The organism is Pseudomonas sp. 14P5.3.2, from assembly GCF_057799175.1.
The window spans coordinates 113,297-170,967 of sequence record NZ_JBYOKU010000002.1 but is presented as its reverse complement, the minus strand read 5'-3'; the positions used below and the strand labels follow the sequence as shown (position 1 = coordinate 170,967).

45 protein-coding genes and 1 pseudogene (1 of these 46 cut by a window edge) are annotated in these 57,671 nt (G+C 61.6%); 16 read left to right on the top strand and 30 right to left on the bottom strand.

The window, feature by feature from the left end; genetic code table 11:
• A protein-coding gene (gene cls / locus AC27VU_RS02475) for a cardiolipin synthase (RefSeq protein ID WP_103484022.1) crosses the window boundary here: on the bottom strand, nt 1-862 show its 5' portion. Its footprint begins 578 nt before the window's first position; 862 of the gene's 1,440 nt are visible here — the first part of the coding sequence; the start codon lies at nt 860-862; its stop codon lies beyond the left edge, outside the window.
• A gap of 131 nt (nt 863-993) precedes the next feature.
• Between cls and AC27VU_RS02470 the strand changes: the two genes are divergently transcribed.
• Nucleotides 994-1,512 (top strand): DUF3617 domain-containing protein, encoded by a 519-nt coding sequence (locus tag AC27VU_RS02470; RefSeq protein ID WP_003229722.1) that lies wholly within the window; start codon nt 994-996, stop codon nt 1,510-1,512.
• A 94-nt stretch (nt 1,513-1,606) separates the two neighbouring features.
• Here the strand turns inward: AC27VU_RS02470 and AC27VU_RS02465 are convergent, their stop codons facing one another.
• From AC27VU_RS02465 to folE2, 6 genes are read right to left on the bottom strand one after another with little or no spacing between them, the layout of a single operon-like run.
• Nucleotides 1,607-2,938 (bottom strand): dihydroorotase, encoded by a 1,332-nt coding sequence (locus tag AC27VU_RS02465; RefSeq protein ID WP_488723331.1) that lies wholly within the window; start codon nt 2,936-2,938, stop codon nt 1,607-1,609.
• A 3-nt stretch (nt 2,939-2,941) separates the two neighbouring features.
• The gene (locus AC27VU_RS02460; protein ID WP_473018483.1) at nt 2,942-3,502 is read right to left on the bottom strand and encodes a gamma carbonic anhydrase family protein; all 561 of its coding nucleotides are present in this window, start codon (nt 3,500-3,502) and stop codon (nt 2,942-2,944) included.
• Nucleotides 3,499-4,374, bottom strand: a complete 876-nt coding sequence (locus AC27VU_RS02455; protein ID WP_473018482.1) for a metal ABC transporter substrate-binding protein — start codon at nt 4,372-4,374, stop codon at nt 3,499-3,501. Before AC27VU_RS02455 ends, AC27VU_RS02460 begins: the two co-directional genes overlap by 4 nt.
• 11 nt (nt 4,375-4,385) lie before the next feature.
• Nucleotides 4,386-5,252, bottom strand: coding sequence for a metal ABC transporter permease (locus tag AC27VU_RS02450; protein ID WP_488723330.1), 867 nt, complete (start codon nt 5,250-5,252; stop codon nt 4,386-4,388).
• Entirely contained in the window at nt 5,252-5,920 is a 669-nt protein-coding gene (locus tag AC27VU_RS02445; RefSeq protein WP_003229712.1) for a metal ABC transporter ATP-binding protein, read from the bottom strand. The genes AC27VU_RS02450 and AC27VU_RS02445 overlap by 1 nt, the downstream gene beginning before the upstream one ends.
• The gene (gene folE2 / locus AC27VU_RS02440) at nt 5,917-6,813 is read right to left on the bottom strand and encodes a GTP cyclohydrolase FolE2 (protein ID WP_488723329.1); all 897 of its coding nucleotides are present in this window, start codon (nt 6,811-6,813) and stop codon (nt 5,917-5,919) included. The genes AC27VU_RS02445 and folE2 overlap by 4 nt, the downstream gene beginning before the upstream one ends.
• 84 nt (nt 6,814-6,897) lie before the next feature.
• On the opposite strand from folE2, the gene AC27VU_RS02435 reads away from it, so the two are divergent.
• Nucleotides 6,898-8,100 carry an N-acetylmuramoyl-L-alanine amidase gene (locus AC27VU_RS02435; protein ID WP_488723328.1) on the top strand — a complete coding sequence of 401 codons (1,203 nt, stop codon included), beginning with the start codon at nt 6,898-6,900 and terminating at the stop codon, nt 8,098-8,100.
• Here AC27VU_RS02435 and AC27VU_RS02430 read toward each other — a convergent pair.
• Complete coding sequence (locus AC27VU_RS02430; protein WP_003229706.1) at nt 8,097-8,474, bottom strand: hypothetical protein; 378 nt, start codon at nt 8,472-8,474, stop codon at nt 8,097-8,099. The two genes, AC27VU_RS02435 and AC27VU_RS02430, sit on opposite strands and share 4 nt — an antisense overlap.
• Nucleotides 8,475-8,708: 234 nt before the next feature.
• On the opposite strand from AC27VU_RS02430, the gene zigA reads away from it, so the two are divergent.
• Both zigA and AC27VU_RS02420 read left to right on the top strand, forming a co-directional pair.
• Nucleotides 8,709-9,914 (top strand): zinc metallochaperone GTPase ZigA, encoded by a 1,206-nt coding sequence (zigA, locus tag AC27VU_RS02425; RefSeq protein ID WP_488723327.1) that lies wholly within the window; start codon nt 8,709-8,711, stop codon nt 9,912-9,914.
• Nucleotides 9,914-10,564, top strand: coding sequence for a DUF1826 domain-containing protein (locus AC27VU_RS02420; RefSeq protein WP_103522504.1), 651 nt, complete (start codon nt 9,914-9,916; stop codon nt 10,562-10,564). The genes zigA and AC27VU_RS02420 overlap by 1 nt, the downstream gene beginning before the upstream one ends.
• A gap of 4 nt (nt 10,565-10,568) precedes the next feature.
• Here the strand turns inward: AC27VU_RS02420 and AC27VU_RS02415 are convergent, their stop codons facing one another.
• On the bottom strand, nt 10,569-10,925 hold the full coding sequence (locus AC27VU_RS02415) for a hypothetical protein (protein ID WP_003229700.1): 357 nt from the start codon (nt 10,923-10,925) through the stop codon (nt 10,569-10,571).
• A gap of 28 nt (nt 10,926-10,953) precedes the next feature.
• On the opposite strand from AC27VU_RS02415, the gene AC27VU_RS02410 reads away from it, so the two are divergent.
• Nucleotides 10,954-11,925: a CobW family GTP-binding protein gene (locus AC27VU_RS02410; RefSeq protein ID WP_488723326.1), complete on the top strand. Its 972-nt coding sequence runs from the start codon at nt 10,954-10,956 to the stop codon at nt 11,923-11,925.
• Nucleotide 11,926: 1 nt separating this feature from the next.
• Here the strand turns inward: AC27VU_RS02410 and AC27VU_RS02405 are convergent, their stop codons facing one another.
• Complete coding sequence (locus AC27VU_RS02405; protein ID WP_003229696.1) at nt 11,927-12,340, bottom strand: DUF3301 domain-containing protein; 414 nt, start codon at nt 12,338-12,340, stop codon at nt 11,927-11,929.
• 117 nt (nt 12,341-12,457) lie between these two features.
• Between AC27VU_RS02405 and pdxY the strand changes: the two genes are divergently transcribed.
• A complete protein-coding gene (gene pdxY, locus AC27VU_RS02400; protein ID WP_003229694.1) occupies nt 12,458-13,330 on the top strand; it encodes a pyridoxal kinase PdxY in 873 nt (290 codons plus the stop codon).
• Between the two features lie 135 nt (nt 13,331-13,465).
• Here the strand turns inward: pdxY and AC27VU_RS02395 are convergent, their stop codons facing one another.
• The gene (locus tag AC27VU_RS02395) at nt 13,466-13,948 is read right to left on the bottom strand and encodes an acyl-CoA thioesterase (protein ID WP_003229693.1); all 483 of its coding nucleotides are present in this window, start codon (nt 13,946-13,948) and stop codon (nt 13,466-13,468) included.
• Between the two features lie 282 nt (nt 13,949-14,230).
• On the opposite strand from AC27VU_RS02395, the gene AC27VU_RS02390 reads away from it, so the two are divergent.
• Nucleotides 14,231-15,994, top strand: a complete 1,764-nt coding sequence (locus tag AC27VU_RS02390; protein WP_003229692.1) for a cation:proton antiporter — start codon at nt 14,231-14,233, stop codon at nt 15,992-15,994.
• A gap of 21 nt (nt 15,995-16,015) precedes the next feature.
• On the opposite strand, the gene AC27VU_RS02385 is transcribed toward AC27VU_RS02390, so the two are convergent.
• From AC27VU_RS02385 to uvrD, 4 genes are all read right to left on the bottom strand, one after another.
• Nucleotides 16,016-16,423 (bottom strand): SMI1/KNR4 family protein, encoded by a 408-nt coding sequence (locus AC27VU_RS02385; RefSeq protein ID WP_047596914.1) that lies wholly within the window; start codon nt 16,421-16,423, stop codon nt 16,016-16,018.
• A 137-nt stretch (nt 16,424-16,560) separates the two neighbouring features.
• A complete protein-coding gene (locus tag AC27VU_RS02380) occupies nt 16,561-17,436 on the bottom strand; it encodes a Tim44 domain-containing protein (protein ID WP_003229688.1) in 876 nt (291 codons plus the stop codon).
• Nucleotides 17,437-17,612: 176 nt separating this feature from the next.
• A complete protein-coding gene (locus AC27VU_RS02375; protein WP_003229686.1) occupies nt 17,613-18,053 on the bottom strand; it encodes an EamA family transporter in 441 nt (146 codons plus the stop codon).
• A gap of 141 nt (nt 18,054-18,194) precedes the next feature.
• A complete protein-coding gene (gene uvrD / locus AC27VU_RS02370) occupies nt 18,195-20,378 on the bottom strand; it encodes a DNA helicase II (RefSeq protein WP_003229685.1) in 2,184 nt (727 codons plus the stop codon).
• 258 nt (nt 20,379-20,636) lie between these two features.
• Here uvrD and AC27VU_RS02365 point away from each other — a divergent pair, with 258 nt between their 5' ends.
• The 3 genes from AC27VU_RS02365 to AC27VU_RS02355 all read left to right on the top strand — a co-directional run bounded on the left by AC27VU_RS02365 (nt 20,637) and on the right by AC27VU_RS02355 (nt 24,928).
• The gene (locus AC27VU_RS02365) at nt 20,637-23,510 is read left to right on the top strand and encodes a putative bifunctional diguanylate cyclase/phosphodiesterase (protein WP_488723325.1); all 2,874 of its coding nucleotides are present in this window, start codon (nt 20,637-20,639) and stop codon (nt 23,508-23,510) included.
• A 127-nt stretch (nt 23,511-23,637) separates the two neighbouring features.
• A complete protein-coding gene (hexR, locus tag AC27VU_RS02360) occupies nt 23,638-24,504 on the top strand; it encodes a transcriptional regulator HexR (RefSeq protein WP_007912071.1) in 867 nt (288 codons plus the stop codon).
• A gap of 211 nt (nt 24,505-24,715) precedes the next feature.
• Nucleotides 24,716-24,928 carry a PA3496 family putative envelope integrity protein gene (locus AC27VU_RS02355; RefSeq protein ID WP_003229681.1) on the top strand — a complete coding sequence of 71 codons (213 nt, stop codon included), beginning with the start codon at nt 24,716-24,718 and terminating at the stop codon, nt 24,926-24,928.
• Here the strand turns inward: AC27VU_RS02355 and AC27VU_RS02350 are convergent.
• On the bottom strand, nt 24,870-25,832 hold the full coding sequence (locus tag AC27VU_RS02350; protein ID WP_045122685.1) for a LysR family transcriptional regulator: 963 nt from the start codon (nt 25,830-25,832) through the stop codon (nt 24,870-24,872). The two genes, AC27VU_RS02355 and AC27VU_RS02350, sit on opposite strands and share 59 nt — an antisense overlap.
• A gap of 190 nt (nt 25,833-26,022) precedes the next feature.
• Between AC27VU_RS02350 and AC27VU_RS02345 the strand changes: the two genes are divergently transcribed.
• Both AC27VU_RS02345 and oadA read left to right on the top strand, forming a co-directional pair.
• Nucleotides 26,023-27,438, top strand: a complete 1,416-nt coding sequence (locus AC27VU_RS02345) for an acetyl-CoA carboxylase biotin carboxylase subunit (RefSeq protein ID WP_027610345.1) — start codon at nt 26,023-26,025, stop codon at nt 27,436-27,438.
• 11 nt (nt 27,439-27,449) lie between these two features.
• Complete coding sequence (oadA, locus tag AC27VU_RS02340; RefSeq protein WP_103484036.1) at nt 27,450-29,258, top strand: sodium-extruding oxaloacetate decarboxylase subunit alpha; 1,809 nt, start codon at nt 27,450-27,452, stop codon at nt 29,256-29,258.
• Between the two features lie 170 nt (nt 29,259-29,428).
• Here oadA and AC27VU_RS02335 read toward each other — a convergent pair whose 3' ends face one another.
• Nucleotides 29,429-31,690 (bottom strand): autotransporter outer membrane beta-barrel domain-containing protein, encoded by a 2,262-nt coding sequence (locus AC27VU_RS02335; protein ID WP_488723324.1) that lies wholly within the window; start codon nt 31,688-31,690, stop codon nt 29,429-29,431.
• A 200-nt stretch (nt 31,691-31,890) separates the two neighbouring features.
• Nucleotides 31,891-34,848 (bottom strand): autotransporter outer membrane beta-barrel domain-containing protein, encoded by a 2,958-nt coding sequence (locus AC27VU_RS02330; protein WP_488723323.1) that lies wholly within the window; start codon nt 34,846-34,848, stop codon nt 31,891-31,893.
• 238 nt (nt 34,849-35,086) lie between these two features.
• Between AC27VU_RS02330 and AC27VU_RS02325 the strand changes: the two are divergent.
• Nucleotides 35,087-35,239: pseudogene (locus AC27VU_RS02325) on the top strand (type II toxin-antitoxin system HipA family toxin); the annotation flags it as partial.
• Nucleotides 35,236-35,514, top strand: coding sequence for a helix-turn-helix domain-containing protein (locus tag AC27VU_RS02320; RefSeq protein ID WP_488723322.1), 279 nt, complete (start codon nt 35,236-35,238; stop codon nt 35,512-35,514). The pseudogene AC27VU_RS02325 and the gene AC27VU_RS02320, both read left to right, overlap by 4 nt.
• Nucleotides 35,515-35,544: 30 nt before the next feature.
• Here AC27VU_RS02320 and AC27VU_RS02315 read toward each other — a convergent pair whose 3' ends face one another.
• Nucleotides 35,545-36,381, bottom strand: coding sequence for an amino acid ABC transporter permease (locus tag AC27VU_RS02315; RefSeq protein ID WP_003229672.1), 837 nt, complete (start codon nt 36,379-36,381; stop codon nt 35,545-35,547).
• A complete protein-coding gene (locus tag AC27VU_RS02310) occupies nt 36,378-37,199 on the bottom strand; it encodes an ABC transporter substrate-binding protein (RefSeq protein ID WP_488723321.1) in 822 nt (273 codons plus the stop codon). The genes AC27VU_RS02315 and AC27VU_RS02310 overlap by 4 nt, the downstream gene beginning before the upstream one ends.
• A 111-nt stretch (nt 37,200-37,310) precedes the next feature.
• Between AC27VU_RS02310 and AC27VU_RS02305 the strand changes: the two genes are divergently transcribed.
• On the top strand, nt 37,311-38,210 hold the full coding sequence (locus AC27VU_RS02305) for a homocysteine S-methyltransferase family protein (RefSeq protein ID WP_488723320.1): 900 nt from the start codon (nt 37,311-37,313) through the stop codon (nt 38,208-38,210).
• A 113-nt stretch (nt 38,211-38,323) separates the two neighbouring features.
• Here AC27VU_RS02305 and AC27VU_RS02300 read toward each other — a convergent pair whose 3' ends face one another.
• The 3 genes from AC27VU_RS02300 to AC27VU_RS02290 are packed head-to-tail and all read right to left on the bottom strand — an operon-like array spanning nt 38,324 to nt 40,088.
• Complete coding sequence (locus tag AC27VU_RS02300; protein ID WP_488723319.1) at nt 38,324-38,995, bottom strand: GNAT family N-acetyltransferase; 672 nt, start codon at nt 38,993-38,995, stop codon at nt 38,324-38,326.
• A gap of 12 nt (nt 38,996-39,007) precedes the next feature.
• Nucleotides 39,008-39,454: a GNAT family N-acetyltransferase gene (locus AC27VU_RS02295; RefSeq protein WP_488723318.1), complete on the bottom strand. Its 447-nt coding sequence runs from the start codon at nt 39,452-39,454 to the stop codon at nt 39,008-39,010.
• Nucleotides 39,455-39,464: 10 nt separating this feature from the next.
• A complete protein-coding gene (locus AC27VU_RS02290; protein ID WP_103521545.1) occupies nt 39,465-40,088 on the bottom strand; it encodes an FMN-binding negative transcriptional regulator in 624 nt (207 codons plus the stop codon).
• Nucleotides 40,089-40,180: 92 nt separating this feature from the next.
• Between AC27VU_RS02290 and pdxR the strand changes: the two genes are divergently transcribed.
• The gene (gene pdxR / locus AC27VU_RS02285) at nt 40,181-41,734 is read left to right on the top strand and encodes a MocR-like pyridoxine biosynthesis transcription factor PdxR (RefSeq protein WP_488723317.1); all 1,554 of its coding nucleotides are present in this window, start codon (nt 40,181-40,183) and stop codon (nt 41,732-41,734) included.
• 15 nt (nt 41,735-41,749) lie between these two features.
• Here the strand turns inward: pdxR and AC27VU_RS02280 are convergent, their stop codons facing one another.
• From AC27VU_RS02280 to AC27VU_RS02250, 7 genes are all read right to left on the bottom strand, one after another.
• Nucleotides 41,750-46,339 carry a dermonecrotic toxin domain-containing protein gene (locus tag AC27VU_RS02280; protein WP_488723316.1) on the bottom strand — a complete coding sequence of 1,530 codons (4,590 nt, stop codon included), beginning with the start codon at nt 46,337-46,339 and terminating at the stop codon, nt 41,750-41,752.
• A 142-nt stretch (nt 46,340-46,481) separates the two neighbouring features.
• The gene (locus AC27VU_RS02275; protein ID WP_488723315.1) at nt 46,482-51,023 is read right to left on the bottom strand and encodes a dermonecrotic toxin domain-containing protein; all 4,542 of its coding nucleotides are present in this window, start codon (nt 51,021-51,023) and stop codon (nt 46,482-46,484) included.
• Between the two features lie 149 nt (nt 51,024-51,172).
• Nucleotides 51,173-52,273: a polyamine ABC transporter substrate-binding protein gene (locus tag AC27VU_RS02270; protein WP_003229657.1), complete on the bottom strand. Its 1,101-nt coding sequence runs from the start codon at nt 52,271-52,273 to the stop codon at nt 51,173-51,175.
• Nucleotides 52,270-53,295, bottom strand: coding sequence for a histone deacetylase family protein (locus AC27VU_RS02265; protein ID WP_488723314.1), 1,026 nt, complete (start codon nt 53,293-53,295; stop codon nt 52,270-52,272). Before AC27VU_RS02265 ends, AC27VU_RS02270 begins: the two co-directional genes overlap by 4 nt.
• Nucleotides 53,296-53,563: 268 nt before the next feature.
• Nucleotides 53,564-54,559 carry an AraC family transcriptional regulator gene (locus AC27VU_RS02260; RefSeq protein ID WP_488723313.1) on the bottom strand — a complete coding sequence of 332 codons (996 nt, stop codon included), beginning with the start codon at nt 54,557-54,559 and terminating at the stop codon, nt 53,564-53,566.
• Between the two features lie 202 nt (nt 54,560-54,761).
• Nucleotides 54,762-55,766 (bottom strand): asparaginase, encoded by a 1,005-nt coding sequence (locus AC27VU_RS02255; RefSeq protein ID WP_400496817.1) that lies wholly within the window; start codon nt 55,764-55,766, stop codon nt 54,762-54,764.
• A gap of 170 nt (nt 55,767-55,936) precedes the next feature.
• Nucleotides 55,937-57,382, bottom strand: a complete 1,446-nt coding sequence (locus AC27VU_RS02250; protein ID WP_103484633.1) for an alanine/glycine:cation symporter family protein — start codon at nt 57,380-57,382, stop codon at nt 55,937-55,939.
• Nucleotides 57,383-57,671: the final 289 nt, after the last annotated feature.

Genomic DNA, 57,671 nt, shown 5'->3' with positions numbered 1-57,671 from the left:
GCGGCGGCAACGTGCGCGCGGCCCAGAACCAATCCTCGGCAAACGACTCCTGCATGCAGGCCACCACCGGGCCGCGCACTTGCACGTGGGTGTCGCGCCATGGCGCCAGTGGCGGCTTCTCGCCCATGTATTCATCGCCGACGTTATGCCCGCCGACAAAGCCGAGTACGCCATCGACCACGACGATTTTGCGGTGGTTACGGAAATTTACCTGGAAGCGATTGAGCCAGCCGCTGCGCGTGGCGAAGGCTTTGACCTCGATACCGCCATCGCGCAGCGCCTGCACATAACTGTGGGGCAGGGCGTGGCTGCCGATCCGGTCGTAGAGCAGATGAATCGCCACGCCCTCAGCCGCTTTCTTCAGCAACAGATCGCGCAGGCGCTGCCCGAGGCGATCGTCATGGATGATGAAAAACTGGATCAGTACGGCTTCGCGCGCTTGATCGATTGCCTGGAAAATCGCCTCGAAGGTGGCGTGTCCATTCACCAGCAGCTGCACTTCGTTGTTTGCCAGGCACGGCATGCGCCCCAGCTTGGGCATGGCACGTAGGGAGGCATAGGCTTTCGACGCGCGGGCAGTGAGCGCTTCTTCCACCCACGGGCGCCAGTTCAGCTCGGATATCGCCTGGCGCATCTGTTCGTTGGCCTGACGGCGCGCCTTGATGTAACCGTCGAAAGTGCTGCGGCCGAACACCAGGTAGGGGATGAGGGTCAGATAAGGAATGAAAATAAGCGACAATGCCCAGGCGATCGAGCCTTGGGCGGTGCGTACCGTCAGCACTGCGTGGATCGCGGCGATCAAGCCGAGGCTATGTATAAGAGCGATCAGATAACCGAAAATGTGCGGTCCAAAATAATCCATGGGGCAACCTTGCTCCTGAAGATTCAATGCGTAACAGACCATGTTCCGAGGCGATTGTCGCTATTTAATTGGCGCATGAACCGAAGCAATCGGCCGGCGTCTAACGGCCACTACTGATCAGGAGTTTTTCGATGAACGTTCGTCTGCTGGGTTTGGCACTGGGCCTGGGTTTGGCAATGCCAGTGATTGCGCAGGCACAAATGCTGCAGCCGGGGCTATGGGAAATGACCTCGAGCAACGTCAAGGTCGATGACCAGCCAATGGATGTGCAGTCGATCCTCGGTCAGTTGCAAGGCCAGATGACGCCGCAACAGCGCGCGGCGCTGGAAAAGAACGGAATCAACATCGGTGGCAAGGGCATCCGCGCCTGCCTGACACCGCAGCAAGTGGCGACCAACGATATTCCGCTGGCCGATCCGCAGTCGGGTTGCAAACAGCAGATCACCGAGCGCACCGGTAATCAGTGGAAATTCCGCTTCAGTTGCCCGAAAGCGCAAGGCACCGGTGTCGCGACGTTTGTCAGTGATCGTGAGTTCACCACCGTGGCCAACGGCACGTTCAACGCCATCGGGATCAACCAGAAGGGCAGCCTGGAAACCCGCGCGGTGTGGTTGGGTCAGGATTGCGGCACGGTGAAGCCAAGAGCTTAAAAGCTTCGCGAGCAGGCTCGCTCCCACAGGGCCAGTGCGATTCCTTGTGGGAGCGAGCCTGCTCGCGAAGACGTCCTGTCAGACACCTGATCATTCAGCGCATAAACCGCAGCGGCAGGCCCTGACATCCTTCGTTAATGCGCTGCTCGCGCCAGGCAATCTGCCCCGACACCAACGTCGTATTCACCCGATAGCGGAAAGTCTTGTCAGCAAACGGCGTCCACCCGCACCGCGACAGAATCGGTTGCCGCGACACCTCCAGAGCCGCTGGCTCAACCAGCACCAGATCCGCCCAATACCCCTCCCGCAAATAACCTCGATCCGGAATCGCAAACAGATCCGCCACCCGATGGCTGGTCTTCGCCACCAGCGTGGTGATCGGCAGCACGCCATCGGCCACCAGCTCCAGTAGCGCCGGCAAAGCGTGTTGCACCAGCGGCAAACCGGACGGCGCCTCGGCATATGGGCGCTGTTTTTCCGCCCAGGTATGTGGCGCGTGATCGCTGCCGATCACGTCCAGTCGATTGCTCAGCAGCGCCGCGCGCAAGGCATCGCGGTCGGCTCGGGTCTTGATCGCCGGGTTGCATTTGATCAGGTTGCCGAGGGCTGGATAGTCGCTTTCATCGAACAGCAGGTGATGCAGGCAGACTTCAGCAGTGATGTGTTTTTGCGCGAGTGGTTTGTCTTCGAACAACGCCAGCTCGCGGGCGGTGGTCAGGTGTAAAACGTGCAGGCGGGTGCCGTGACGTCTGGCCAGTTCCACCGCCAGTGAAGAAGAGCGGTAGCAAGGCTCGGCATCGCGAATCAAGGCATGGATATTGGCCGGCAGGTGCTCTCCCAGGCGCGCACGCAGTCGGACTGCATTGGCCTCGATGCTCGGCGTGTGTTCACAGTGGGCCAGCAGAATCGTCGGCACTTCGGCGAACAGGCGCTCGAGAACCTTGGGATCATCCACCAGCAGATTGCCGGTGGAGGCGCCCATGAACACTTTGACCCCGGCGACTTCGCAGGGGTTGAGCGCGGCGACGGTGTCGAGGTTGTCCCGGCTCACACCGAAGTGAAAGCCGTAGTTGGCCACGGAGTTGATCGCCGCCCGACGCTTTTTATCCGTCAGCGCTTCGAGGGTGAGGGTGGCCGGTTGGGTGTTGGGCATGTCCATGAAACTGGTGATGCCGCCCGCCACCGCCGCTCGAGATTCGGTGTGAATGCAGCCCTTGTCCGGCGCCCCCAGTTCGCGAAAATGCACTTGGTCATCGATCATCCCCGGCAACAGCCATTGGCCGTTGGCGTCGATTTCCACCCGCGCAGTTTCACCGTCGATGCTGCGCGCAATCTTGACGATGCGGCCATGGCTGACCAACAGATCGCCGTCGAACTCGCGTCCTTCGTTGACCAGTCTGGCGTTGCGAATCAGCACGCTGCTCATGGTTCAGAACTCGTTCTGCAAGGCTTTGTAACCGCGCACCAGATCGACGTTGGTGCGTGCCACGTCTTCGGAAAACTCCGAGGCGCTGACACTCACCGGCGGAAACTGCGAGAGGTCGGTGTTGGGGCCGATGCGGGTAGTGGAGGGCACGTAGAACGCGGCCGGCAAATCGCGGCCATCGACCACCGAGTTGTGCCGCACCACGCAGCCATCACCGACCACGCAATTGAACAACACACTGTTGAAGCCGATGAACACGCGGTCGCCAACCACGCACGGACCGTGCACGATCGAGCGGTGAGCGATCGAGCTGAACTCACCGATGGTCACTGCCGCGCCGGATTTGGAGTGGATCACCACGCCGTCCTGAATATTCGAATTGGCACCGATGGTGATCGGCTCCATCGTGCCCGAAGCATCGACTTCGTCGGCGCGGATCACCGCGTAGGGGCCGACGAAAACGTTCTCGCCGATGATCACCTTGCCGCAGATGATCGCGGTTTTGTCGACGTAGGCTGACTCGGCAATTTGCGGCAGATCGCCTGAAGGATTCTTGCGGATCATGGCTGGCTCAATGCGTCGTAAAGGGTGTTGAGGTTGTATTCGAACAGCCCGGTAAAGGTGCTGGCCGGGCCGCTGGCCGCGAGGGCATCGGAGTACAACGTACCGCCGATATGTGCGCCGCTTTCATCGGCGATCTGCTTGAGCAGGCGCGCGTCCTTGATGTTTTCCATGAACACCGCTTTGACCCTGGCCTGACGGATCTGGGTAATCAACGCGGCGACTTCGGCGGCCGATGGCTCGCGTTCGGTGGACAGACCTTGCGGCGCCATGAAGTCGATGCCGTAGGCCTGACCGAGATAACCGAAGGCATCGTGGCTGGTGACGATCTTGCGGTTGCCCGGCGGCAGTGAACCGAGCTTGGCCTTGGCTTCGGCGAGCAGGGCGTAGATCTGTTTCAGATAGGCCTGGCTGTTGCGCTGGTAGTCGGCCTTGTTCGCCGGATCGGCGGCGATCAGCGCCTTGGTGATGTTGGCGATGTACAACTCGGTGTTCGCCAGATTGTGCCAGGCGTGCGGGTCGGGAACGCTCTCGCCGTCTTCATCCAGCGAGCGTGGAATCACGCCGTGACTGGCACTGATGACTGGGGCTTTGGTCTCGGTGCTGGTCACCAGGCGATCGAGCCATGGTTCGAAACCGAGGCCGTTCTTGATGATCAGCCTGGCCTTGAGCAGCGCTTTGGCGTCATCGGGCGTCGGTTCATACGTGTGGGCATCGGCGTCCGGGCCGACCATGTTGGTGATCTGAATATGCTCGCCCCCCACCTGATGAACCATGTCGGCAAGGATGCTGAAGCTGGTGACCACTGGCAATTTTTCCGCCGCCGACAACGACATCGACAGCATCAGGCTGAACAACACGAGTAGAGCACGCATCGGAAAACACCTCATTGGGATGTGAGCAAAGGCGGGCGGCGCAGCAAACCGTGCACCGGTCCGAACACCACGGACAGCAGATAACCGATGCCGGCGACCAGCACGATCGCCGGACCGCTCGGCAGCGAGTAGTAGAACGAGATCAACAATCCGCACCCCACCGAGAGGCAGCCGATCAGCGCCGAGATGACAATCAGGCTCGGCAGGCGCCGACTCCAGAATCGTGAAGCGGCGGCGGGCAGCATCATCAGACCCACCACCATCAAGGCGCCGATGGCCTGGAAACCGATCACCAGATTGAGCACCACCAAGGTCAGGAACACGCCGTGGGCGAGTGGACCGAGACGGCTGACGGTTTGCAGGAATAGCGGATCGAGGGTGTCCAGCAGCAGCGGTTTGTAGATCAGAGTCATGGCGATCAGGCTCAGCCCCGACACCCACAACATGCCGTTGAGGGTCGGACCGTCGACGGCGAGTGCCGAGCCGAACAGCAAGTGCAACAGGTCGAGACGCTTGCCGGCGATGCCTAGAATCAACACGCCGCTGGCGAGCGAGATCGGATAGATCGCGGCGAGGCTGGCGTCTTCGCGCAGACCGGTGCGACGGGTGATCCAGGCGGCGAGACCGGCCATGCCCAGGCCGGCGCCGAGGCCGCCGAGTGTCAGTGCCGGCAGACTCAGACCGGCGAACCAGAAGCCCAGCGCCGCACCGGGGAGGATGCCGTGGGCGACGGCGTCACCGATCAGGCTCATGCGCCGCAGGATCAGAAACACGCCAAGCGGAGCCGTGCTGCAGGCCAGTACCACACCGCCGAGCAGTGCGCGGCGCATGAACACGAACTCGTTGAACGGTTGCCAGAGGTGGCTGACGGTGAGCATCAGGCCACCTGCGTGTTGGGTGTTTGCTGGATCAGTTCGGCACTGGGGCCGAACACGCACTGACGATTTTTGATCAGCAATGTCTGCGGGATGTGTTGGCGTACCGCGGCGAGGTCGTGGCAGACCACCAGCAGTGTTCGCCCTTCGGCATGCCAGGCGTGGAGGTGTTGCCAGAGTAACTGCTGGCCCAGCTCATCGAGGGCAGCGTGGGGTTCGTCGAGGAGTAGTAACGGAGCGTCGGTCAGACTCAAACGGGCGAGCAGCGCGCGTTGCAATTCGCCGCCGGAAAGGGCCATCAGCGGACGCTTTTCCAATCCGCTCAAGTGCCAGTTTTCCAGTGCGCTGGCGAGTCGTTGCGCGCGCAGTTGCGTCGACAATCGGCGGCCCCAGAAACCCGCGGCCACCAGTTCTTCGAGGCTGATGGGGAACTGTCGGTCGAGGTGTTGCTGTTGCGGCAGGAACGCCAAGCCGCCCTGACGTGGAACACCCAGTGCGACTTTTCCGGATAAAGGCTTCTGCAATCCGGCGATGACTTTGAGCAGGCTGCTTTTACCGCAGCCGTTGGCGCCGATGATGGCGCTGAGACTGCCGTGTTCCAGCGAGAGCGTCAGTGGCGAAGTCAGTGGTTGGCCGGGTGCGCCCCAAGTCAGGGTTTGGCAACGGATCATGCGAGTTCTCGGTGCCAGTGGCTTTCGGCGACAGCGTCGTGGGCGTGCAGGCTTTCGGCGTGGATTACCCGCAGGTGGAAACCACTGACGCCGGGGGAGCGGCGCAGGGCCAGATTGAGTCGTCGCGCGGCGTCTTCGCAGAACATCAGGTTTTGCCCATTGGCCAGAGCGAAGGCTTGTTCGTCGGCGCGTTTCACGGCGGTTTGTACGGCGGTGCCGAGTGCCGCTTCGGCATCATTGATGATGACGCTCAGGGGTAGCTCGTCGATGAACTCGTCCAGATGCATATGCAGTTGCGCGGTGCTGCGTTGGCTGTGCGGGGTGGCGACAATGCCTTGGCTCGATCCAAGCCAGGCCAACACTTCGGCATGTTGCAGTGGCTTGTTGGCGAAATCTTCGATGAATTGCTGCTGAATCAACTGCCGCGCCAACGCTGCTGAGCAGGGGCAAGTTGAGGAGTAAGGCACTTCGATTTTCAGTTCCACGTGGAACACTTTGCTTTTCAGGCTGGCGCAAATGCTCACTGGATAGCTCTTCCAACCGGCCAGAGGGCTGACTAACGCAGGCCTTTTCAGCAGTACTTCGCAATGGATGTTCAGGTAGGCGCTGTCGGATAAACCTTCGTGACTGACCAGAAAATCATCGAGTACCTCGCGCAATAAGGCGGGAGAGAGGTTGTGCCGTTCAAGCGCCGCCAGCGCCAGATACAGCCGCGACATGTGAATACCGCGCGCCTCGCCATCCTCGAGACTGACGCCTGCATCTGCTTTTGCGCTCAGACGTTGGCCTTCCAACAGAACAGGCAGAGCGATACCGTACATGCCCACCCAATCAAGCGGTAACGCCTGGCGAGCGACTTGAGTCGCTATATCCGGAAGTGTCAGCGAATTCATGTTCGGAACCATCGTGTTGATTGAATTGGATGTTACATTATAACAATTCAAATCACGATAGCTTTTTCATGAACGGGCTTTCATATGCACAGACGTCATCTGCTCAATCTGCTGCTGGCCAGTACGGCCTTGGCTTTCCCCTTCAGTGTCTCGGCTACACAGATTCGCAATGCGCGGCTCTGGCGTTCGGATGAAAAGCTGCGATTGGTGTTCGACCTGAGCGGTCCGGTGCGCTACAAAACTTTCTCCCTGAGCGCTCCAGAACGCCTGATCATTGACCTTTCAGGGGCGAGTTTGAGCGGTGATTTCAGCCAGTTGCTGCTTGCCGATACCGCCATTCGCTCCATTCGATCAGGTCACTTTGGTCAGGGTGATACACGGATTGTTCTCGACCTGAACCATCCAGTGCTGTTGAACAGCTTCCTTTTGGCGCCCGAAGATGGCCAAGGACACCGCTTGGTGCTTGATCTGGTGAACGCCAAACAGGCATCAAGTGCGGCAATGGTTCCACGTGAAACACCCTCGAATAAGACTCACCCCAAGCGCGACATCATCGTCGTCGTTGACCCCGGGCACGGCGGAAAAGACCCGGGCGCGGTTGGTGCCAAAGGTGAACGGGAAAAAGATGTGGTGCTGTCCATCGCCCAGTTGCTCGCCAAACGGCTGAAGAGGGAGAAAGGCTTCGACGTGAAACTGGTGCGCAATGATGATTTCTTCGTACCACTTCGCAAACGGGTGGATATAGCGCGCCAGCACAAGGCCGACATGTTTATCTCAGTGCATGCCGATGCGGCGCCACGTCTGACGGCGTCGGGAGCGTCTGTGTATTGCCTGTCTGAGGGTGGCGCGACGTCTGCGACTGCGCGCTTCATGGCGCAGCGGGAGAATGGCGCGGATCTGCTCGGTGCGACCAGTCTGCTCAACCTCAAGGACAAGGATCCGATGCTCGCCGGAGTGATCCTCGATATGTCGATGAACGCCACCATCGCCGCCAGTCTGCAACTCGGCAGCACCGTTCTCGGCAGTCTGGCAGGTATTACCACGCTGCATCAGAAGCGCGTGGAACAGGCAGGATTTGCCGTGTTGAAGTCGCCGGACGTGCCGTCGATTCTGGTGGAAACCGGCTTCATTTCCAACGCCCGAGACAGTCAGCGACTGATCACGCCTCGGCATCAGCAAGCCGTGGCGAATGGCTTGTTCGAAGGGCTACAGCGTTACTTTCAGAAGAATCCACCAGTCGACAGCTATATCGCCTGGCAGCAGGAGCAGCAAAACGCGCAGGTTTAGCAGCCAGTGATCCGGCTGCAGGTGAACTTCGCGCTACTGCCGCCAGAGCTGGAAAAACGATTGATCGTCGTCCAGCCGACGCGACGGGTGTAGCCCACCCAGGCTTCCCCGTCAGAGGCGATCCCGGTAAAGAACGTCAGTTGGCCGAAACGGCTGTTGGTCTGCGCCCAGTAGCGGTTGCCGTCCTTTTCAAAGCCCCGCAGATAAATTGTGCTGCCCACCGTGTTCACGCTGTAGGCATTGCCTTGCGCGTCGATGCAGGCCAGCAGATTGGCGCTGTGTGTGCAGTTGGCGAGTGCGGGAATTTGCCCCCAGGCGTCGGCCCCCGACAGCAACGCGAGACTCAGCAGCGAGCATTTCAAAGCAGTTTTCATCTCGGTTCCCAATGGGCAGATTGCGTGCAGCTTCCTGCGCTTTATCGGTTTGGGCAAGCGCGGGGCTGGCTTATTCATATTGTTATACTATAACATCAATTTGAATTGAGTCTGAGTTCGCCGATTTCAAGCGTCTGCTTCTACCAGATCGCTGTTTTGAAGCCATAGAACGCGGTGCGCTACGCCAAACCAGGCCAACGTGCACATCGGCCACCATCTGATGAGGATTATCCAATGTCATCTCCGCTTCCCGTGACCGTTCTTTCGGGCTTTCTCGGTGCCGGAAAAAGTACACTTTTAAATTACGTACTACGTAATCGAGAAGGCTTGCGCGTTGCTGTTATCGTTAACGATATGAGCGAGATCAATATTGATGGTAGCGAAGTTCAGCGCGATGTCAGCTTGAACCGTGCTGAAGAAAAACTGGTGGAGATGAGTAACGGTTGTATCTGCTGTACGTTACGCGAGGACCTGCTCGAAGAAGTCAGCAAGCTCGCCCGCGAAGGACGATTCGATTACCTGCTCATCGAATCTACCGGTATTTCCGAGCCGCTACCGGTCGCCGAAACGTTCACCTTCCGTGACGAGCAGGGCCAGAGCCTCGCCGACGTCGCGCGCCTCGACACCATGGTGACGGTAGTCGACGGCGTGAATTTCCTCCTCGACTATCAGGCCGCCGAGAGTCTGGCTTCCCGAGGCGAGACCCTGGGCGATGAAGACGAGCGCTCGATCACCGATCTGCTGATCGAACAAATCGAGTTCGCCGACGTACTGCTGATCAGCAAAATCGACCTCATCAGCCGCCAGGAGCGCGAAGAGCTGATGGCAATCCTCAAGCGTCTCAATGCCCAGGCGGAGATCATTGCAATGGTGATGGGCGAGGTGCCGCTGGAGAAAATCCTCAACACGGGCCGATTCGACTTCGAGAAAGCCGCTCAGGCCCCGGGCTGGTTGCAGGAATTGCGCGGTGAGCACGTGCCGGAAACCACGGAATACGGCATCGCCTCGACGGCCTACCGCGCATGCCGCCCGTTCCATCCGCAGCGCTTCTTCAACTTCATCGATCGTCCATGGCCGAACGGCAAACTGCTGCGCTCCAAAGGCTTCTTCTGGCTCGCCAGCAAACCCTCCGACGCAGGCAGTTGGTCGCAGGCCGGCGGTTTGATGCGCCATGGTTTCGCAGGCCGCTGGTGGCGTTTCGTACCGAAAAACCAATGGCCGCAGGATCAGGAAAGTACCGCAGCGATCATGGAAAACTGGACGCCGAGCGTCGGAGATTGTCGTCAGGAGCTGGTATTCATCGGCCAGAACATCGACTTCGTACAGCTCAAGTCGGAGCTCGATGCCTGCCTGCTGACTGACGAGGAAATGGCCATTGGCGTAGACGGTTGGCGCCGGCTGCCGGATCCGTTCGGCCCTTGGCACGAAGAGGCCGCCTGATGCTTGCGCTCAAGTTGCAGCAAAACCGGGCGCGCCATCAGCATCAGGGAGCGACGCCGAAAACGCTGACGCGAATCCTTGAAGACGACGTCAATCTTGCGGTCTGGCAGCGTCAACTGCCGCTGCACATCGCCGATTTTGCAGAATTGCTGCTGTCGCTCAACGAGCCTCTGGCGGAATCGCTGTGCATCGAACTGCCGGATGAAGACGCCGATCCTGATCTGAAAGGATTGGCCGCCGGATTCCGTGATTTGCAAGGCTACGAAGCCTTCATCGCTGACCTGCAATGGCTGGTGAGTGCCTTCGCCTGTCTGCTGGGGGCACGGCGTATCGGTTTGCGCCTGCGGGTGTTGGATAAAGCCATGTGCCCACGTTTCCATGTCGATCATGTGCCGGTGCGCTTGATCACAACCTTTGCGGGGATTGGCAGCCAGTGGCTCAAGGAAGGCGTGATGGATCGCGAGCAACTGGGCCAGGCCAACGCCGAGCCACAGGGCATGAGCCAAATCCAGCAACTCAAACGGGGTGATGTGGCGCTATTGAAGGGCGAGAAGTGGCTCGGCAATGAAGGCTTTGGCCTGATTCATCGCTCCCCGCAACCGGCGCCGGGTGAGCGACGGCTGCTGCTGACCCTCGACTGGCTCGGCTGACAGCTCAAGGCTTGAGCCACTGGCCCTGGCTTTGGCCTTCGCAGTACGGCTGCAAATACGCCGCGTCGGAGGCGACACCGTAATAGTGGATATCCTGGCGATAGGGCATATTGGCGACTTGCGCGTTGCTGCACACGCCGAACGCGCCGCTCGGGCATTGATCGACGTACTGCACCTCGACTTTCTGCCCGGCCAGCGTCGGTTGGCAGAAGCCGTCGCTGAACAGTTTCTCGGGAATACTGCGGTTTTGCTGGCAGACTTTAACGTCAAGTCGCTCACCCTGGCTGTGCACCACGCAGGCCTGGGCCCAGGCTTCGCTCGACAGCAGCATCAACAGCAACGACCATCCCATCCAACGCATGCCCAATCCCCTCAGAAAACTCCCAGTCATGTTGCAGAACATTCCTACCCATGTCATCGCCGGCCCTTTGGGCGCCGGCAAGACCAGCCTGATTCGCCAGCTCATGGCCCAGCGGCCGGAAGGCGAGCGCTGGGCGGTGCTGATCAATGAGTTCGGCCAGATCGGCCTCGATGCCGCGTTGCTGACCCGCGCCGCCGATGGTATCGCACTGGGCGAGGTCGCCGGAGGGTGTCTGTGTTGCGTGAATGGTGCGCCGTTTCAAATCGGCCTCGGCCGTTTGCTGCGCAAGGCCCGGCCGGATCGGCTGTTCATTGAGCCGTCCGGGCTGGGCCATCCGGCGCAGTTGCTCAAGCAATTAAGCGAAGCGCCGTGGCTTGGTGTACTGGCGGTACAGCCCTGTGTGTCAGTGCTGGATGCCCAGGCGCTGGCAGCCGGGAAAGCGCTGCCGCCCGCTCAGCAGGAGGCTTTGGCCAACGCCGGTCTGCTGTTACTGAACAAGGCAGAAAGTCTGAATGAGGCTGCTCGGCAGACCATTGCCGAGCGTTTGCCGGCAGTCAAACTGATCTGGACGCAGCAGGCGCAACTGCCTTTACGCGAGTTGCCGGGTGTGGCGGCGCAAGCAATGGCAGGTGTGGATAACCTCATCGTGCCGCAGGGATTGGCGTCGATTCCGGCGATCTGGAGCGATCCGGCCGTGCCGATCTGCCTGAGTCAGGCACAGGAGGGCGGTTGGAGCATTGGTTGGCGCTGGCACCCGGGACAGACGTTCGATACGCAACGCTTGAGCCAATGGCTGCAAAGCCTGGACTGGCGGCGGGCCAAACTGGTTATCCACAGCGCACAGGGTTGGGTTTCAGCCAATGCCCTGGATAACGCTGAACTGAATTGGCAACCCAGCGAGTGGCGCCGGGATTCACGTATCGAGCTGATCTTTGCCGATGCGCAAAATGTCGATAATTTGCAGGCAGGCCTGGCGCAATGCCGGGTTCAGGCGGGTTAGCTCAAGGCTTCCACTTGTTGTGATCCTGACGCCACTGGCTCAGCTCGATCACTTCGGCCCGTGGGCGGGTGACCTCGACCACGGGTGGCGTGTCGTCGAACGGTGCCGGGTAGGGCGCCAATTCGATCGAAGCGCTGTGTGCGCCAAACTGGGTGATGGTGCCGTTGTGCCGGGTTTCGCCGGTCACGGTGAACTCGAAGTTGTAGACCCGGGCCAGGCGCCGCCGGCCGCTGGCATCCTTGATCAAACCGATTTTTTTCAACGCGACGTTACCGTCCAGCAGTTCGACGCCGACATTGATGCAATGCTGCTTGACCCGTTCCAGCGCCCGCTCGCGCAAGCCGTGGTTGTGCCAAAGCCATGCGCCGGCAGCGGCGAACAGCATCAGCACGAAGATGTTTTCGAGGGTCAGCATCAACAGGAAACTCCAAAAGATAAGCTCAGCTTAACTGCGTCGCCGGTCTGTCGTACAGGCTGTGTTTCGTCGCATACTGCGCGGCTTGAATTTCAATCGTTTTACGGAATAACCCGAATGAAACGTACGCCTCATCTGCTCGCCATTCAGTCCCATGTGGTCTTCGGCCATGCCGGCAACAGCGCCGCGGTTTTTCCGATGCAGCGGGTCGGGGTGAATGTCTGGCCGCTCAACACCGTGCAGTTTTCCAACCACACCCAGTACGGGCAGTGGGCCGGTGAAGTGCTGTCGCCGCACCAGATCCCCGAACTGGTCGAAGGCATTGCCGCCATTGGCGAGCTGGGCAACTGCGACGCCGTGCTTTCCGGTTATCTGGGCAGCGCGGCGCAGGGCCGGGCGATTCTCAGTGGTGTCGAGCGCATCAAATCGGTCAATCCGAAGGCGTTGTACCTGTGCGACCCGGTAATGGGCCATCCGGAGAAAGGCTGCAGTGTGCCGACCGAAGTCAGCGATTTCCTGCTGGAAGAAGCGGCAGCCGTGGCGGACATCATGTGCCCGAACCAGCTGGAGCTGGACAGCTTCTCCGGGCGCAAGCCGCAGTCCTTGTTCGATTGCCTGGGGATGGCCCGGGCACTGCTGGCACGCGGCCCGAAAGCGGTGCTGGTCAAACACCTGGATTATCCGGGCAAACCGGCGGACGGTTTCGAGATGTTGTTGGTGACCGCCGACGAAAGCTGGCACCTGCGCCGTCCGCTGCTGGCGTTTCCGCGTCAACCGGTGGGTGTGGGCGATCTGACGTCCGGTTTGTTCCTGGCACGGGTGCTGCTCGGTGACAGTCTGGTGGCGGCGTTTGAATTCACTGCAGCGGCGGTGCATGAAGTGCTGCTGGAAACCCAGGCGTGTGCCAGTTACGAGCTGCAACTGGTGCGGGCGCAGGACCGGATCGCGCATCCTCGGGTGAAGTTCGAGGCTACCGCGATCAGTCTGTAAGACCGCGTTACACCCATTCGCGAGCAAGCCCGCTCCCACCTTCGACCGCGTTCTCATGGGCGGACTGCGATTGAAGGTGGGAGCGGGCTTGCTCGCAACGGCTATCTATAAAGCAACATCATTCCAAAGGATCGATCAGGCGTCGCCCTTGATCTCCTGATAGCGCTTCTCCAGCTCCTGACGAATCTGCCGGCGCTGCTGGGCCTGCATGTAGCGACGCTTGTCTTCGCTGTTCTGCGGTTGCAGTGGCGGTACGGCGGCAGGTTTGCGCTGGTCATCCACCGCGACCATGGTGAAGAAGCAGCTATTGGTGTGGCGTACCGAGCGCTCGCGGATGTTCTCGGTCACCACTTTGATGCCGACCTCCATCGAGGTGTTGCCGGTGTAGTTGACCGACGCAAGGAAGGTCACCAGTTCGCCGACATGGATCGGCTCGCGGAAAATCACCTGATCCACCGACAGCGTTACCACGTAGCGGCCGGCATAGCGGCTCGCGCAGGCGTAGGCCACTTCGTCGAGGTATTTGAGCAGGGTACCGCCGTGGACATTGCCAGAGAAGTTGGCCATGTCGGGGGTCATCAATACCGTCATCGACAGTTGGGCGTTTCCGGGTTCCATAACGTTCTCACGGATCAAGGCTGGATGGCTGGACGCACCTCTGCGGGTGCCTGGTGGCTTTTTCAAAAGCACCGTTATCGGGACGCCAGACGAGTGGCTGCCGTCACGCCGCGACCGATCTGTTTCCTTATATTGCACCGCCTTCCAGCCGGAAGTCGCGGTGTTAACCTGCAAAAGGCCCTGCCCAAGGGCAATTCCCACACGAAAAGCGGATTTTTACCCAGCTCGCTCAGACCTTTCTGATGTCTGACGGCGGGTCACGTCATACAAGGAGCCCACACCATGCATGCCATCAGCTTTATTCAGGACCTGGCAGTGATCATGTTGGTCGCAGGTGTGGTCACCGTGCTGTTTCACCGCTTCAAGCAGCCGGTGGTGCTCGGCTACATCGTCGCCGGTTTCATCATCGGCCCGCACACGCCGCCGTTTGGCCTGATCCACGACGAAGAAACCATCAAGACCCTCGCCGAACTGGGGGTGATTTTCCTGATGTTCTGCCTCGGGCTGGAATTCAGCCTGCGCAAGTTGTTCAAGGTTGGCGCCACGGCGTTTATCGCGGCGTTTCTCGAAATCGTCCTGATGATCTGGATCGGCTACGAGATCGGTCGCTGGTTCGACTGGAACACCATGGATTCACTGTTCCTCGGCGCGATCCTCGCCATCTCCTCGACCACCATCATCGTCAAGGCGCTCAACGACCTGAAGATGAAGAACGAGCGCTTTGCGCAGCTGATCTTCGGTGTACTGATCGTCGAGGACATCCTCGGCATCGGCATCATCGCCTTGCTGTCGAGTATCGCGGTCAGCGGCACGGTCAGCTCCGGCGAAGTGTTCTCCACGGTCGGCAAGCTGTCGCTGTTCATGATCGTTGCGCTGGTGGTCGGCATTCTGCTGGTGCCGCGTCTGTTGGCTTATGTCGCCAAATTCGAAAGCAACGAGATGCTGCTGATCACCGTGCTTGGTCTGTGTTTCGGTTTCTGCCTGCTGGTGGTCAAGCTCGAATACAGCATGGTGCTCGGCGCCTTCCTGATCGGCGCGATCATGGCCGAGTCGCGGCAACTGCTGAAGATCGAACGGCTGATCGAGCCGGTACGCGACCTGTTCAGTGCAATCTTCTTCGTCGCCATCGGCCTGATGCTCGATCCTATGATCCTGCTGCAATACGCGTGGCCGATTGCAGTCATTACCGTGGCGGTGGTGCTCGGCAAGATGTTGTCCTGCGGCCTCGGGGCGTTTATCGCCGGCAATGACGGACGAACCTCACTGCGCGTGGGGATGGGGCTGTCACAGATTGGCGAATTTTCCTTCATCATCGCCGCGCTCGGGATGACGCTGCAGGTCACCAGCAACTTTCTGTATCCAGTGGCCGTGGCGGTGTCGGTGATCACCACGCTGCTGACGCCGTACCTGATTCGCGCGGCCGACCCGTTGTCGATCAAGCTCTCGGCGGCGGTGCCCAAGCGTTTGGGCCGGGTGTTCGGCATGTATGGCGAATGGCTGCGCAGCATTCAGCCGCAAGGCGAGGGCGCGATGCTGGCGGCGATGATCCGGCGGATCCTGTTGCAGGTCGGGGTCAATCTGGCGCTGGTGATCGCGATCTTCTTCAGCGGCGCGTTCTTTGCCGGACGGCTGTCGGTGTGGATGCAGGACTGGATCGGTGATCCGAGCTGGCAGAAGGCGTTGATCTGGGGCGGTGCGCTGCTGCTGTCACTGCCATTCCTGATCGCGGCGTATCGCAAGCTCAAGGCGCTTTCGATGCTGCTGGCGGAAATGGGCGTGAAGCCGGAGATGGCCGGGCGTCACACGCAGCGAGTGCGTCGGGTGATCTCCGAAGTGATCCCGATCCTCTCGCTGCTGGTGATCTTCCTGCTGTTGGCAGCCTTGTCGGCCAGTATCCTGCCGACCAACAAGTTGCTGGTGCTGGTCGCCGTGGTCGCGGCCGCCGTGGCGGCGCTGCTCTGGCGCTGGTTCATCCGCGTACACACGCGGATGCAGGTGGCCCTGCTGGAAACCCTCGACAACCACAAGGAGTCGTCGGGGCACTGACCGGCCCGGGCATCTGGCGAATCAGCTCTCCAGCCAGACGTCCCGCGCCCAGTGCCACACCGATTCCCAGGATTCTTCGGTGATCAGCTCTTCTTCGCCGGACCACAGCACTACGGTGCCGTCTTCTTCGACGCAGTAGTAGTTGTCGCCGTCCTGGCAGATCGGGATCAGGTCGCGCGGTACGCCGATGTCCCAGGCGTTGGCCGCCACGTCCGGCAGATAGGTGTGCGATTGCGGGTCGGTGACGGTCACCGGCTCGAGGCTGCCGTACACCACGTCACTGACGGTCAGCAGAAACTCTTTGAAGACGAACGGGATGTTGATGAAGAGTTCTTCTTCGATTTCTACCAATTGGTCTTCGTCGGGCAATTCCAGGGGAACCGGTACGGGTTCGTTGGCTTCGCGCAGTTGTTCGATGATTTCTTCCACGTCCGGGATCCTCTTGCTTGAATGGCGCGGTTTATATGGGCCGGTTTATACAGTAGCTCGCTATAGATGCAACCGTGAAATAGAAAACCCCGGCCGAGGCCGGGGTTTTTATTACCACATGCGTAACGCGATGGGGATCAGCCGTTCTGGCGGATACCGGCCACCAGCCAAGGCTGGTTTTCGCCTTGTGGGCGTTCCATGTTCCAGCTTTCGCTGAACACTTCGCCCTGGTCGAAACGCGAGGTCTTCGACACACCGCTGAAGGTCAGGGTGGCGATGGTCTTGTCGGCGCGATCATCCACGCCGTCCAGCTGAACCTGCAGGTTTTCGATGTAAGTCGACTGGAAGCCGTCGCCCAGATCCGCACGCTCACGCTTGAGGAAGTCGAGCATCTGCGGGGTCACGAACTCGGCGATCTTGTCCATTTCGTTGGCGTCCCAGTGCTGCTGCAGCGCCTGGAAATGGCTGCGCGCGGCGGCAAGGAAGTTCTGCTCGTTGAACCAGGCTGGTGCGTTGATCACCGGACGAGCGGCAACCGGTGCGGCCGAACCACCGAAGATCGAACCCATGGCAGCAGGTTTCTGCTCGAATACTTCACGCTGCATCGGCGCGCCGGCCGGAGCCAGGTGCTCCTGCTGCTTGCGTCGACGAGCGGCGATGAAGCGGAAGATCACGAACGCGATCACGGCCATGATCAGGATGTCGAAGATCTGCATGCCCTGGAAGCCGCCGCCCATGAACATGGAAGCGAGCAGGCCACCGGCGGCGATACCGGCCAGAGGGCCGAGCCATTTCGAAGCGCCGCCAGCCTTGGCAGCGGCACCGGCAGCGCCGGCAGCACCAGCGGTCGCTGCTGCGCCGCCCATGCCTGGGGAAGAAGGAGCCATCTGGCTGGTCTGGTGCGTCGGCGCAGCGCCGGCGCTTTTGCCACCACCAAAGCGCTTGGCGTTGGCGTCGAGGCTCATCGTCAGGCCGATGCACAACGCCATGGCGATGCTAAGAAAACGTTTCATAAAGGGAATTCCCGTTTGTGGAGACACGCGCGCCATGTTGCACAGCTGAAGTGTTACTGGCTAGCGAGAGAGTGTTTCGGGCTTTTGCCTGACAGGTTATGTTCAGCTCCGTCGAAGCAATAAGGCCATGTACTTTTGTCTGTAGGAAAATGGGATAGGTTCAGCGGGAAACTTGCTTATCGACGCAATGCCAGCAGCACCACACCGGCGGTGATCAGGCCGATGCCGCCCCATTGGCGCAAGTCGAGTTTCTCGCCCAGCAGGATCACGCCGAGCACCGCCACCAGTACCACGCTGAGTTTGTCCACTGGCGCAACCAGCGAGGCCGGGCCGACTTTCAGCGCGCGGAAGTAGCACAGCCACGACGCGCCGGTACCCAGGCCGGACAACAGCAGGAACAGATAGCTCTTGGCGGAAATCGATCCCAATGACTGATATTGGCCCGTCGCGTACAAAATCAAGGCCAGACTGACCAGGACCACGATGGTGCGCAGCAGGGTGGCGAAGTCGGAATTGACGTTTTCGATGCCGATCTTGGCGAAGATCGCCGTCAGCGCGGCGAAAGTCGCCGAGAGCAGGGCCCAGAATGTCCAGGAAGAAAAGAAGCCTGAGCCCATGGAAATGTCCTTGTTAGATCATCCAACGCCGACCCCTGTGGGAGCGAGCCTGCTCGCGAAAGCCACACTGCGGTTTATCAGATCAACCACGGTGATGTCATTCGCGAGCAGGCTCGCTCCCACAGAAAAGCGAAACCGGCGTCAGATGGCTTCCAGCTTCGCGTACCCGAGCATCAGCCACTTGCTGCCTTCGCTGAAGTTCACCTGCACCCGCGCCTGCGCGCCGGCGCCTTCGAAGTTGAGGATCACGCCGTCGCCGAAGATCGAGTGACGCACCGCCTGACCCAGGCTGAAGCCGGTTTCCGGAATCTCGCTGCCGCTGAACAGGTTGCTGCCGCTCATCGACTGGTTGCCGCCGAACGGTCGGCTGACGCTGTTCGACAGGCGTACTTCCTGAATCAGACCCTTCGGCACTTCACGGACGAAACGCGAGACCTTGTTGTAGGTTTCGCTGCCGTACAGGCGTCGGGTTTCAGCATAGGTCATCACCAGGTTCTGCATGGCGCGGGTGATGCCGACGTAGGCCAGGCGACGTTCTTCTTCAAGACGACCCGGTTCTTCCAGGCTCATCTTGTGCGGAAACAGGCCTTCTTCCATGCCCACCAGGAACACGTAAGGGAATTCCAGGCCCTTGGCGCTGTGCAGGGTCATCAATTGAATGCTGTCTTCGTGTTCGTCGGCCTGAGTGTCGCCGGCTTCCAGCGAAGCGTGGCCAAGGAACGCCGCCAGCGGCGTCAGCTCTTCGTCTTCTTCGGTGTTCTCGAAGTTGCGCGCGGCGCTGACCAGCTCCTCAAGGTTTTCTACCCGGGCCTGGCCTTTCTCGCCTTTTTCCGCTTCGTGATAGGCGATCAGCCCCGATTGCTCGATGACGGTCTGGGTCATCAGATGCAGCGGCATCTCCATGCACTTGGCGGCAAGGTTCTCGATCAGCTCGATAAACGCACCCAAGGCGCCGGCAGCACGACCGGTCAGGCCTTTATTGGCGACCAGTTGGCGCATCGCTTCCCACATCGACACATCGCTGTGGCGTGCATGGTCGCGGATCGCTTCGACGGTTTTCTCGCCAATACCACGGGCCGGGACGTTGATCACCCGCTCCAGTGCGGCATCGTTGCCACGGCCTTCGAGCAGGCGCAGGTAGGCCATGGCGTTCTTGATTTCCGCGCGTTCGAAAAAGCGCTGGCCGCCATAGATGCGGTACGGAATGCGCTCGCGCAGCAAGGCTTCTTCCAAAACGCGCGATTGGGCGTTGGAGCGGTAGAGAATCGCGATGTCGCTGCGGGCCAGGCCGGTTTTCAGCGCGCTTTCGATGGTTTCGACAACGTAGCGCGCTTCGTCGTGTTCGTTGAACGCGGCGTACAGGTTGATCGCTTCGCCGTCGCCGCCGTCGGTCCACAGCTCTTTGCCGAGACGCCCGGTGTTGTTCGCGATCAAGGCGTTGGCGGCCTTGAGGATGCCGGCAGTGGAGCGATAGTTCTGCTCCAGACGAATGGTTACCGAATCCGGGAAGTCCGACGAGTACTGATGGATGTTCTCGATTTTCGCTCCGCGCCAGCCGTAGATCGACTGGTCGTCGTCGCCGACCACCATCAGGCTGTCACCGCCCTTGCCGAGCAGACGCAACCAGGCGTACTGCACGGCGTTAGTGTCCTGGAACTCGTCGACGAGGATATGGCGGAAGCGCTTCTGATAGTGCGCCAGCAGGCCCGGATGGTCGCGCCACAGGTCGAGCGCGCGCAGCAGCAGTTCGGAGAAGTCGATCACGCCGGCGCGCTGGCAGGCCGCCTCGTAGGCCTCATAGATGCCGCGCATGGTCGCCAGGTACAAGTCGCCGCTGGCCTGAATGTGTTGCGGACGCAGACCTTCGTCTTTCTGCCCGTTGATGAACCACTGTGCCTGACGGGCCGGCCAGCGCTGTTCGTCCAGCCCCAGCTCGCGGATCACCCGCTTGACCAGTCGCTGCTGGTCGTCGCTGTCGAGAATCTGGAAGGTCTGGCTCAAGCCCGCTTCCTGCCAGTGCGCGCGCAGCAAGCGGTGCGCCAGGCCGTGGAAGGTGCCGACCCACATGCCGGCCGGGTTGATACCCAGCAACTGCTCGATGCGATGACGCATCTCGGCAGCGGCCTTGTTGGTGAAGGTCACCGACAGAATGGAGTGGGGCGAGGCGTTTTCGACCTGGATCAACCAGGCGATACGGTGCACCAGCACTCGGGTTTTACCGGAGCCGGCACCGGCCAGGACCAACTGACGGCCAACGGGGGCTGCTACGGCCTGGCGTTGGGCATCGTTGAGGGAGTTCAGCAGAAGGGAGAGATCATCGCGCATCGGGGCATTCTAGGGTGCGCCGCAGGCCCGGGCAAACCGAGCTTTGCATTAGCCGATGAAAGTGCCGTCAATGACGACCGGTCGGTCACTCGCTACAGGCTTCGGCCCGCCTCGCTCTGCGGGTTTTGTCGGCGCTGCGGGGGCGAAAAGTTTCGCTGAAATTATGATCTGGAGCAGTTTGGCAACTGGAACGGCTTGTGTATGCTCCGTGCACATTTCGGGCGCATGCCCGTCCTAATAAGAACAAGAACGTTGCCCATGACCCTCAGCTCCGAACTGTCGGGCCCCTCTGTGGAACCCCGGGTTATCCGCAAACACTACGCCACCGAGATGGCGGTCGAACGCACGCGTCTGCTTTATCAGGGCTCATTGCTGCCCACACTCTTCATGTTGATCAATGGTCTGGTCTGCGCCGGTTTGCTCTGGAGCCCGCAGCGCTATTTCGTGGTCAGCATCTGGCTGGTCTGGCTGCTGTCGCTGGTGGCGCTGCGGGTGATTCAGGTCGCGGCCTTCGATTCGGCAATCCCCGATCGTCAGGCTCAGCCGATCTGGTTCCGCATGTTCCTGCTCGGTTCGACCATGACCGGCCTGACGCTCGCCGGGGCCGGTATTGCGTTGGTGCCCGCCGACAATTTCATGCAGCAGGCCTGGGTCTTCGGCCTGATCGGTGCTGCGACGTTGTCGGCCAGTGTTGCCTACGCGGTCAGTCTGCCGGCGTTTCTTTCCTTCACCTTGCCGTGCCTGCTGCCGGCGATCGGTTACCTGTTCTGGGGCGGCGATGAACTGGCGCGCGGTTGGGGCTGGCTCGGGCTGATCCTGCTGGGCTCGCTCAGCGTAGTGGCGTGGCAGGTCAATCGGCTGATTGATCGCGGCCTGCTGCGGCGCTTTCAGAACCAACACCTCATCGAACACTTGCAGCGGGCACAGAGCCGCAGCGAACAGCTCAACCAGGAACTGGGCAAAGAGATCGAACAGCGGCGCTGCGCCGAGGGCCAGTTGCGCGAGGCTCAGGTCGAACTGGAAGATCGCGTGGCCCTGCGCAGCCGTGAACTGGATGTGGCCAGCCAGGCACTCATCAAAAGCGAAGCCCGTCTGGCCTTGGCGTTAAAGGCCAGTGAGCTGGGGTTGTGGGACTGGAACCTGCAAACCGACGAAGTCCATCACACGCAGATCCAGGAACTGTTCGGCCTCGCGCCGGAGTACGTCACGGCGATCCTGCGCGACCTCAAGCCCCGCCTGCACCCCGAGGACGTGCCGTCGCTCAAGCAGGCGCTGATCGAACACCTGAAAGGGCGCACCGAGGACTATCAGATCGAATACCGCGTGCGTCACGGCGACGGCCATTGGGTGTGGATCGAGGACCGCGGTCGCGCCGTGGAGCGCAGTGACAGTGGGCGGGTGATCCGCATGGTCGGTACCCGGCGCGACATCAGCGCGAGCAAAAGTCTTGAAGAACAGCAGCGACTGGCGGCCACGGTGTTCGAAGCGGCCAGCGAAGGCATCGTCATTCTCGATCCGAACTACGCGCTGATCGCGATCAATCAGGCGTTCAGTCGTGTCACCGGTTATGACATCGACGACATGCTCGGGCGCAATGTCGTCGAGCTGCCGTGCAGTCGTGATGCGCGGCGGCATTACGTCTCGATCCGTCACGCACTGGAGCAGCACGGCAGCTGGCAGGGCGAACTGGTCGAAACCCGCAAGAACGGCGAGCTGTATCCGCAGTGGCTGCAACTCAACGCGGTGCGCGACAGTCGGGGAAATGTCAGCCATATCGTCGGCTTCTTCGCCGATCTTTCGGCGCGGCGCGAATCCGAAGAGCGCATGCGCTTCCTGACGCACTACGATGAGCTGACCGGGCTGGCCAATCGCTCGCTGTTCCGCGAACGCCTGCACGAAGCCCACCAGCGCGTGCGGCAGGGCGGGCGCCGCAGTCTGGCGCTGCTGCACATCAATCTGGATCGTTTCAAGCTGCTCAACGACAGCCTCGGTCACGAGGTGGCGGATCAGCTATTGCAGAAAATGGCACGACGGCTGGTCAATGCGTTGCCGGAGGCCGACACCATCGCGCGGCTCTCCGGCGACGAATTTGCCGTGCTGTTCGATGCCTACGGCAACCTGTCGAGCCTGGCGCGGGTCGCCACGCGTCTGTCGAGCAAGCTGCGTCTGCCGTTGACGATCGAAGGGCATGAACTGGTGGTCAGTGCCTCGATGGGCATCAGCATGCTGCCGGACAACGCCCGGGAGATTTCCGCGCTGGTCAGTCAATCGAACATGGCGATGCAACACGCCAAGCATCTGGGCGGCAACAATTTCCAGTTTTACACCGACAGCCTGCAAGCCAGCACCCTTGAGCGTCTGCAACTGGAGAACCAGTTGCGCAAAGCCATCGAGGACAAGCAGCTCAAGGTGTTCTACCAGCCGAAGCTGTGCCTGCAGACCGGGCGCCTGAATGCGGCGGAAGCGCTGGTGCGCTGGGATCACCCAAGCATGGGCCGGGTGCCGCCGGGGGACTTCATCGGTCTGGCCGAGGAAACCGGACTGATCGGCCCGATCGGCGAATTCGTGCTGCGCCAGGCCTGCTGGCAGGCGTGCGAATGGCAGCGCCAGGGGCTGGCGCCGATTCGGGTATCGGTGAACCTGTCGGTGCATCAACTGCGTCAGGGCAAACTGGTCAGTCTGGTGCGCCAGGTGCTGGAGGAAACCGGGCTGGCGCCGCACTACCTCGAACTGGAACTCACTGAGAGCCAGTTGCTCGACAGCGTCGAACACATCATCGCGACCTTCCAGCAGTTGCGCGATCTGGGGGTGAAGCTGGCAATCGACGATTTCGGCACCGGCTATTCGTCGCTGAGTTACCTCAAACGGATTCCGGTGGATTACGTGAAGATCGATCAGGCATTCATTCGCGGATTGGGGCAGGGCAGCGAGGATGCGGCGATCACTCGGGCGATCATCGCCATGGCTCACGGGCTGTCGTTGAAAGTGGTCGCCGAAGGTGTCGAGCGGCAGGAGCAGCTGGATTTTTTACGTGCTGAACGCTGCGACGAGGTGCAGGGGTATCTGATCAGTCGTCCAGTGGAGGCCGAGCGTCTGGCCGGGCTTTTGCGCGAACAGGGAAATTCGTTTTAAGGGCTACATGCAGTCCATCGCGCCTGATACGGGGACATGGAGTTACGCATTGAGCAGGCAAAAAGCCAATTCATGTAGTATAACTACAAGCGTGCTACATCCTTGCCCATAAGAAGAGTCCAGCCCCTTGAATCTGCTGCAACACATCGCCCAGTCACGTCACCTGTTACGCAAGTCGGAGCTCAAGGTCGCCGACCACGTGCTGCTTGACCCTGCGGCCGTGATGCACAGTTCCATGGCCGACCTGGCTCACAGCGTCGGCATCAGCGAGCCGACCATCGTGCGTTTCTGCCGGGCCATCGGCTGCTCCGGGTTTCAGGATCTCAAGCTCAAACTGGCGCAAAGCCTGGCCGCCGGTGCCAGTTTCGGTCAGTTCGCGATCCATGAAGACGACTCGGTCGCCGACTACAGTCTGAAAATTTTCGACACCACGTTGCATACCTTGATGGAGGTTCGCGAGAAGCTCGATCCGGTGGAATTGCAGCGCGCGGTGACGCTGATGTCTCAGGCGCAGCGTGTCGAGTTCTACGGCTTTGGTGCGTCGGGCGCGGTGGCGGCGGATGCGCAGCACAAGTTCTTCCGTTTGCTGCTGACCGCGGCGGCGTATTCCGACCCGCACATGCAAGCGATGTCGGCGGTGACGCTGAAGCCGACCGACGTGGCGATCTGCATTTCCCAGTCCGGGCGCTCCAAGGATCTGCTGATCACCGCCAACCTGGTTCGCGAGAGCGGCGCATCGTTGATCACCCTGTGCCCGAGCCAGACACCGCTGGCCGAGCTGTCGACCGTCAACCTGGCGATCGATGTGCACGAAGACACCGAAATCTATACGCCGCTGACCTCGCGCATCGCCCATCTGGTGGTGATCGACGTGCTGGCCATGGGCGTGGCCATGGCGCGCGGGCCGAGCCTGGTCAATCACCTGAAGAGCGTGAAGCGCAGTCTGCGCAGCTTGCGGCTGTCCCCGAAAGCTGCAAAAGCGCTGGATGACTGAAGCCTGCTTTTGTGGCGAGGGAGCTTGCTCCCGATGGGGCGCGCAGCGGCCCTGAAAGGCCGGGCCTGCTTCGCAGTCCAGCGGGAGCAAGCTCCCTCGCCACAATGAAACGCAATCGGCAAAGTTTCATCGCACTGTCATCCCCGCGCAGCCAAACCGTCATCCCCTACGCCTATCGTGAAACTCCCGTACTCGCCTTGGGAGACTCGAAATGGCTCAGCCCTACGAAGAACGCAACAGCGCCGCGAAAACCCGTCGTCAACAGGAAGACCAGCGCCGCATGGAATTCCGTCGCGCCATCGAAGATCGCTTCGAACTCCGTCAGCTTCAGAGCGAAATCAACGATTTTCCCGAGGACATCGAACTCAACTACTGGCAGGCAGCACCGGCAGCTTCCCGTCGAAGCGCTCAACCAGCGCGCTGATCTGCACGCGTTCGCTGCGGATAAACGCCAGGAAGGCGTGCGCCACCGGTGACAGCCGTTTGGCCTTGGCTTGCACCAGGCACCAACTGCGAAACAGCGGCAACTCTTCGACCGGCAGCTCGACCAGGCCGCCGGTTGCCAGCTCCAGGTTCAGGGCGTGGCGCGTCAACAGCGCCAGGCCCAGACCCGCCACCACGCATTCGCGCTGGGCTTCGGCCGAGGCCACTTCCTGAGTCTGGGTGAAGTGCACGCGTTTCTCTTTGAAGTATTCCTCGCAGGCCAGTCGTGTGCCCGAACCCGGTTCGCGGATCAGCAACGTGTAAGGCTCGAGATCCTGCAAACGCAGCGGCCCCATGTGCGCCAACGGATGATCCGGGCGCGCCACAGCGACAATCGGATTGTTCAGGAACGGCAGAAATTCCAGGCCCATGTCCTGCGGCACCATCGACATGATCACCAGGTCGTCGCGGTTGTCCGAAAGACGACGAATCACCTGGCCGCGGTTGACCACGGTCAGTTGCAGGTTCACTTCCGGGTGCTGGCGCTTGAAGGCGGCGAATAGGTGCGGCACGAAGTATTTGGCGCTGGATTCCACTGCCAGTTTCAGCTGGCCCTGCAGCGAGCCCTGCATGTCCGAGAGCTGCATATCGAGGTTTTCCAGGCGCCCGAAGATGTCCCGGCTGGCACGCTGCAGGGCCTCGGCAGCCTCGGTCATGTAGAGTTTTTTGCCGACATAATCGAATAATGGCTGGCCGATCAGCTCTTCAAGCTGACGAATCTGTAGGCTGACGGCCGGTTGTGTGAGAGACATTTCATCGGCGGCGCGGCTGTAGGAACGTAAATCACACACTTCGTTGAAGATCTGCAATTGGCGTAATGTCATACGCATCAAGGACTTACGCATTTTTTATGGGCTCTGACGGCAGGCTGATGGTTTAACTATAAGTCTTTGCTTATGCCTGACCCAATTTTAATTCATTTTTGTTAATCCCTTGCGAGGGCTAGTGTGGGGTCGCGACCAGATTGAAACATTTGGTCACGCGTCGACCTGGGTCTAGCAGGTCGTGGTGCCACCGGCTCAAGGGAATTTCCAAGTGATAAAAAAGATCCTGATCGCCAACCGTGGTGAGATTGCCGTACGAATCGTGCGGGCCTGCGCCGAGATGGGCATTCGCTCGGTAGCGATTTTTTCCGACGCTGACCGCCATGCCTTGCATGTGAAGCGTGCGGACGAAGCCCACAGCATCGGTGCCGAGCCACTGGCCGGTTACCTCAACCCGCGCAAGCTGGTGAATCTGGCGGTGGAAACCGGTTGCGATGCATTGCACCCCGGTTACGGCTTTCTCTCGGAAAATGCCGAGTTGGCAGACATCTGCGCCGAACGCGGAATCAAATTCATCGGCCCGTCGGCAGAAGTCATTCGCCGCATGGGCGACAAGACCGAAGCCCGCCGCAGCATGATCAAGGCCGGTGTGCCGGTCACCCCGGGCACTGAAGGCAACGTGTCGGGTATCGAAGAAGCCCTGACCGAGGGCGACCGCATCGGTTATCCGGTGATGCTCAAGGCCACCTCCGGTGGTGGCGGGCGCGGCATTCGTCGCTGCAACAGCCGCGAAGAACTCGAACAGAACTTCCCCCGGGTGATCTCCGAAGCGACCAAAGCGTTCGGTTCGGCGGAAGTGTTCCTGGAAAAATGCATCGTCAATCCCAAGCACATCGAAGCGCAGATCCTCGGCGACAGCTTCGGCAACGTGGTGCACCTGTTCGAGCGTGACTGCTCGATCCAGCGCCGCAACCAGAAGCTGATCGAGATCGCCCCGAGCCCGCAACTGACCCCGGAACAGCGCGCCTACATCGGCGACCTGTCGGTGCGCGCAGCCAAGGCCGTGGGTTACGAGAACGCCGGCACCGTGGAGTTCCTGCTCGCCGAGGGCGAGGTGTATTTCATGGAGATGAACACCCGGGTGCAGGTGGAGCACACCATCACCGAAGAAATCACCGGGATCGACATTGTTCGTGAGCAGATCCGCATCGCCTCCGGCCTGCCGCTGTCGGTTAAGCAGGAAGACATCCAGCACCGTGGTTTCGCGTTGCAGTTCCGCATCAACGCCGAAGACCCGAAAAACAACTTCCTGCCGAGCTTCGGCAAGATCACCCGCTACTACGCCCCCGGCGGCCCCGGCGTGCGTACCGACACAGCGATCTACACCGGGTACACCATTCCGCCGTTCTACGATTCGATGTGCCTGAAACTGGTGGTCTGGGCGTTGACCTGGGAAGAGGCCATGGATCGGGGCCTGCGCGCCCTCGACGACATGCGTCTGCAAGGCGTGAAAACCACCGCCGCGTACTACCAGGAAATCCTGCGCAATCCGGAATTCCGTAGCGGCCAGTTCAATACCAGCTTCGTTGAAAGCCACCCGGAACTGACCAACTACTCGATCAAGCGCAAACCCGAAGAGCTGGCCCTGGCCATCGCCGCCGCCATCGCCGCCCACGCAGGCCTGTGAGGAATACAACAATGACCAAGAAAATTTTCGTAACCGACACCATCCTGCGCGACGCCCACCAATCGCTGCTCGCCACCCGCATGCGCACCGAAGACATGCTGCCGATCTGCGACAAGCTCGACAAAGTCGGCTACTGGTCGCTGGAATGCTGGGGCGGCGCGACGTTCGACGCCTGCGTACGTTTCCTCAAAGAAGATCCGTGGGAACGCCTGCGCCAACTGCGCGCCGCGCTGCCTAACACCCGTCTGCAAATGCTCCTGCGCGGGCAGAACCTGCTGGGCTACCGCCACTACAGCGATGACGTGGTCAAAGCCTTTGTTGCCAAGGCCGCGGTCAACGGCATCGATGTGTTCCGCATCTTCGACGCGATGAACGACGTGCGTAACCTGCGCGTAGCCATCGAAGCGGTGAAGGCTGCGGGCAAACACGCCCAGGGCACCATCGCCTACACCACCAGCCCGGTGCACACCATCGACGCGTTTGTGGCGCAAGCCAAGCAGATGGAAGCCATGGGCTGCGACTCGGTCGCGATCAAGGACATGGCCGGTCTGCTGACCCCATACGCCACCGGTGAACTGGTCCGTGCGTTGAAAGCCGAGCAGTCGCTGCCGGTGTTCATCCATTCGCATGACACGGCGGGTCTGGCGGCGATGTGCCAATTGAAGGCCATTGAAAACGGTGCCGACCACATCGACACCGCGATCTCCAGCTTCGCCTCGGGCACCAGCCATCCGGGCACTGAGTCGATGGTCGCAGCGCTTAAAGGCACCGAATACGACACCGGTCTGAACCTGGAACTGCTGCAGGAGATCGGTCTGTACTTCTACGCCGTGCGCAAGAAGTACCACCAGTTCGAAAGCGAGTTCACCGCCGTCGATACCCGCGTGCAAGTCAACCAGGTGCCGGGCGGGATGATCTCCAACCTCGCCAACCAGTTGAAAGAGCAGGGCGCGCTGAACCGAATGGGCGAGGTGCTGGCGGAAATCCCGCGGGTGCGTGAAGACCTTGGTTTCCCGCCACTGGTGACGCCGACTTCGCAGATCGTCGGCACCCAGGCGTTCTTCAACGTGCTGGCCGGCGAGCGCTACAAGACCATCACCAACGAAGTGAAGCTGTACCTGCAAGGCGGCTACGGCAAGGCGCCGGGCGTGGTCAACGAGAAGTTGCGTCGTCAGGCCATCGGCAGCGAAGAGGTGATCGACGTACGTCCGGCCGATCTGCTCAAGCCGGAAATGACCAAGCTGCGTGCCGACATCGGCGCACTGGCCAAGTCCGAAGAAGACGTGCTGACTTTCGCCATGTTCCCGGACATCGGGCGCAAGTTCCTCGAAGAGCGTGCCGCCGGCACCCTGACCCCGGAAGTGCTGTTGCCGATTCCTGAAGCCGGCAAGGTCGCCTCAGCGGGTGGCGAAGGCGTACCGACCGAGTTCGTCATCGACGTCCACGGCGAAACCTACCGCGTCGACATCACTGGGGTTGGCGTGAAGGCCGAAGGCAAGCGTCACTTCTACCTGTCCATCGACGGCATGCCGGAAGAAGTGGTGTTCGAACCGCTCAACGAGTTCGTCAGCGGTGGCAGCAGCAAGCGTAAACAGGCGTCTGCGCCGGGCCACGTCAGCACCACCATGCCGGGCAACATCGTCGATGTGCTGGTCAAGGAGGGCGACACCGTCAAGGCCGGCCAGGCTGTGTTGATCACCGAAGCGATGAAGATGGAAACCGAAGTCCAGGCGGCGATTGCCGGCAAGGTCACGGCCATTCACGTTGCCAAGGGCGACCGAGTGAATCCGGGTGAAATCCTGATCGAGATCGAAGGCTGAGATAACTGCCGCGATCCAACGCTTTAAACCTCGGGGGGGCATGTGCTCCCCTTTTTTTGCCTGCAATTTACCGTCCTCTGTAGGAGCTGCCGCAGGCTGCGATCTTTTGATCTTCAAGAGCAAAGTCAAAAGATCGCAGCCTGCGGCAGCTCCTACACAAGCGCGTTGTGTCAGAACGCCATTCGCCACTGGCCTGTCACGCCGTAACTGCGGCTGTCGTTGCCGGCCTCGCCAGTGAGGCCAATGCCCAAGGTGTTGCGGGCGGACAGAGTCAGATCCACACCCGCATCCAGCGTAAAGCTGTTGCGATCCATCTCGGCTCCGGTGACTTCAAAGCTTTTGCCACCCCTGACCAGTTGCTGGCGCGTTTCGTTGTCGAGCTCACCGTAGGTGTGTTTTACGCTCGCGCTCAGGCGCGGCGTCAGCTGCATGCCATTGGACAGGTGGCTGGTGTTCGCCATGCGCAGGCCGAGGGTGCTGCTCGGATTCGCCCGTGTTTGCCCGTGAACCTTGAGTGCCGCATCGCCACCTTTCTCGGTGTAGCCGTCACGCTGATAGCGTTGATAGCCGACGCTGGCGAACGGTTCGATGCTGACGTTGCCACGACCGAGGTTGTAGCCGACTTCGGCAAAGACCTGCTGGGTGCTGGCGTCATAGCTGCTCTTGAGCCGATCACTGAAACCATTGAAGTCGACGCGACGTTTGCCGTTGCCGTCATGATGGCCGTACGAGGCCCCCAGGCGCAGGGCGAACGGGCCGTCCTGCCGCAGCGCGTAGGCGCCGAGGTGCCAACTGTCGAGATCGCCGTCGAAGTGTCGGGCGTCGAAGCGGGTTTGCGCTTTCGCGCCCATCAGGCCGACATGCCATTGCTCGTCGAGTCGCCAGTCGGCACCCAGTACCAGACCTTGGGTGGAATGCTTCAGGACACTGTCGGCGTCACGATCGACCTTGCCGCCGTGCCCCAGCGCTTGCAGCCAGACCCGCCCGTTGCCTTCGCTGCCAGCCGCCAGACGCGGCGCATTCCCCGATCCCTGCGCAGCATTACGGTTGTCCAGTTGATGCATCGCCGAGAGCATGCTGGCGCTGACCGGATTGACGCTGCTCAGTGTGGCTTTGGCGAGATTGGCGTTGCTGCCGGCGGCGAGTTGGTCGAGGGCCACGCTGGCCGTCGGCTTGCTAGCGCCAAGCAGAGCAGTGACGGCGGCATTTTGAGGTGGGGCATCGCCCATGGCTTTGCTTGGTTGACGAAGTGCCTCAGGCTTTTGAGGTTGCTGAGGTTGCTGAGGTTGCTGAGGTTGCTGAGGTTGCTGAGGTTGCTGAGGTTGCTGAGGTTGCTGAGGTTGCTGAGGTTGCTGAGGTTGCTGAGGTTGCTGAGGTTGCTGAGGTTGCTGAGGTTCTGGCGGTGTCGAGGTTTTTTCTTCGATGCTTTCGCCAAGCGCCTGTGCATTTTCGTTGGTCGCCAGATTTTCCAGCGGCGTGCCATTGCGGGTGTAGGTCAAACCCACGCTTTGCTGCTCGTACTGCAGCGTTGGTGTCATATAGGCCAAATTGTTCTCGACCGTACCAAACTCCCCCACGACTTTTGCGGCATTTAAAATCGTGTGCTGACTGCTTTGCGGGAAGTCGCCGGCACCGAGCAGCTTGAGGGTCGCACCGCCCAGATTAGCCGTTCCCTTGACCGCTATGGTCGGACTCGCAGCGGAGGCATCGACGGCGTACAACAGCTCTGCGGTAGGGGACAGGTTCAGGTCTTTTTCGATTATAGGTACGCCATACACCTGATCCACGCTAAAGCGCCCTTGCACGTCCAACCCGCCCACGGTTCCGCTACCGGCGAAATGGCCTTTTTCATGGACGCTGACGTTGCCGCCAATGAATCCTCGGTTGGTCAGGTCGCCACCCGCGAGAACAATGGCATCACCCTTGATTTGTCCTTTGTTGATGAGAATGCCCTGGGTCGACGCGTGCCCCGCAATGCTCCCTTCGTTGGTCAATTGGGCTTTGGCTCGAACCACTACGCCGAGGTTGAAATCTTCAGCGCCGGTACGTAGCCATTTACCTCTCGTTACCTCCAGGCCAGCAAAATTTCTGGTTTCGCCCAAGGTTCCCTTGGTGGCGTCCAGTTGCAGGACGTTGCTGCCGCCCCCGGCATCCACCTGCCCGGCAAAGCTGCCCCGGGTCTGCAGGGTGACGAGGTCATTGCGCTCATCTAAGTGCAGAGACACACCGTTTGTTGCGGGGACTTTTTCTTTGTGGGGAGGATGTTTGACCGTGGTCTCAGCGTTAATAAACTGCTCAATGGTCTCGACCAGCGTTTCGGCTGACGGTGTCAGATCAGGCGGTTGCTGTGCCTGAGCGAGTTGGGCGCAGCCGAGCGTCAGCGCAATCGCCAGCGCCAGTTTTTGGGGTCGGTATTGGTGTTGAACGGGCATCAAGTGCGGCCTCTTTTGACAGGAGACCGAACTCTAGGATGGCGGCCCGTGGGGCCGATGTCAGCTACTTCCCACGGTGTTGCCGGGCGAAGTCAGTACGTTTTGCGGAAAAACGGCGGCGCCAGGAAATCGGAAGAATTAGCCCCGATTGAGCGACGCCTTTTCCTATGCAAATTGTCGACGCTACCCGCTGGCAATAATCAGAAACTCATCTGCCACTGCCCGATCAACCCATGGTTGCGGCTGTTGTTGCCGATCTCGCCGCTGTAGCCGACGCCCAGTGTATGCCGGGCGGAAATCCCCAGATCCAGTCCGGCTTCGAGCACCAGACTGTCGCGGTCCAGCGAACTGCCATCGACATTGAATGCGCTGCCGCCGACCACGAATGCCTGACGCGTCGAGCTGCTGACATCGCCGTAGGTGTGCTTCCAGCCAGCGGCCATGCGCGGGGTCAGGCTCATGCCGTTGTCCAGGCTATTAAGGTGCGCCAGGCGCAGGCCGAAGGTGCTGCTGAAGTTGTCCTGGGTCTGGTTGTCGACGTCGAGTGCGGCGGCGCCACCCTTTTCCTGGTAACGGTCGCGGTGGTAGCGCTGGTAGCCGACGCTGGCGAACGGCTCGGCGCTGAGGCGACCGCTGCCCATGGCATAGCCGAGTTCGGCGAAGGCTTGCTGGCTGTCGGCGTCGTAATCGCCTTTGGGCCGATCACTGAAACCATTGAACGCCACCGTGCGTTGGCTTTCGCCCTGATGGCCACTGTAGGCGGCGCCGAGGCGCAGGGAGTACGGGCCGCTCTGGCGCAGTGCGTAGACGCCGGCGTGCCAGCTCTCGACGTTGCCATCGACGCCGGTCGCGTCCAGATCAGTCTTCGAATAACCGCCGAGTACGCCGAGGCGCCACTGCGGATTCAGTGCCCAGTCGGCACCCAGTACGCTGCCCTTGGTGCGTTGCTCCAGGCCGCTGTTGCCGTGCTCGCCGTCGAGCTTGCCGTAGCCGCCGATGGCTTGCAGCCACAGGCGTCCGCGCGCGTTCGGGTCATTCAGATTGCGCGCTTCCGAGGGTACGCCGTTGGCCGCCAGCACCGGGGTGTCGCGTTGATCAAGGCCAACCATCAACCCCGGGCTGCCGCCCATTTGTTGCATAGCCGAAAGCATGCTGTTACCCACCTGACTGCTGGCGCCGAGCGTGGCGCTGGTCAGATTGGCGTTGCTGGCGCCGGCCAGTTGTTCGATCGCCGCGCCGGCCGTGCTTTGGGTGGTGTTGAGCAAGGCGTTGTACAGCGCGTTGTTCTTGCCCATCGTGGCCAGGCTGTTGGCCGCGTTGCTGCCGTTGCCGGTCGCCGCGAACTGATTGAAGGCCACGTCATTGCGGGTGTAGGTCAGGTCGACTTGTGTCGGCGTATAGGCCAGCGTCGGCGTGAGGAACGCGTAGTGGCTGGTGACGTTGCCGAAGGTGCCGTTGACGTTGGCGGCTTGCAGCACGGTGTAATGGCTCTGCCACGGATAAGTGCCGCTGCCGGGGTTCACCGCCAGGGTCGCACCATTGAGGCTGGCGGTGCCGCCGACCTGAACCGGGGCGCTGCTGCCATCGGCGTTGACGCCGTAGACGAGGGTCGATCCGCTGCCCATATTCAAGTCATGGACGATGGTTGCGCGACCGAGGCCGGTGTCGGTACGCAGCGTGCCGTTGACGTTGAGATTGCCCACCGAGCCGCCACCGGCATACACACCGCCGGCGTCTACGGTCAGGCTGCCGGCAATGCCGCCCTGGTTGATCAGGGTCGCGCCATTGCGCACCGCGCCGCCATCGCTGAAATCGCCGCTGCCGGTGAGTGTCCACGCACCTTGCCTGACCTCCAGCCATTCGAAATTGCGGCTGGCGCCGAAGTTGCCGCCCGCCGCATCGTCCATCACCACCCGGTCGTACCCGCTGCCGCCATCGACCACGCCGACGAAGCGACTGCCGTTACGCAGGGTCAGGCTGTCGTTGCCGCCACCGAGGTCGAGTGCCAGGCCGTTGCTGCCGCTGATGGTGCCGCCGTTGATCACGTTGTCGGCGAATTCGCCGACGAACTTCACGCCGAAGCCGTCGAGGCCTTGAATGGTGCCGTAGTTCTCCAGAGTAGTGGCTGCCAGCCCCGAACCACCGCTGCCGTCGTCCACCAGAATCGCGCTGTTGGCGCCGCTGATCAGTGCGTTGCTCGCGTTGAGAATGTAGCCGCCGCCGAGGGCGATGCCTTCACTGCCGTTGGTGAATCCACCCTTGTCCACGCCTCCCGCACCGACGCCCTGAATGGTGGCGTAGTTTTCGATGTGGGCGATCTTGTCGATGTCCACGCCATCACCGTCACCGTTCGCCTGCAAGCCTGAGTAAGCACCGGTGATGGTGCCGTGGTTGATCACCGTACCATCGCCGTCGGAACCGAATCCGGAACCATTGCGGCCGGTGATCTGCCCATAGTTGACCAGCGTCGCACCGAGGTCGGTGGTGATGCCATGGCGGCCGCCGGAAATCACCCCGTAGTTGGTCACGCTGACACCGCTGGCCGAGTCGATGTCGATGCCATCGAACTTCTCATCGGCGTTGTGCGAGTCGCCGGTGGAGATCTCACCGTAGTTGGTAATCGTCGCGTTGGCGCCGGTCTTCATGCCGTCGCTGGCATCGCCACGAATCAGTCCGCCAGCGCGGTTGATGAGGGTGGTTTTGACCCCGTCGCTGCGCAGCGCATCGAGGTCCAGGCCTTGACCGCTGGTCGAGCGAATCACGCCGCTGTTGTCGATCAACAGACTGCCGCTGACGAAGTTGCTGTCGATACGCAAAGCGTCATTGGCGCCGAGAATCTGCCCGCCGCTGCGGTTGTAGATCTGGTAATTGCGCGCCTGGGTCAGGTCACCACTGCTGTCGATGGCCCGGCCACCGCTGGAAACGATTTTCCCGGCGTTATCGATCACCACACCGGCGCCGCTGGTGCCGTCCTTCAGGCTCACCGCCTTGCCGCTGTTGGTGATGCTGCCCGGTGCCGAGATCGTCAGCGTGTCACTGCCGCCAAGGGTTTGCGCGGCAGTAGTGGCAGTGTCGATCTGCACGGTCTTGCCGTGGGCGGTGCCGGCGGTGATCAGCAGAACGGCGGCGAGGGACAAGCGCTGAGGCGGGAAGGTCATGGACGGACGGCCTTTTGTTATAAGCGGGCCGTCCTGTATAGCGATGGGTTTTTACAAAATGATGTCGGAAGGTGACCAGCATTACTTGGTATTCATATGATCTTAAACACAGTCGCATCTGCATTTTGTTGCATATTGCACCGGGCCATCTTAGTCGAGGTGCAATATATTGCATCTTTGAGCAATAAAATCCCTGCTTAAATGCATTTAAATGCAGCTGGGCTTGACTGACGCATCAGATCCTTTCGAACGCTTGCGTAAAGATGCCCAGCTTCTGGCGGCGCTCCCCGACCTATTGACGGCGAGTGGTTTGCCCGACAGAACGATGAACCACCCGGGAATCCATCTGAAAAATCTGGAGCAACGCTTGAAAGAGTGGGATCTGAAATGAGCATGACGGTAGCCGAGCGCACGGTGCTCATCGAAAACATTCAAGAGGCACTGGCCCAAGGGACACTGGAGATCGGTGAAGCGGTTCGCCTTCTACGCGTGGAAGTGACTGGTTTGCATCAAACCCAGTTTGCCAGGATGTGCAAAATATCGGTTCGCACGCTGGTGCATATCGAGCATGGCGAGGGCAATCAGACATTGAAATCGTTGAATGCGGTGTTCCGTCCGTTTGGACTGAAAATGGGTGTGGTGCGGATCCGACGAGAGACCAATTAAATCCGACGCTGCCGCAAGGTGCTGATTACCCTAGCTACGCCGCACATAAGCCTTGCCGTAATGCCGCTCCATTCGCGCCTGAATCAACTCCAGCCCAATCGACATCAGCCAGTAAATGATCGCCGCCGTGGTCAGCATCTCGATGTAGCGATAGCTCGAGCGGCCGTAGGACTGCGCCAGAAACATCACTTCCCAGACGCCCATCACCGAGATCAGTGACGAGTCCTTGAGCATCGAGATGAACTGGTTGGTGGTCGGCGGGATGATCGTGCGCATCGCCTGGGGCAGGGTGATGCGCCAGAAGATCACGCTCTCGCGCATGCCCAGCGCCAGCGAAGCTTCGCGTTGGCCGTAGGGCACGCCGAGGATGCCGGCGCGGAAAATCTCGCTGAGGTAGGCGCCATAGTTGAGTGACAGGGCAATGATCCCTGCCACCACCGCGCCGGGTACGACACCCAGTTGCGGCAGGCCGAGGTAGATCAGCAGGATCTGGATCAGCAGCGGCGTGCCGCGAAAGAACGAGGTGTAGAAACTGGCGATACCGAACGCCACGGCGCTTTTCGACAGGCGCGCGAGGGCCGTGACGAAGCCCAGCAAGGACGAGGCGACGATGGCGCACGCGCAGAGAAACAGGGTCAGTGCCGCACCCTGCAGAAAGCCGTTGGGCGCCAGGTGCACGCCGAGCAGATTCGGCAGCTTGTCGAGGATGATCGAGAGCTTCAAATCGAAGCTCAGGAAAAACCCGGCGAACAGGCTGAACATCGCCGCCCATGTCAGGTACAGGCGCGTGCGGAAACCGAACAGCCGTTGCAGGCGCGATTCAGCCACCGGTTGCGGCGGCTGTGGAGGTGTCGGGAAGGCAGTCATTGGCTGATGTCGGCGCCGATCCATTTCTGCGACAGCTTGCTCAGCGTGCCGTCCTGCTTGAGTTGCGCAAACACCTCGCGCACTTTGGCGTCCCACTCGGCGTCACCCTTTTCGATGGCCACGGAGTTCGGCTCCGAGTACAGCGGCGCGCCCGCCAGTTTGAAACGCTGATCCTGATTCAGGCGCGGCTGCGCGGTCACCAGGTTGGTGAGGATAGCGTCCAGGCGCACACCGGCGCCCAGGCCCAGGTCCTGAAAGGCAACGTTGTCGGTATCGTACGGAGCGATCTGCACATCTTCGAACGGGTATTCCAGGTGCGTGTCTTCGGCGCCTTCGATGACCAGATTCTTGTTCAGATAACTTTCGTAGCTGCTGGCGCTGGTCAGGCCGACTTTCTTGCCGCTCAGGTCCTTGGCGCCGTGGATGCGATCGTCCTTGGCGTTGACCACGATCACGGCAGGCGAGGCGTAGTACTCGACCGGGAAATCGAACACTTCGGCGCGGGCCTTGCTCGGGGTCATGGAGCAGATGCAGATGTCATAGCGCCCGCTCCAGCGGCCGGCCGCAATGACGTCCCAGGACGGCGTTTCGAGGCGCAGCTTGACCCCCAGTTTGTCCGCGACGGCTTTGGCGACGTCCACGTCGAAGCCGTCGAGCTGGTTTTGCTCATTGAGAAACGAGAAGGGTGGGTAGCTTTCCATCAGCACGCCGACCAGTTCTTTTTTCTGTTCGACGCGATCGAGTGTGGCGCCGCCGAAGGCTTGAGTGGACGCGGCCAGAATCGTCAGGCCCAGGGCCAGTAGCGGTTGAAATTTCACAGTCGACACCTGAAAAAAAGGGGTTGTTATTAACCGGATGGTGCGTATTAAATAGTTATAAGAACTACTCTGGTAGTGAGTAATTTTCATAAGCATATGAGTGAAAAGCATATGGGCACAGCAAGCACGGTAATTCTCGATGGCGGCATGGGCCGTGAGTTGCAACGCGCCGGGGCGCCGTTTCGGCAGCCTGAGTGGTCGGCGCTGGCCCTGATCGAAGCGCCGCAAGCGGTCGAAGCGGTGCACGCCGCCTACATCGCCAGTGGCGCCAATGTGATCACCAGCAACAGCTATGCGGTCGTGCCGTTTCACATCGGCGAGGCGCGGTTTGCTGCTGAAGGTCAGGCACTCGCGGCGTTGGCCGGAGAGCTGGCGCAGCGTGCGGTGCAGGCGTCGGGCAAAGCGGTGCGGGTGGCCGGTTCGTTGCCGCCGCTGTTCGGCTCCTATCGCCCGGACCTGTTCGAAGCAGCGCGGGTGAACGAATTGCTGGCGCCACTGGTGAACGGCCTGGCGCCGCATGTCGACCTGTGGCTGGCGGAGACCCAGAGCTCGATCATCGAGGCGCGCTCCATCCGCGCCGGTCTGCCGCAGGACGGCAAGCCGTTCTGGCTGTCGTTTACTTTGAAGGATGAAGACACCGATGAGGTGCCGCGCTTGCGTTCCGGTGAACCGGTGGCCGAAGCAGCGGCGGTGGCCGCGGAATTGGGCGTGGAGACGCTGCTGTTCAACTGCAGCCAGCCGGAGGTGATCGGCGCGGCGATTGATGCGGCGCGCGATACCTTCGAACGCCTGGGCGTGCAGATTCACATCGGCGCGTATGCCAATGCGTTCCCACCGCAACCCAAAGAGGCGACCGCCAACGACGGCCTCGACCCGTTGCGCGACGATCTGGATCCGCCGGGGTATCTGCACTGGGCGCAGGATTGGCAGCAGCGCGGTGCCAGCCATTTGGGCGGCTGCTGCGGGATTGGCCCGGAACACATTGCGGTGCTGGCGCAAAAGCTGGGGTAAAAAGCAGATCAAAAGATCGCAGCCTGCGGCAGCTCCTACATGGGATTGATGTTCAACCTGCAGGAGCTGCCGAAGGTTCGGGCCGCGATCGGACGATCTTTTGCTTTGACGATTTAACTACGGCACTCGACCAAACCTTTGAGCTGCCCGGTCGGCGTCTGGTTGGCATCGCTCAACCACTGCTCGAAACCTGCCGCAATTGCCGGCCACTCCGAATCCACAATCGAATACCACGCGGTATCGCGGTTCTGTCCCTTGACCACCATGTGCTGACGGAACACGCCTTCGAAGCTGAAGCCCAGGCGTTCGGCGGCGTATTTGGAGCGGGCGTTGCCGTTGTTGCACTTCCATTCCAGGCGCCGGTAGCCCTGTTCGAAGGCATATTTGGCCAGCAGGTAAACCGCTTCGGTGCTCTTCGGCGAGCGTTGCATCGGCGCGCCGAAGGTCACGTGGCCGATCTCGATGCGACCCTGCGCCGGGACGATCGACATCAGGCTGAGGATGCCCTGCACCTGACCTGTGACGCGGTCGATGACGCTGAAGAAATACGGATCGCTGCTGGCCGCATGATTGTTCAGCCAGTCATTGAAAACGCTGCGCTGCGGGAACGGCCCATAGGGCAAATAATCCCAGAGCTTCGGGTCGGCGCCGGGGCCTTCGAGGGCATTGAACAACTCGTCGCCGTGGCGCGCCGGGTCGAGGCGTTCCAGGCGGCTGAACCGGCCTTCGAGCAAGGTGGCGGTGGGGGCGGGGACGCCTTTCCAGTCGGCAAGTGCGGTGGTCATGTACGCGGCTCCTTAAATGGCTTTGCGAAACTGGATGAATCCGGGGCGTTCGGCGATGCGCTCGTAGAGCTGGATCGCGGTGGCATTGGTTTCGTGAGTCAGCCAATGCACCTTGCAGCAACCGTCGGCCTTGGCGGTGGCGTAAACGTGTTCGATCAGCAAGCGACCGACGCCGGTGCCACGAGTCTCTGGCGTCACCAGCAGGTCCTGCAGGTAGCAGGAGTTTTCGATGCTCCAGTTCGAACGGTGGTAGATGAAATGCACCATGCCCACCGCTTTGCCGTCGGCCCAGGCGAGGGCGGCGTGGGTCGGCTCGCTCGGGTCGAGGAAACGCTGCCAGGTGCTGTGGCTGACGGCGTCCGGCAATTCGCTGTTGTAGAAGCGCAGGTAGGCTTGCCACAGAGGCAGCCAAGCGGCGTGGTCGCCGGCAGTCACCGGGCGGATGTCGATCTGACTCATGCTGATTTCCTTAACGCATCAAGTGGGCGAGGGTCTGGTCATTGATGTCGGGGCTGGCAGCCAGGCCTTCACGCACGCCGGCAATGTCTTCGGCGCTGCGGTTCTGGCTGAGCTTGCGTTTGCCTTCGAGGCGATCGATGGGAATGGCGAAACCGACGATGGCCTTGAGCATGCCGTCGATATAGTCGGCCGGCGCATCGTCGACCTTCCACGGTTGCGCGCGGCCGGCTTCATGGCGATCAGTCAGCGTGCTGACGATGTCGAGCAGGCGCCCGCCGTCGCTGAAGGTTTCGGCGTGACCGTAGGCGTGCACCGCGACGTAGTTCCAGGTCGGCACGACTTTGCCGTGCTCGGCCTTGCTCGGGTAAAACCCCGGGCTGACGTAGGCGTCGGGGCCAGCGAATATCAGCATCGCTTCAGCGCCGTCGCGCAGGTCTTTCCACTGCGGATTGGCTTTGGCCAGGTGCCCGTACAGCGTGCCGTTCGGGCCTTGTTCGCGGTGCAGCAGTACCGGCACGTGGCTGGCTTGCAGACCGTTTTCACCGTGGCTCACCAGAATCGCGAGACGGCTGGCGAGGATCAGTTCGTGCAGTTGCGACAGTTCGTCGATGGCAAAGGCGCGGGGCGTGTACATGGAGAGATTTTCCTTGGCGAATGCCTGCATCCTAGGCAGGCTATTGGTCTGTTGTAAGAGCCATTGATGACCAATTTCATAGGTCCATTGTCATGCCCGAATCGCCCATGCTGTCCATGCCGTTCAATCCGGCCGGTATCGAGCTCGACCGCCGTCAGGGTTTGAGCCGCCAGCTCTATCAGGCGCTGCGTCTGCGCGTGCTGGACGGGCGTCTGGCCAGTGGCACGCGGCTGCCGGCCAGCCGTGATCTGGCGACAGCGTTGGCGATTTCCCGCAACAGCGTGGTGCGCGCCTACGATCAGTTGTACGCCGAAGGCTTCATCGAAGGCCGGGTCGGGGACGGCACGTATGTCGCCCAATTGCCGCAAAGCGCATTGCCCACGAAAAAACTATCCACAAAAGTATCCACAGGGTTTTCAACAGGCTTACCCACAGCCTTATCCACAAATTGGCTGGATTTACCTGTGATTCCATCCAGTAAAGTTATCCACAGCGGTGCTGCGCAGCGCCTGGAAAACAACCATTTATCGTTACCGCCAAGTGGCCCGCCGAAGGCTTTTCGGGTCGGTGTGCCGGCCTTCGATCTGTTCCCGTTCGAGGTCTGGGCCAAGCTCAACGCGGCTTTCTGGCGCAAACCCGATCTGCAGCAACTGTGTTACGGCGATCCGGCCGGGGATCAGCGTCTGCGCGGATTGATCGCCGCGTATTTGCGCAGTTCGCGCGGCATGCAATGCACCGCTGAGCAAATAGTGATCACCAGTGGCGCGCAGCAGGGCATCAGCCTTTGTGCACAGCTGCTGGTGGAGCCGGGCGATGCGGTGGGCATCGAGAATCCCGGCTACCGCGCAGCCGGTCATGCCTTTGCGGTAGCCGGGGGCCGGTTGCACGGTGTGCCTGTGGATCAGGACGGCATTGATTGCACAGCGTTGGGGCAAATTGCCGACTGCCGCGTGGCCTATGTCACACCCTCCCACCAGTACCCGACCGGTGTGGTCATGAGCCTCGCCCGGCGGCTTGAACTGCTGGCCTGGGCCGAGCGCAGCCAGGGCTGGATCATCGAGGACGATTACGACGGCGAGTACCGTTACAGCGGCGCACCGCTGGCTCCGTTGGCGGCACTGGATCGTCAGGGCCGGGTGCTCTACGTCGGCACCTTCGGCAAAGTCGCCTTTCCGGCGCTGCGTCTGGGCTATCTGGTGTTGCCGCAGGGACTGGTGCAGGCCTTCGCCCGACGCCGCGCGGTGGACGTGCGGCATTCAGAAGTCAGCACCCAGGCGGTGATGGCCGGATTCATGGCCGCCGGACATTTTCAACGGCATATCCGCCGGATGCGGCGCGCCGCCCTGAGTCGGCGCAACTGCCTGTTGGCGCACTGGCCGGAGTCCATCGAAGGCGTTGGCGGGCTGCCCGCCGTGGCCGCCGGTTTGCACCTGACGGTCGCCGTGGACAGCATTGCCCGTGAGCGCGAGCTGATTGCCCAGGCCGAGAGCGTCGGTGTCGAGGTCAACGGCCTGAGCAGCTACTGGTTGCCTGACTCGCGCACCCCGATGGATCGGCGCGCGGGTCTGGTGCTGGGTTTCGCCGCCGTGCCGGAGGCCGATATTCAAGCGGCTCTGGCACGGCTGCGCAGGGTCTGGTGCGCCTGATCGCGTCGACGCTTTTCAGCCAGCGGCCGGGTCCTGCTGGCGGGGGTGGATAAACAGGTCCCTGATGGTCGGGCTGACGATCCGCCGCAGCGCGTTATCCACGGCATCGAAGCGCTCCAGCTCCAGCCGGGTTTTGGCCGGCAGTTCCTGCAGATAGCCATCGGCGATTTTCAGGTGTGCGGCGGTGAAGCGGTCGCTCGGATCGGTCAGTGAGTTGTAGTGGAAATGGGCGACCCACAAGGGTTTGTTCTGGCGACGCTGGTCGAGAATCTGATACTCCTGAAAGTAGTCCTTGCGCTTTTTGGTGCGGATCCGCCCGTGGTCGTTTTTGACGATCTGTACCAGACCGTGTTGATGCAGCCATTGCAGATAACTCTCCCGGGGTCTGCGTCCGGTGAGCATGCTGCCGTAGACGCTGATACCTTCGCGACGCAGGCGCGCCGCCGCCTCGCGCAGTTCTGTAGGGAGACTGCCCACCGGCAGTTCGGCGCGCCGCCGGGCGAGTATCGCGTCGATATCTGCCGCCCGCTGATCGAGGCGGGTGGCCTGCTGGTCGAAGAGATCCTGCATGTCGGCGGGAATGCGCGACGGGCGCTGGGCATCGGTGCGCCAGCGCCGGATCAGCGGCTCAAGTTCCTGAAGCATCTGCATGGCACTGCCGACCATTTGCTCATCGCTGAGGTTTGGGGTCGTAGCCGGTTGTTTGTGAATGGTCCTGATCAGCGGCAGTTCTTGCTGTGCATGCGCCGTGGAGGTTGCGCTGGACGCGGGCCTGGGGGTTTCGATGACCCGCGGCCGGGACTTGTTGACCTTGCCGGTGGCGCGGGAAGTGGAGGGCGTGGGTTCGGCTCTGGCGGTGACGGTCGCCGGCAACTCTTGCGGTTCCGGCAGGAGCTTGAGCAAGTGCTCGCGCGCGATCTGGTGAAAATCGCTGACCAGATACTGAATGCGCTGGAAGCGAACCGGCTCCAGCTGTGCGGACGAGCTTGCAAATACATCCTCCAGGCGGCGCTCTGCATCGGCGAGCCGGTCGACCACGCTGCTCAATTTCTCGACGTTCGGCGTGAGCTGGTGACGCCGCTCGACCAGTTGATGGCCGGCGTCCGCCGCGCTCTCGAAAATCGGTCCGATCAGCTCCCGTAACGGGTCCAGCACGCTGTCCGGCGCCTCCAGCATCGACAGCTCGATGGACATGCCGATCTCATTGGCGTGCAGGTCGCGGCGGCTGAACGAAGGCATCAGCCGCTTGAGATCAGCGGCCACCTTGCGCGTGGCTGAGGTGTGCTTTTGCAAGGTGTTCAGCGAGCTGTACAGATGCTCGAGACGCTCGACCATTTCGTCGCTGACGGCGATGGCCTTGCTCGCGGCTTGCATCTGCACTGACCGCGAGCGGGTCTGTGCCGGCTCCAGCGGGCTGATTTGCGGCGCGACAATGTGCGCGTATTCGCGCAATTTCATGCGCATCCAGCCGCTGAGGAAGCGGTGCTGTTCGACGGTCATGCGCATTAATTCAGCTTGATAAACGCCTCCGGTGCCGCCCGCCTCGCGCCACTTTTCCAGCTCTGCCAGGGCCTGACGGTAGCCTGTGGACAAATCGTCGGCCTTGGCGATGTAGGTGCTGATCGCCTCTTCAGACAACGGCGTGTTCTGGTCGCCAGTGTCCAGGGGCAACAGGGCCTCGTCCAGACCGGCCTTGCGGGGGGCCTCCTGTGCGAAGAAACGACGCAGTGCCGCCCAGGCTTCGTCCTTGCGCGCCTCCCGTTCCCGGACAAAGGCGTCGATACGCCGCGTGGGGCCACCGCCACGCAGGCGCAGGCGCAAATCCCAGTGCCAGCGCAGGGTTTTGGGGTCGAGCCGGATGCACAGGCCGGGGCGCGCCGGATGCTCCGGGTCGAGGATCTGCACCGGCTCGTCTGCCTCGGCGCGGACCTGGAACCAGCGTTCGCCGACCTGGGCGTACAGCTTTCCGGCGAACTCGTAGAGATGACGGGCGTTGGCCTGAGCGTTGGCGGCAAGGGCCGGCCTCGGCACTTTCAAGCGCTCGATCGTCAGCAGGAACGAGGGCTGCGTGTTGCGCGTGAGCGGGGTGGATACCAGCAGCGACGGCTGTGGCGCGGGATCAACGGACGTCAGTTCCACGGGGTCGTGAACGACGCGGGGTGGTGCCTCGTGGGGTATCGCGATCGCCGGCAATCGGTCGGAGCGCAGGCGGTATCCCGCAGTATTTTCGCTGCGCGGGCCGGAGGGCTGGATGCGCCGAATCGCCACCTTCTGCACCAGCAGAATGCTCAGTGTCAGCAGCACGTCGCCGATCGACGACCATTCAACCGAGGTTGCGCCTTGTTCATGGGCATCCAGCGCCTGCTGGATCTGGCTGATGGTTTGCCAGACCCAGACCGCCGCGCCCGCCGGGCCGCTGAGGAAGTTGGCGGCAACGCCGAACAGCGCCCAGCCGCTGTCCACCAGCAGGGCCCAGCGGCGCTCGGCGTTGGAGGTCGATTGGCGATCGGCAAGGTCGGCCATCGCCTGACTGTTGCTGGCAAACAGCGTGGCGAAGATATCGCCGCTCAGGGGAGTGTTGGCGAGGTCGACGGCGGCGGTCAGGTCGAGGTGAATGAACGGCTCGAAGGCCAGTTCGGTCACGGTCCATGGCGAGGGCAGGCCGCTGGAAAACACGTACTGAGCGTACTCGAAGCTCAGTGCCCGGGTCGGCAGCCAGGCGAGTATCGAGTCCTGCAGTTCGCCGGGCTGGTAAAACGCGTACAGCAGGTTCTGCGCGGAGGGGAACTGGCGCAGCGGTTGCTCGAGCAGCGGTCGATACAGCAGACATGGACCGCTGCTGCCGTCCCGTGGGCCGATGATGTACATGTTCGCCACGGTGTCGGACGTTTGGCTCAGACGAAAGCGCGGGACGAACGCCAGCGGACGGATCTGCACCGGCCACTGCGCGACGGGCGTCTGCGCGGTGATCGAATCGAGCAACTGGCGAACCAGACGATAACCCTGCTCGTCGACATCGCCCTGATGCTTGAGTTTGCACTCCAGCGCCAGGATCGACAGCAGCCATGGCAACTGGCGGCAGTAGCGGGTTTTGTGGCGCCGGGCTTGAACCGAGTCTTCAATCAGGGTGCGCTTGATCAACTGCGGGTAGTGTTCACCGATGTTCACCTCACCGGCGATGCGTTGCAGCAGTTTGACGGTCAGCCAGGCTGGCGCGGGCGTGCCGTCGGCGTAGTCGAGAGTCGTGAGGTAGGCAGGCGTGTTACGCAGAGCAAATTCGCCGAGGCTCAACTCGCGGATGCTGTGCGGATCGGGTAGAACGAATCCGCCGGCCTCAAAGCTGTCAGTGAGGGTGATCCGCAGGTCATCCTGGCGCAGCAGTGAAGCCTGTTTAGAAGGCTGCTCGGCGAGGATGGCGGCGCGCATCTGCTGCTCGGCATAGTCGAGGATCAGCGGGACTTCCCGGACATCGAACGCGTCGCTGTCGGGGCCGCCCCGCAAGTTGCCCAAGGCGCTCAGGTCACTGCTGTAGCGCTGGATATCTTCAAGCGATGCGTTCTTGAGCCATTCGGGGATGGCCTGCTCCAGTTGTTCGAAGCGTGCGTTGTCCTGCGACTCGATGACCTCGCCATAGGGCTGGCGTGCGCCGAACCGGGCCAGCGGCGAACGGCTGGCGGGATCCAGAGACTCGATCGCGTCGAGCTGACAACCCACCAGCGCCTGGACCATGGCATCGAAAATATTGCCGTCGGGTTCATACAACCGCCACTTCAGACCCCGGCCGCTCAAATCCATGTCGATGCGCTCAGGCAACGTGGCGGCCAGTTGCGCCAGTGAACTGAACGATTCGTAGCCATCTTCGATGGTGTACAGCGCGATCAGCTCTCGATCGCCGGCTGTTGCGGTCAGCACCAGCGCACCGGCGAGCATCAGGTGCCGGGTGCGGCTGCTCTCCGCCAGGTCGAAGACCAGATCGAGGTCAACCAGACGCGCGCGTATGTTGGTCAAACCGCCACTGGCCGTCGCGCGCAGCGTCTTCTCCGGCTGTTGCGCGACGTGCCGGGCGAGGCTGCACTCATCGACCGTCCAGCCGTTGGCGGTGCGTACGTTCAGGGCATTTCTCAGGTTGTCGGACAGCTGTTGCCAGCGCGGCTGGCGGTCAACGGTTTCATTCCAGTAGTGCAACTGGCTTTTGGCAAAACCGAGGAACAGTGCCGGGGCCGTTTCGTTGAGGATTGTGGTGATCGCGTCCATGCCGACCGGCAGGTGCACCGGCTCGGCGTCGTTCGGGGACAGGGTGAGAAAATGCTCGCCTTCGATGTAGTTGGCGCTGTCCTGGGTGAACGCCTGCCGCGCCAGCGCATGGGTCAGCGATTCGAAGTGGCTGCTGTGGCTCACCAGACGTTCTCCCTGCGCCTGCCAGAGCGGGGTGATCAGCATGGCTTTGTCCGGGTCGATCGGCAGTTGCGGAATATGCTGCTTCAGGCTGATGCGCAACAGGTGTGCGGCGGCGTCGTGGAGGATCGGTCCGCCGCTGGTCTGCTCGATCAGGCGACTTTTGTTCTGCAGTTGGGGGACAACGTTGGTTCGGGTTGTGTCACTCATGGAATCTGCACCGGTAGGAGGGTGGATGGCGCGGCACCTGCCGCATGCAACCGACAGTAGCGAGGCCTCCACCGGCCCGGGTGGTAGATATGTATAGGGTGCATCCAGACCCGCGCGCGGCGTGCGCGGGCCTGGATGCCGGTCAGGCGAAGAACACCGCAGCGGCTTGCGTATGGCTGATGCTGCTGCGGTGAATCGCGATCAGCTCCTGGTTGCTGCGGTTGTCGCGTTCGACATAAGCGCCGCCCAGGAGCCGTTGCTCAACGGTTTTCAGGTGCGCGGCGGTGAAGGCGGTCAGCGGGTCTGTCGGGGCAGCGTAGTGAAAGTGCGCGTACCACAGGACTCGGCCGCTCGGTCGGTCGAGAATCGAGTATTCCAGCAGGTAATCCTTGCGCGGCCCTTTGAGGCGCCGGCGCTCGGTGGTTTTGCCGATGCTCACTTCGCCCTTGCCGAGCAGCCACTCGACGCGCGCGGCCGTGGGCGGTTGTTGTTTGGTCAGGCTGATTCGGGCGCTGCGCCCCGTGGCATACAGTGCCTTGGCCTCGGTATCGAGTTGCTGGCGCAGCGCCGAAGCGGAGACCGTGCGGCTCTCGGTGTGGTTGCCGGCGACCAGTGCCTGATCGACTTTTTCCATGGCCTCGTGCAATCGCGTGGCGTGCAGATAGTAGGTTTCCTCGATCTCCGTCGGATTGCGTTGCGCCCGATCAATGTGCGCCTGGGTACGCCGGCGAAACACCGGCAAGCCGTCGATCAGGGCTTGTCCGTCCTGCAGGCTTTTCGCCAGATCGGGGCTTGGGCGAGGCGACGTACCTGGCCTGGCCGGTACCCGTTCGACCCAGTTGCCCGGGGTCTTCTCGTGGAACGTTGCGATCACGCGGCCGGTCAGCGGCGCGCGCACGTCGACCAGATCGCTGTCCTTGCCGTCGGCACTGCGCCGGGGCTGGCCGACCAGCGTGCCCTTGTAACGGGTCTTGATGATTTTGCGCGCCGGGGGGGGCGGCGATTTCGAGGGGCCGGCCACCGGTTCCACCAGGCGTTGTTCGCGCAGCAGGTTGGACAGCTGCTGCACGGCGTCCTGCTGGAATCCGCCCACGCGTTTTTTGATGTCCTCCAGCCGTTCGGTCATCAGCTCCTGCGGATACTCGGTGACGAGATCGGTGAAGCGCTGTTCGATGACGTCGAACTGTTCCACCAGATTGTTCATCGCGTCGATACGTTCGCCGAGCTGTTCCAGGCTCTCTTCCGCGCTCAGGTCCAGCGCGCTCTGAATATTCAGCGAGGCATCTTCGATCAGGCTTTCCAGATCGACACGGGCTTGCGCGCGAAACTCACCCGGCTCGGCCGTCAGGCACAGCTCTTGCCCCAGCGTGATTTGCAGCAGCTTCAGGTCGTCGAGGGAAAATTGCGGCAGCCGTGGCTTGTACTGCCGGATGGTATCCACCCCCTCTTTGCCCAGCAGGCTCAGTTCGGCGAAGCGCTCGTGGGCGAACTCGATTTTATCGATGATGCCTTTGGTCAGTTCGGCCATTTTCTCGAAGGGATCGCTGCGATCGCTGGCCGCGTTGTCAGCGGTTTCATCGAGCAATCCAAGGGTGACTTCCATGCTCTGGCGAAAGGCCGGGTAGGTTTCTTCGATCCATGACTGCATCAGAAACAGTTGCAGGGAGATGCGGTCGACCATCGCGGTGCGGTAGTTGGGCACCGCTTCAAGAATGTTCAGCTCTTTGAGGCCGTCGATGTGCACGCTGTAGGCCTGCATCTGGCTCTCGAGGGTATCGAGAAACTGCTGGCGCGCGGCTTCGGCAGTCTGCGGCGTGGACTCGAGCATGGCGCGGCGCACCGTGACAAGTTGGCTGCGCTGGGCTTCCAGGCTTGCTTCGAAGTCGCGGATGGCCTGTTTTTTCTGGCGTAAATTTTCCGCGTTCGCCTCCTGCAACTGCTTGCGCCGGCTCTTCAGGCCGCCGGCGCGCAGGCGCAGGCGCAGATCGATGAACCATTCACCGCGGGCATTGCCGATCAGCAGGGGGCCGCTGCGGGGCGGTTGCTGACGGCTGTCGATGATCTGCACGTCATCGTTGTCGTTGAGTGCGACCTCGAACCAGCGGCTGCCGACCTCGGCGTACCATTTTTGTCCGGCACTGCGCAGATGGCGATGCGCGCCGTCGCTGGCGGGAGCGGACAGGGCTTCGGGCCGGCTGACTTTCAGGCTGTCGAGGAAGGTGCCGAGGTCCGCGGGTGCAGGGTGCAAGGCCCCGAGAATGTGCAATGACAGTTGATGGTCGTCCGGCAGTTGCGCACCGCCGATGTCCGGCAGGCGGGAGACGCGGATCAGCGGGCGGGTGGTGGGGCTGCTGATCGGGCGAGTCTGTTCATGGGGGCTTTCCACAGCCTTGTGCGGTACCGGTTTGCGGGTGGCGGCGCGATGGGCCAGAACCATGCCCAGCGACAGCAGCAAGTCGGTCAGCGCTGTCCAGTCCAGCGTCTGCTGTTGGTCCTCGGTGTCGGCGAGGCTTTGCAGGTCATCGAGGATTTGCCACACCCATGCAGCAGTGCCGACGCCGCGTCCCAGAAATGGCAGCGCCGCATTGAACAGCGCCCAGCCGCCCTGCTTGAGGCTGGCCCAACGCGCCTCGGCATTCGAGGTGCTGCTGCGATCGGCCTGGGTCACCAGTGCCTCGGCGTTGCGCTGGAACAGGGTCGCCAGCAGGTCGCCTTCAAGCACGCGGTTGCCCAGGGTCACATTGGCATCCGGGTCGGGCGCCGCCGTCGGGTCGATCAACAGCTGCGGGATCGTCCATACCGAGGGCAACGCCCCGGGGAACACATACTGTGAATAGTTGAAGCGCACGCGGTCCGGCAACCAGGCCAGCACCGACTGGCGCAACGTTCGCGAATGCTTGATGGCGTACAGCAGGTTGGCGGTTGACGGGTACTGCAACAGCGGTGCTTCGAGCAGCGGGCGATACAGCAGGCACGGGCCGGAGTCCGTCGCGCGCGGACCGATCACGAACATGTTGAGTACTTCGTCGCTGTTGCCGCCCATGACGAAGGCGAGCGGGCGAATCACGATGTCCTGGCCGTCGACCTGGCGGTCCGCCGGCTCGGCGGCCAGTGCGGCGGCCACATAGCGATAACCCAGCTCATCCACGCCGGCTTCGCCGCGGATCTTGTGTTGCAACGCCAGCAGTGGCAGTTCGATCGGCAACTGACGGCTATAGAGCTGGCGCAGGCGGGCAGCCTGGGTCGCGTCTGTGATCAGCCGGTTTTGCAGAAATTGGGGGTAGGCCTTGCCGATGTCCACCTTGCTCACCAGGGTCGTCAGATACACCGGGGTCATCCAGGACGGAACCGCCGTCACACCATCGCGATAACGCACGCTGAAGTTACCCAGCGGCAAGCCCGACAGATTCTGCAACGCCAGTTCAACCAGGGACAGGGTCAGGGTCTGTTCATGCTCCGGTGCCACGAACGTGCCCCAGACCACCACGCTGGTGTCGGTGAGTTCCACATCCTGCAATGCGAACCTCTTGTCCGGTGCCAGATGGATGGCGTCGTTCAACTTTTCCAGGGTGAATGCCTGAATGCCCGGCACCTCGGTCTGGAAGGTCTTCCCGGCGTTCTGTTGCTGCACGGCGACCAGATCCAGCAGATGGCGGCTGTAGCGGGCCTGATCGGCGGGCGCAGCGCTGGCCAGCCATGCCGGCAACGATTGCTCGACGCGGACGATGGCGGGCGAAGGGTGGGGGGCGGCGCTGTCGTCATCGCGACGGGAGCGCGATATCCCGCGCCCGGTACGCTGGAAGAAGTCGATGTCACCAATCGCCTGGGCTTCCAGCGCAATCAGCGCGCAGGCCTGGTGAGCGAAAAAATTGCCCTGGGGTTCGAACAGTCGCCACTTCACGTGGATGTCGCCAACGCCGCCTGCCACGGGCCAGTGCAGTGATTGTTGCAGCTCGGCGAAGCTGTCGAAACGCTGGAAACCTCGGGGTGGCGAATGGCTGATGATCAGGGTGCGCGGGCCGACGGTTCCGACCAGCACGACCGTGTCGAGAATGTTGAGGTGGCGGCGGGTGGATGCTTCATCCAGGTCCAGATCAATCAGGCAGGCGCGGGTCTGATAGGGATCAGCGGGGGCGCGCAGGCGTTTGTCCGGTTGATTGAACACGGCACGCGCCATGGCACGCTGATCGGCGTCCCAGCCGTTGTCGTCGCTGACGTTCCACAGCTGCTGCAACGACTGCGAGAGCTGATGCCAGCGCGGCACGGAGGGGCTGACGATATCGTTCCAGTACTCGATCTGTTGCTCCTCATAGGCCTTGAACAATAGCGGGGCGAGTTCGTTGAGCAGAGCGCCGATGGCCTCGATCTTCACGGGCAACTGGATACCCGATTCCTGGGTCAGAAAGTGTTCGCCGCCGATGAAGGTGACCGCTGTGCCCGACAGGCTCAGGCGGACCAGTGCATCGGTCAGCGATTCGATCTGGTAAGGCCCGACCTCGATCCCGTCGTCATCGACCAGCCAGGTCGGGGTGGCAATCAGCGCCAGCGCCGGGTCGATAGTCACCGGCGGATCCATCCCGGCGAGAGCGGGGCGCAGGGCCCCTGAGGCGACTTCGGTGAGCGAGGGGCCGCTGACCAATTGTGTAAGTACATCGACAGCGCTGGGGGCGGTGCTTTCGGGCATGACCAAATCCTTGTCTGACGTTGGCGGCCTGCGGTGTGCAGTGCCGGACAAGGGCGAAGGTAGGGCGCTGGTCAGGACGTCGGGTGGTACATAGATATCGCCAGCAAAAAAAGACCCGCAACGGTGCGGGTCTCGGGTTTAGCGGCGGCTCAGGTGCCGGACTTGATCTTGGTCCAGGCCCGGGTGCGTGCCCGCTCGGCATCCCGCGGCAGCGGTTGCAGGGTGTAGAGCGTGCCCATTGCCGCATCGGTCGGGTACAGATTGGGGTTGTTACGGATCGCCGGATCGACCAGTTGCGTGGCGTCCTTGTTCGGGTTCGGGTAACCGACAAAGTCGCTGACTGGCGCAATCACCGCCGGTTGCAGCAGGTAGTTGATGAAGGTGTAGGCGTCCTCCGGGTTCTTCGCGCCCTTGGGAATGGCGAGCATGTCGAACCAGATCGGTGCGCCTTCCTTGGGCAGGCGCATGTCGACCACGACACCGTTCTTCGCTTCCTTGGCGCGGTTGGCCGCCTGCGAGAAACTGCCGGAGTAACCGACCGCGACGCAGATGTCACCGTTGGCGATATCGGCCATGTATTTGGAGGAGTGGAAGTAGGTGATGTACGGCCGGATCTTCATCAGCAGCGCTTCAGCTTTCGCATAGTCCGCCGGGTTTTTGCTGTTGGGGTCCAGACCCAGGTGCTGCAGCGCCAGCGGCAGGATCTCCGACGGCGAGTCGAGCAGGGCGACGCCGCACTGCTTGAGCTTGCTGATGTTGTCTTCGTTGAAGATCAGGTCCCAGCTGTCCACCGGCGCATTGTCGCCAAGCGCGGCCTTGACCTTGGCCGGGTTGAAGCCGATCAGGATCGTGCCGTACATGTACGGCACGGCGAACTGGTTGCCCGGGTCGTTGGCCTCGATCAGCTTCATCAGTTTCGGATCGAGGTGATTCCAGTTCGGCAGCTTGCTGCGATCCAGCGGCTGAAATACGCCGGCCTCAATCTGCTTGGCGAGGAACACGTTGGACGGCACCACTACGTCATAGCCGGAGTTGCCGGTCAGCAGCTTGGCTTCCAGCGCTTCGTTGGTGTCGAAGATGTCGTAGACCAGTTTGGTCTGGGTGTTCTGTGCCTTGAAGTCTTCCAGCGCCTTGGGCGTGATGTAGTCGAACCAGTTGTAGACGCGCAGGGTGCGTTCTTCGGCGTGGGCGCCGACGCTGAGCAGCGCCGCGCACAGGGCTGGCGCAATGCAGTGCTTGAGTCGGCTCATTGTGCAAAACCTTCCAGCACGTTCACTGCGTTGATGCCGATTTCTTCCACCGCGTAGCCACCTTCCATGACGAACAGCGTCGGTTTGCCGAGGGCGGCGATGCGCTTGCCCATGGCCAGGTAATCCGGGCTGTCGAGTTTGAACTGCGAGATCGGATCGTCCTTGAACGTGTCGACGCCCAGCGACACGACAATGATGTCGGCGCCGTAGCTGTCGATCTCGTTGCAGGCCTGTTCCAGCGCCGCGCTCCAGGTGTCCCAGCCGGAACCGGCCGGCAGCGGATAGTTGAAGTTGAAGCCTTCACCGGCACCTTCACCGCGTTCATCTTCGTAGCCGAGGAAGAACGGAAACTCGGCTTCCGGGTGGCCGTGGATCGAGGTGAACAGCACGTCGCTGCGCTCATAGAAAATCGACTGAGTGCCGTTGCCGTGGTGATAGTCGACGTCGAGGATTGCGACTTTCCTGTGGCCGGCATCGAGAAATGCCTGGGCGGCGATGGCGGCGTTGTTGAGGTAGCAATAACCGCCCATCAAGTCGCCGGCGGCGTGGTGTCCCGGTGGCCGGCACAGGGCGAAGGCGCTGTGCGCGCCGCTCTGGATTTCGGCCTGGGCGGTGAGCGCGACTTGTGCTGCGCTGTAGGCTGCTTGCCAGGTGCCGGCGGTGATTGGCGCGCCGCCGTCGAAGCTGTAGTAACCGAGCTGGCCGTGCAGGCTGGTCGGTTTGATCTGCCGCAGGGTGCGCGCTGGCCAGGTGTAGGGCAGCAGGTCGCCGTCGGTGTTGAATTCGGTCCAGCGCTGCCACGCACCCTTGAAGAAGTCGAGGTAGTCGCGGCTGTGGATGCGTGCGATCGGCTCCAGGCCAAAATCCTTCGGCGCTTCCACCGGGCCGAGATTCTGATTCTTGACCCGTTGCAGCACGTGGTCGGCGCGCGACGGCATTTCGAAGCACGGCTTGAGCTGGCCGTCGATGAGTTCGCAGCGGCCGTGGTGCAGGTGGTGATCGTCCGAGTAGATCGTCAGCATTTGTTGTTCTCCGCAGGGGGCTGATTCGGTTGCCCCCAGTGTTGCGGCGCGCGGCGAATCGGAGAACGGCAGGAAAGGCCAAAAGGGGATCGATATGGCCAAAAACTCTGACCGCAATTCGCCCCTCTTTTCAGTACAGCCTTGCTTCGATTCAGGCATGAAATGCATCCCGGTGGGAGCGGGCTTGCTCGCGAATACGGTATGTCAGATAAATTGATCGCGACTGACACTGCGCATTCGCGAGCAAGCCCGCTCCTACATTGGAACATCAATGAGGGCGAAACTGACTCGGCGCAACACCGCTCCAGCGCACGAATGCATGGCGGAAGCTCGCGGTCTCGCTGAAACCGAGGGTCTCGGCGATGCGGTAGATCGGCAGTTGATCCTCACACAGCATCTGCTTGGCCCGCTCGAAGCGCAGTTCGTCGAGCAGTTCCTGATAACTGCTGCCCATGTCCTTCAAATGGCGGCGCAAGGTGCGCGGCGAACATTTCATCTGCTGGGCCAGTCCCTCAAGCCCCGGTGCTGCATTGAGCTGGGCGCTGAGCAACTGGCGGATCCGCCCGAGCCACGCCTGCCGTCCGGTGAACTCGATGTTCTGTTTGCGGCAGCGTTCGGCCATGGCCTGGTGGGTGATGCTGTCGGCCAGTGGCAACGGTTGATCGAGCCAGCGCCGGTCGAAGGCGAAGGCGTTGTCCTTGGCGGCGAAATGCAGTGGGCTGTTGAAGTGCTCGGCATAGCTGTCGCGATAATCCGGTGCGGCATGTTCAAAACGTGTCGCCCGCAACGGCAGCGGATGCCCGAGCAAGTCGTCGCAGATGACCCTTAATGACACCAGGCAGAATTCCGCGTTGAACACCGCCATCGACGGACTCTCGCGGTAATCGGCGGCGACGAACCAGACCTGCTCGCCATCGTCTTCCAGGCTCAGTTCGAAAAGTGTTCCCAGCAGCGCCGGATAGCGAATCGCCAGGCGCAAAGCGTCACCTAAGGTGGCACTGGTGAGCAGCGCGTAACCGAGGAAGCCGTAGCAGGAAACGTGCATCCGCCGCCCCAGTTCCAGGCCAATGTCATGCTTGAGCGCGACGGCGTTGGCGCAGACCTGCATCTCCTGATTGGTGGTAATGCGCGTGTCGGCACGGGCCAGATCTGCCGTGCTGATGCCGCTGCCGGCCAACAGCGCGTCGCTCGACAAGCCTTCAGCCTTGAAGGTGTTGAGCACCAGCGAGACGGCGTTGAGCGTGGTGAGGTGGGAGTGCAGCATAAGATCTTCCAGCCTGGGGATGCTGGAAACGGCAGCAAGTTATATGCCGTACGCGGATCAAACAGTGTGAGGGCTGCTGTGGCGAGGGAGCTTGCTCCCGCTGGGGCGCGCAGCGGCCCCAAAACACTGCGACGGCTGCGCAGTCGAGCGGGAGCAAGCTCCCTCGCCACAGGGGCTCACTCCTGCAAGGTATTGCGTTGCGTCAGATCAGTTCGCCACACAGGTCGAGTTCGATCAGGCGCCGCACTTCGGCCGATTCCAGGCCTGCACCCAGCAGTGCCTGCAATTTGCCGAACGCCGCTTCGCGGGTCATGCCGCCACCGGACAACACGCCAACGCCGCGCAAACGGCTGCCGGCTTCATACACATCCAGCTCGACCCCGCCTTCATGGCACTGCGTGACCGCGACCACCACTACACCGTTGTCCCGCGCGCGGCCGAGGCTGGCGAGGAATTCTGGATTGTCGCTCGGCCCGGTACCGCTGCCGTAGCACTCCAGCACCAGACCCTGGATGCCGCTGGCTAGCAGGCCATCAACCACCTCGGCGCCGATGCCGGGGAACAGTGGCAGCACAGCAACCTTGGCCAGTTGTTTCGGCTGGTTGTAGTTCAGTGCGGCCGGAATCGACGGCGCTTTCACCCCGCCGCCCTGACGCTCCAGGCGCTTGAACGGATGACGACCGAAGCTGCGCACTTTCGCGCAGCGGGTCGGCGCCAGCAGCTCGCCATGGAAGTACAGGTGCACGCCCGGCGCCAGACCTTGGCCCAGAGCAACCAGCGCGCCGCCGAGGTTTTCCCAGGCATCGCTGTCGGTGACGCCGGCCGGCAGCATCGAGCCGGTGAAACACACGCGGGCATGCAGGCCGAGCAACTGGAAACTCATCGCCGCAGCGCTGTAGGCCAGGGTGTCGGTGCCGTGCAGGATCAGCACGCTGTCGCAGCCTTGTACGTCCACCGCATCGACCACTGCTTCACGCAGTTGCTGCCAATAGGCCGGGGTCATGTTGGCGCTGTCGATCAGCGGCGCCATTTCCCGGAAGCGCCACTGCGGCACCACCAGCTCAGGCTGGCTGTGCAGGTAGTCGCGCATGCGGGCTTCGAAACCGGACGCCGGGGCCAGACCGTTGGCGCTGGCCTGCATGCCGATGGTGCCACCGGTGTAGAGCACCATGACGTGTTGGGCGGCGGGATAAGTCGAAGGGTTCATAGGATTCTCCGAAACGATGAGTTCCTGTGGGAGCGGGCTTGCTCGCGAATGCGGTGGGTCAGATACAAAAATGTCGACTGATTCCCCGCATTCGCGAGCAAGCCCGCTCCCACAGGTAATGCATTGCACTGTAACTGACGGGCGCAGGGGATGCGCCCGTCATTCACCTGTCAGCGTTGCGCTGCAGGGACGCCTTGCGGCTCGGCTGCGGTCTTGCCGGCGGCTGGCGCCTCGGCCGGCCAGGCCTTCAGGTCCAGGTCCAGATCGGCAAATTTGCTCGAGTCGAACACTGGCTGCTTGATGCCGGCGCGGCGCTGCTCGTCGTAGTCGCGCATCACGCGCATGCCGACCTTGAACAGCATGGCCAGGGCCATCAGGTTGACGAAGGCCAGGCAGGTCATGGTGATGTCAGCGAAGGCGAATACGGTCGAGAGGTCTTGCATCGAACCCCATACCACCAGCGCCAGGACCAGACCGCGGAAAACCATCAGCAAGGCGCGGTTGCGGCTGAGGAACTGCAGGCTGTTCTCGCCCAGGTAGTAGTTGTAGAGGATGCAGGTGAAGACGAACAGCGACAGCGCGACGCTGACGAAGATGCGGCCCCAGTCACCGACTACGGCGGCCAGCGAGTTCTGGGTGAGGACGATGCCGTCACCTTCGAAGCCCGGGGTGTAGAAGCCCGACAACAGGATCAGCAGCGCGGTGCAGGTGCAGATCACGAAAGTGTCGAGGAACACGCTGAAAGCCTGAACCACGCCCTGAGCGCCCGGGTGTTTCACCGAGGCCACTGCGGCGACGTTCGGCGCACTGCCCAGGCCCGCTTCGTTGGCGAACACGCCACGCTTCACGCCCATGACGATGGCGCTGCCGAGCAGGCCGCCGAAGGCCGGGTCGAGACCGAAGGCGCTCTTGAAGATGGTTTCCAGCATGGCTGGCACGTGTTCGATCTGGGTGCCGATCACGTACAGGGTCACGCCGATGTAGGCCAGGGTCTTGACCGGTACCAGCAGGTCGGACACCGCGGCGATGCGCTTGATGCCGCCGATGAAGGTGATGGCCAGCAGCACCGCCAGGACGATCCCGGTGTGGCGTGGGTCGAAGGCAAAGGCGTTCTGCAGCGAGTGGGTCACGGTGTAGGACTGCAGGCCGATGAAGGCGAAGCCGTAGGTGACCAGCAGCAGGATCGAGAACACCACCGCCATGCCTTTGAGTTTCAGGCCGTGCTGGATGTAGTAGGCCGGGCCACCACGGTACAGACCGTCGCCATCGGCGCGCTTGTAGACCTGAGCCAGGGTGCATTCGAAGAAGCTGCTGGACATGCCGACCAGTGCGGTCACCCACATCCAGAACACCGCACCTGGCCCGCCGAGGGTTACGGCGATGCCGACACCGGCGATGTTGCCTGCACCGACACGGCCGGCAAGGCTGAGCATCAGGGCCTGGAACGAGCTGAGTTGCCCGCCGCTGCTTTTGAGGCTGTCGCGGAACACCGCGAACATGTGGAAGAAGTGCCGCAATTGAACGAAACGCGAGCGAATCGTGAAGTAGCTACCGAGCCCGACAATGAGCACGATCAGTACTTTCCCTGAGAGGAAGTCGTTGATGACTTCGAGCATGGATTTTTCCTCGCTGTTTTTTGTGTAAGCAAATACTGGACGGTGGAAACATCGTGTTACACCGGTGTGCACGCGGCACGACAGGTGAGGCGATGGTTTCGTCCCGGATCCATTTCGCGGGTTTGTTATTAGTTCGGGTTTCGCATGGGTTATGGCCTCGTTACCGACGACCGCTCACGCGAAGAGGGGCGGCACTATACCGATCAGTGCGGCGCCCGTCTGCACGCTCGTGGTGCAAGCGACGAAACGAAGCTTTGAAACACCCGGCGTTACCGGCGCCGGGCTTGTG

Excerpts from the sequence above, each read along its gene's own strand:
- AC27VU_RS02470 (WP_003229722.1), top strand. The coding sequence starts at position 994 with ATGAACGTTCGTCTGCTGGGTTTGGCACTGGGCCTGGGTTTGGCAATG.
- AC27VU_RS02465 (WP_488723331.1), bottom strand. The coding sequence starts at position 2,938 with ATGAGCAGCGTGCTGATTCGCAACGCCAGACTGGTCAACGAAGGACGC.
- AC27VU_RS02460 (WP_473018483.1), bottom strand. The coding sequence starts at position 3,502 with ATGATCCGCAAGAATCCTTCAGGCGATCTGCCGCAAATTGCCGAGTCA.
- AC27VU_RS02455 (WP_473018482.1), bottom strand. The coding sequence starts at position 4,374 with ATGCGTGCTCTACTCGTGTTGTTCAGCCTGATGCTGTCGATGTCGTTG.
- AC27VU_RS02450 (WP_488723330.1), bottom strand. The coding sequence starts at position 5,252 with ATGCTCACCGTCAGCCACCTCTGGCAACCGTTCAACGAGTTCGTGTTC.
- AC27VU_RS02445 (WP_003229712.1), bottom strand. The coding sequence starts at position 5,920 with ATGATCCGTTGCCAAACCCTGACTTGGGGCGCACCCGGCCAACCACTG.
- folE2 (WP_488723329.1), bottom strand. The coding sequence starts at position 6,813 with ATGAATTCGCTGACACTTCCGGATATAGCGACTCAAGTCGCTCGCCAG.
- AC27VU_RS02435 (WP_488723328.1), top strand. The coding sequence starts at position 6,898 with ATGCACAGACGTCATCTGCTCAATCTGCTGCTGGCCAGTACGGCCTTG.
- AC27VU_RS02430 (WP_003229706.1), bottom strand. The coding sequence starts at position 8,474 with ATGAAAACTGCTTTGAAATGCTCGCTGCTGAGTCTCGCGTTGCTGTCG.
- zigA (WP_488723327.1), top strand. The coding sequence starts at position 8,709 with ATGTCATCTCCGCTTCCCGTGACCGTTCTTTCGGGCTTTCTCGGTGCC.
- AC27VU_RS02420 (WP_103522504.1), top strand. The coding sequence starts at position 9,914 with ATGCTTGCGCTCAAGTTGCAGCAAAACCGGGCGCGCCATCAGCATCAG.
- AC27VU_RS02415 (WP_003229700.1), bottom strand. The coding sequence starts at position 10,925 with ATGCGTTGGATGGGATGGTCGTTGCTGTTGATGCTGCTGTCGAGCGAA.
- AC27VU_RS02410 (WP_488723326.1), top strand. The coding sequence starts at position 10,954 with ATGTTGCAGAACATTCCTACCCATGTCATCGCCGGCCCTTTGGGCGCC.
- AC27VU_RS02405 (WP_003229696.1), bottom strand. The coding sequence starts at position 12,340 with ATGCTGACCCTCGAAAACATCTTCGTGCTGATGCTGTTCGCCGCTGCC.
- pdxY (WP_003229694.1), top strand. The coding sequence starts at position 12,458 with ATGAAACGTACGCCTCATCTGCTCGCCATTCAGTCCCATGTGGTCTTC.
- AC27VU_RS02395 (WP_003229693.1), bottom strand. The coding sequence starts at position 13,948 with ATGGAACCCGGAAACGCCCAACTGTCGATGACGGTATTGATGACCCCC.
- AC27VU_RS02390 (WP_003229692.1), top strand. The coding sequence starts at position 14,231 with ATGCATGCCATCAGCTTTATTCAGGACCTGGCAGTGATCATGTTGGTC.
- AC27VU_RS02380 (WP_003229688.1), bottom strand. The coding sequence starts at position 17,436 with ATGAAACGTTTTCTTAGCATCGCCATGGCGTTGTGCATCGGCCTGACG.
- AC27VU_RS02375 (WP_003229686.1), bottom strand. The coding sequence starts at position 18,053 with ATGGGCTCAGGCTTCTTTTCTTCCTGGACATTCTGGGCCCTGCTCTCG.
- uvrD (WP_003229685.1), bottom strand. The coding sequence starts at position 20,378 with ATGCGCGATGATCTCTCCCTTCTGCTGAACTCCCTCAACGATGCCCAA.
- AC27VU_RS02365 (WP_488723325.1), top strand. The coding sequence starts at position 20,637 with ATGACCCTCAGCTCCGAACTGTCGGGCCCCTCTGTGGAACCCCGGGTT.
- AC27VU_RS02355 (WP_003229681.1), top strand. The coding sequence starts at position 24,716 with ATGGCTCAGCCCTACGAAGAACGCAACAGCGCCGCGAAAACCCGTCGT.
- AC27VU_RS02350 (WP_045122685.1), bottom strand. The coding sequence starts at position 25,832 with ATGCGTAAGTCCTTGATGCGTATGACATTACGCCAATTGCAGATCTTC.
- oadA (WP_103484036.1), top strand. The coding sequence starts at position 27,450 with ATGACCAAGAAAATTTTCGTAACCGACACCATCCTGCGCGACGCCCAC.
- AC27VU_RS02335 (WP_488723324.1), bottom strand. The coding sequence starts at position 31,690 with ATGCCCGTTCAACACCAATACCGACCCCAAAAACTGGCGCTGGCGATT.
- AC27VU_RS02330 (WP_488723323.1), bottom strand. The coding sequence starts at position 34,848 with ATGACCTTCCCGCCTCAGCGCTTGTCCCTCGCCGCCGTTCTGCTGATC.
- AC27VU_RS02320 (WP_488723322.1), top strand. The coding sequence starts at position 35,236 with ATGAGCATGACGGTAGCCGAGCGCACGGTGCTCATCGAAAACATTCAA.
- AC27VU_RS02315 (WP_003229672.1), bottom strand. The coding sequence starts at position 36,381 with ATGACTGCCTTCCCGACACCTCCACAGCCGCCGCAACCGGTGGCTGAA.
- AC27VU_RS02305 (WP_488723320.1), top strand. The coding sequence starts at position 37,311 with ATGGGCACAGCAAGCACGGTAATTCTCGATGGCGGCATGGGCCGTGAG.
- AC27VU_RS02300 (WP_488723319.1), bottom strand. The coding sequence starts at position 38,995 with ATGACCACCGCACTTGCCGACTGGAAAGGCGTCCCCGCCCCCACCGCC.
- AC27VU_RS02295 (WP_488723318.1), bottom strand. The coding sequence starts at position 39,454 with ATGAGTCAGATCGACATCCGCCCGGTGACTGCCGGCGACCACGCCGCT.
- AC27VU_RS02290 (WP_103521545.1), bottom strand. The coding sequence starts at position 40,088 with ATGTACACGCCCCGCGCCTTTGCCATCGACGAACTGTCGCAACTGCAC.
- pdxR (WP_488723317.1), top strand. The coding sequence starts at position 40,181 with ATGCCCGAATCGCCCATGCTGTCCATGCCGTTCAATCCGGCCGGTATC.
- AC27VU_RS02280 (WP_488723316.1), bottom strand. The coding sequence starts at position 46,339 with ATGAGTGACACAACCCGAACCAACGTTGTCCCCCAACTGCAGAACAAA.
- AC27VU_RS02275 (WP_488723315.1), bottom strand. The coding sequence starts at position 51,023 with ATGCCCGAAAGCACCGCCCCCAGCGCTGTCGATGTACTTACACAATTG.
- AC27VU_RS02270 (WP_003229657.1), bottom strand. The coding sequence starts at position 52,273 with ATGAGCCGACTCAAGCACTGCATTGCGCCAGCCCTGTGCGCGGCGCTG.
- AC27VU_RS02265 (WP_488723314.1), bottom strand. The coding sequence starts at position 53,295 with ATGCTGACGATCTACTCGGACGATCACCACCTGCACCACGGCCGCTGC.
- AC27VU_RS02260 (WP_488723313.1), bottom strand. The coding sequence starts at position 54,559 with ATGCTGCACTCCCACCTCACCACGCTCAACGCCGTCTCGCTGGTGCTC.
- AC27VU_RS02255 (WP_400496817.1), bottom strand. The coding sequence starts at position 55,766 with ATGAACCCTTCGACTTATCCCGCCGCCCAACACGTCATGGTGCTCTAC.
- AC27VU_RS02250 (WP_103484633.1), bottom strand. The coding sequence starts at position 57,382 with ATGCTCGAAGTCATCAACGACTTCCTCTCAGGGAAAGTACTGATCGTG.